The 57,671-nt window shown below is 40.2% G+C and carries 53 protein-coding genes (2 of these 53 cut by a window edge); 23 read left to right on the forward strand and 30 right to left on the reverse strand.

Going from position 1 to position 57,671, the window contains the following annotated elements; translation table 11 throughout:
* The 4 genes from paaA to paaD form a co-directional block, all read left to right on the forward strand.
* Positions 1–570, forward strand: partial view of a 1,2-phenylacetyl-CoA epoxidase subunit PaaA gene (paaA, locus tag JMN32_RS18670; RefSeq protein WP_202857885.1) — the 3' portion only. 417 nt of this gene lie to the left of the window's left edge; the window shows 570 of its 987 coding nt (coding positions 418–987); its start codon lies off the left edge, out of view; it ends in the stop codon at positions 568–570.
* 198 nt (positions 571–768) lie between these two features.
* Positions 769–1,380, forward strand: a complete 612-nt coding sequence (locus JMN32_RS18675; RefSeq protein ID WP_202857886.1) for a phenylacetic acid degradation b — start codon at positions 769–771, stop codon at positions 1,378–1,380.
* A gap of 11 nt (positions 1,381–1,391) precedes the next feature.
* A complete protein-coding gene (gene paaC, locus JMN32_RS18680; RefSeq protein ID WP_202857887.1) occupies positions 1,392–2,147 on the forward strand; it encodes a 1,2-phenylacetyl-CoA epoxidase subunit PaaC in 756 nt (251 codons plus the stop codon).
* Positions 2,148–2,186: 39 nt separating this feature from the next.
* Entirely contained in the window at positions 2,187–2,669 is a 483-nt protein-coding gene (gene paaD / locus JMN32_RS18685; protein WP_202857888.1) for a 1,2-phenylacetyl-CoA epoxidase subunit PaaD, read from the forward strand.
* Positions 2,670–2,755: 86 nt separating this feature from the next.
* Here paaD and JMN32_RS18690 read toward each other — a convergent pair whose 3' ends face one another.
* The 6 genes from JMN32_RS18690 to JMN32_RS18715 form a co-directional block, all read right to left on the reverse strand.
* Positions 2,756–4,006 (reverse strand): hypothetical protein, encoded by a 1,251-nt coding sequence (locus tag JMN32_RS18690; RefSeq protein ID WP_202857889.1) that lies wholly within the window; start codon positions 4,004–4,006, stop codon positions 2,756–2,758.
* 201 nt (positions 4,007–4,207) lie between these two features.
* A complete protein-coding gene (locus tag JMN32_RS18695) occupies positions 4,208–4,963 on the reverse strand; it encodes a LytR/AlgR family response regulator transcription factor (protein ID WP_202857890.1) in 756 nt (251 codons plus the stop codon).
* Between the two features lie 23 nt (positions 4,964–4,986).
* Positions 4,987–5,928: a sensor histidine kinase gene (locus tag JMN32_RS18700; RefSeq protein ID WP_202857891.1), complete on the reverse strand. Its 942-nt coding sequence runs from the start codon at positions 5,926–5,928 to the stop codon at positions 4,987–4,989.
* Between the two features lie 105 nt (positions 5,929–6,033).
* The gene (locus JMN32_RS18705) at positions 6,034–7,290 is read right to left on the reverse strand and encodes a hypothetical protein (RefSeq protein WP_202857892.1); all 1,257 of its coding nucleotides are present in this window, start codon (positions 7,288–7,290) and stop codon (positions 6,034–6,036) included.
* Between the two features lie 123 nt (positions 7,291–7,413).
* Complete coding sequence (locus JMN32_RS18710) at positions 7,414–7,764, reverse strand: translation initiation factor (RefSeq protein WP_202857893.1); 351 nt, start codon at positions 7,762–7,764, stop codon at positions 7,414–7,416.
* A 12-nt stretch (positions 7,765–7,776) separates the two neighbouring features.
* Positions 7,777–8,823, reverse strand: a complete 1,047-nt coding sequence (locus JMN32_RS18715; protein WP_202857894.1) for a PorP/SprF family type IX secretion system membrane protein — start codon at positions 8,821–8,823, stop codon at positions 7,777–7,779.
* A gap of 258 nt (positions 8,824–9,081) precedes the next feature.
* Here JMN32_RS18715 and JMN32_RS18720 point away from each other — a divergent pair, with 258 nt between their 5' ends.
* The 3 genes from JMN32_RS18720 to JMN32_RS18730 all read left to right on the forward strand — a co-directional run bounded on the left by JMN32_RS18720 (position 9,082) and on the right by JMN32_RS18730 (position 14,420).
* Complete coding sequence (locus tag JMN32_RS18720; protein WP_202857895.1) at positions 9,082–13,446, forward strand: T9SS type B sorting domain-containing protein; 4,365 nt, start codon at positions 9,082–9,084, stop codon at positions 13,444–13,446.
* 65 nt (positions 13,447–13,511) lie between these two features.
* On the forward strand, positions 13,512–13,868 hold the full coding sequence (locus JMN32_RS18725; RefSeq protein WP_238354540.1) for a carboxypeptidase regulatory-like domain-containing protein: 357 nt from the start codon (positions 13,512–13,514) through the stop codon (positions 13,866–13,868).
* Positions 13,869–14,420 carry an NUDIX hydrolase gene (locus JMN32_RS18730; protein WP_202857896.1) on the forward strand — a complete coding sequence of 184 codons (552 nt, stop codon included), beginning with the start codon at positions 13,869–13,871 and terminating at the stop codon, positions 14,418–14,420.
* Positions 14,421–14,710: 290 nt separating this feature from the next.
* On the opposite strand, the gene JMN32_RS18735 is transcribed toward JMN32_RS18730, so the two are convergent.
* Entirely contained in the window at positions 14,711–14,872 is a 162-nt protein-coding gene (locus JMN32_RS18735) for a hypothetical protein (protein WP_202857897.1), read from the reverse strand.
* A gap of 96 nt (positions 14,873–14,968) precedes the next feature.
* Here JMN32_RS18735 and JMN32_RS18740 point away from each other — a divergent pair, with 96 nt between their 5' ends.
* Together JMN32_RS18740 and JMN32_RS18745 are read left to right on the forward strand one after the other, a co-directional pair.
* Complete coding sequence (locus JMN32_RS18740) at positions 14,969–15,925, forward strand: L-threonylcarbamoyladenylate synthase (protein WP_202857898.1); 957 nt, start codon at positions 14,969–14,971, stop codon at positions 15,923–15,925.
* A gap of 119 nt (positions 15,926–16,044) precedes the next feature.
* Entirely contained in the window at positions 16,045–17,232 is a 1,188-nt protein-coding gene (locus tag JMN32_RS18745; protein ID WP_202857899.1) for a phosphoglycerate kinase, read from the forward strand.
* A gap of 266 nt (positions 17,233–17,498) precedes the next feature.
* Here the strand turns inward: JMN32_RS18745 and JMN32_RS18750 are convergent, their stop codons facing one another.
* From JMN32_RS18750 to JMN32_RS18780, 7 genes are all read right to left on the reverse strand, one after another.
* Positions 17,499–19,418: a RecQ family ATP-dependent DNA helicase gene (locus JMN32_RS18750; protein ID WP_202857900.1), complete on the reverse strand. Its 1,920-nt coding sequence runs from the start codon at positions 19,416–19,418 to the stop codon at positions 17,499–17,501.
* Between the two features lie 236 nt (positions 19,419–19,654).
* Positions 19,655–20,527, reverse strand: coding sequence for a substrate-binding periplasmic protein (locus tag JMN32_RS18755; protein WP_202857901.1), 873 nt, complete (start codon positions 20,525–20,527; stop codon positions 19,655–19,657).
* Positions 20,528–20,647: 120 nt separating this feature from the next.
* Positions 20,648–21,421 (reverse strand): enoyl-CoA hydratase/isomerase family protein, encoded by a 774-nt coding sequence (locus JMN32_RS18760; protein WP_202857902.1) that lies wholly within the window; start codon positions 21,419–21,421, stop codon positions 20,648–20,650.
* A gap of 11 nt (positions 21,422–21,432) precedes the next feature.
* On the reverse strand, positions 21,433–23,556 hold the full coding sequence (locus tag JMN32_RS18765) for a ComEC/Rec2 family competence protein (protein ID WP_202857903.1): 2,124 nt from the start codon (positions 23,554–23,556) through the stop codon (positions 21,433–21,435).
* Between the two features lie 179 nt (positions 23,557–23,735).
* Positions 23,736–24,197 carry a GNAT family N-acetyltransferase gene (locus tag JMN32_RS18770; RefSeq protein ID WP_202857904.1) on the reverse strand — a complete coding sequence of 154 codons (462 nt, stop codon included), beginning with the start codon at positions 24,195–24,197 and terminating at the stop codon, positions 23,736–23,738.
* On the reverse strand, positions 24,190–24,627 hold the full coding sequence (locus JMN32_RS18775) for a GNAT family N-acetyltransferase (RefSeq protein WP_202857905.1): 438 nt from the start codon (positions 24,625–24,627) through the stop codon (positions 24,190–24,192). Before JMN32_RS18775 ends, JMN32_RS18770 begins: the two co-directional genes overlap by 8 nt.
* Positions 24,602–25,579, reverse strand: coding sequence for a PhoH family protein (locus tag JMN32_RS18780; RefSeq protein WP_202857906.1), 978 nt, complete (start codon positions 25,577–25,579; stop codon positions 24,602–24,604). The genes JMN32_RS18775 and JMN32_RS18780 overlap by 26 nt, the downstream gene beginning before the upstream one ends.
* A 179-nt stretch (positions 25,580–25,758) precedes the next feature.
* Between JMN32_RS18780 and JMN32_RS18785 the strand changes: the two genes are divergently transcribed.
* Positions 25,759–26,532, forward strand: a complete 774-nt coding sequence (locus JMN32_RS18785; protein WP_202857907.1) for an SAM hydrolase/SAM-dependent halogenase family protein — start codon at positions 25,759–25,761, stop codon at positions 26,530–26,532.
* 3 nt (positions 26,533–26,535) lie between these two features.
* Positions 26,536–26,829, forward strand: a complete 294-nt coding sequence (locus tag JMN32_RS18790; protein ID WP_202857908.1) for a putative quinol monooxygenase — start codon at positions 26,536–26,538, stop codon at positions 26,827–26,829.
* A gap of 109 nt (positions 26,830–26,938) precedes the next feature.
* Here the strand turns inward: JMN32_RS18790 and JMN32_RS18795 are convergent, their stop codons facing one another.
* Positions 26,939–27,286 (reverse strand): DUF1801 domain-containing protein, encoded by a 348-nt coding sequence (locus JMN32_RS18795; RefSeq protein ID WP_202857909.1) that lies wholly within the window; start codon positions 27,284–27,286, stop codon positions 26,939–26,941.
* 117 nt (positions 27,287–27,403) lie between these two features.
* Here JMN32_RS18795 and JMN32_RS18800 point away from each other — a divergent pair, with 117 nt between their 5' ends.
* From JMN32_RS18800 to JMN32_RS18825, 6 genes are all read left to right on the forward strand, one after another.
* Positions 27,404–27,865 (forward strand): NUDIX domain-containing protein, encoded by a 462-nt coding sequence (locus tag JMN32_RS18800; RefSeq protein ID WP_202857910.1) that lies wholly within the window; start codon positions 27,404–27,406, stop codon positions 27,863–27,865.
* A 329-nt stretch (positions 27,866–28,194) separates the two neighbouring features.
* Positions 28,195–29,505 (forward strand): TolC family protein, encoded by a 1,311-nt coding sequence (locus JMN32_RS18805; RefSeq protein WP_202857911.1) that lies wholly within the window; start codon positions 28,195–28,197, stop codon positions 29,503–29,505.
* Positions 29,506–29,529: 24 nt separating this feature from the next.
* Positions 29,530–30,636: an efflux RND transporter periplasmic adaptor subunit gene (locus tag JMN32_RS18810; protein WP_202857912.1), complete on the forward strand. Its 1,107-nt coding sequence runs from the start codon at positions 29,530–29,532 to the stop codon at positions 30,634–30,636.
* On the forward strand, positions 30,636–33,851 hold the full coding sequence (locus tag JMN32_RS18815; RefSeq protein ID WP_202857913.1) for an efflux RND transporter permease subunit: 3,216 nt from the start codon (positions 30,636–30,638) through the stop codon (positions 33,849–33,851). Before JMN32_RS18810 ends, JMN32_RS18815 begins: the two co-directional genes overlap by 1 nt.
* A 15-nt stretch (positions 33,852–33,866) precedes the next feature.
* On the forward strand, positions 33,867–34,172 hold the full coding sequence (locus JMN32_RS18820; protein ID WP_202857914.1) for a hypothetical protein: 306 nt from the start codon (positions 33,867–33,869) through the stop codon (positions 34,170–34,172).
* 12 nt (positions 34,173–34,184) lie between these two features.
* A complete protein-coding gene (locus tag JMN32_RS18825) occupies positions 34,185–34,370 on the forward strand; it encodes a YgaP family membrane protein (protein WP_202857915.1) in 186 nt (61 codons plus the stop codon).
* Positions 34,371–34,521: 151 nt separating this feature from the next.
* Here JMN32_RS18825 and JMN32_RS18830 read toward each other — a convergent pair whose 3' ends face one another.
* Positions 34,522–35,871, reverse strand: coding sequence for a serine hydrolase domain-containing protein (locus JMN32_RS18830; RefSeq protein ID WP_202857916.1), 1,350 nt, complete (start codon positions 35,869–35,871; stop codon positions 34,522–34,524).
* A 308-nt stretch (positions 35,872–36,179) separates the two neighbouring features.
* Between JMN32_RS18830 and JMN32_RS18835 the strand changes: the two genes are divergently transcribed.
* From JMN32_RS18835 to JMN32_RS18855, 5 genes are read left to right on the forward strand one after another with little or no spacing between them, the layout of a single operon-like run.
* Positions 36,180–39,251 (forward strand): type I restriction endonuclease subunit R, encoded by a 3,072-nt coding sequence (locus JMN32_RS18835; RefSeq protein WP_202857917.1) that lies wholly within the window; start codon positions 36,180–36,182, stop codon positions 39,249–39,251.
* Positions 39,248–40,870, forward strand: a complete 1,623-nt coding sequence (locus JMN32_RS18840) for an HsdM family class I SAM-dependent methyltransferase (RefSeq protein ID WP_202857918.1) — start codon at positions 39,248–39,250, stop codon at positions 40,868–40,870. Before JMN32_RS18835 ends, JMN32_RS18840 begins: the two co-directional genes overlap by 4 nt.
* On the forward strand, positions 40,870–42,147 hold the full coding sequence (locus JMN32_RS18845) for a restriction endonuclease subunit S (protein ID WP_202857919.1): 1,278 nt from the start codon (positions 40,870–40,872) through the stop codon (positions 42,145–42,147). Before JMN32_RS18840 ends, JMN32_RS18845 begins: the two co-directional genes overlap by 1 nt.
* Positions 42,137–42,736, forward strand: coding sequence for a GIY-YIG nuclease family protein (locus JMN32_RS18850; protein ID WP_202857920.1), 600 nt, complete (start codon positions 42,137–42,139; stop codon positions 42,734–42,736). The genes JMN32_RS18845 and JMN32_RS18850 overlap by 11 nt, the downstream gene beginning before the upstream one ends.
* Before the next feature lie 15 nt (positions 42,737–42,751).
* Positions 42,752–43,081, forward strand: a complete 330-nt coding sequence (locus tag JMN32_RS18855; RefSeq protein ID WP_202857921.1) for an AAA family ATPase — start codon at positions 42,752–42,754, stop codon at positions 43,079–43,081.
* Positions 43,082–43,267: 186 nt separating this feature from the next.
* On the opposite strand, the gene prfH is transcribed toward JMN32_RS18855, so the two are convergent.
* The 13 genes from prfH to JMN32_RS18920 form a co-directional block, all read right to left on the reverse strand.
* A complete protein-coding gene (gene prfH / locus JMN32_RS18860) occupies positions 43,268–43,909 on the reverse strand; it encodes a peptide chain release factor H (protein WP_202857922.1) in 642 nt (213 codons plus the stop codon).
* A 5-nt stretch (positions 43,910–43,914) separates the two neighbouring features.
* Positions 43,915–45,321: an RtcB family protein gene (locus JMN32_RS18865; protein WP_202857923.1), complete on the reverse strand. Its 1,407-nt coding sequence runs from the start codon at positions 45,319–45,321 to the stop codon at positions 43,915–43,917.
* A gap of 458 nt (positions 45,322–45,779) precedes the next feature.
* Positions 45,780–47,000 (reverse strand): tyrosine--tRNA ligase, encoded by a 1,221-nt coding sequence (gene tyrS, locus JMN32_RS18870; protein ID WP_202857924.1) that lies wholly within the window; start codon positions 46,998–47,000, stop codon positions 45,780–45,782.
* Position 47,001: 1 nt separating this feature from the next.
* Positions 47,002–48,192 carry an aldehyde dehydrogenase family protein gene (locus tag JMN32_RS18875; RefSeq protein ID WP_202857925.1) on the reverse strand — a complete coding sequence of 397 codons (1,191 nt, stop codon included), beginning with the start codon at positions 48,190–48,192 and terminating at the stop codon, positions 47,002–47,004.
* Positions 48,176–49,180 carry a nucleotidyl transferase family protein gene (locus JMN32_RS18880; RefSeq protein ID WP_202857926.1) on the reverse strand — a complete coding sequence of 335 codons (1,005 nt, stop codon included), beginning with the start codon at positions 49,178–49,180 and terminating at the stop codon, positions 48,176–48,178. The genes JMN32_RS18875 and JMN32_RS18880 overlap by 17 nt, the downstream gene beginning before the upstream one ends.
* A 48-nt stretch (positions 49,181–49,228) precedes the next feature.
* A complete protein-coding gene (locus tag JMN32_RS18885) occupies positions 49,229–50,446 on the reverse strand; it encodes an MFS transporter (RefSeq protein WP_202857927.1) in 1,218 nt (405 codons plus the stop codon).
* On the reverse strand, positions 50,443–51,492 hold the full coding sequence (locus tag JMN32_RS18890) for a hypothetical protein (RefSeq protein WP_202857928.1): 1,050 nt from the start codon (positions 51,490–51,492) through the stop codon (positions 50,443–50,445). Before JMN32_RS18890 ends, JMN32_RS18885 begins: the two co-directional genes overlap by 4 nt.
* Positions 51,461–52,288, reverse strand: coding sequence for a hypothetical protein (locus JMN32_RS18895; protein WP_202857929.1), 828 nt, complete (start codon positions 52,286–52,288; stop codon positions 51,461–51,463). Before JMN32_RS18895 ends, JMN32_RS18890 begins: the two co-directional genes overlap by 32 nt.
* Before the next feature lie 7 nt (positions 52,289–52,295).
* Entirely contained in the window at positions 52,296–53,225 is a 930-nt protein-coding gene (locus JMN32_RS18900; RefSeq protein ID WP_202857930.1) for an NAD(P)-dependent oxidoreductase, read from the reverse strand.
* The gene (locus JMN32_RS18905) at positions 53,212–54,222 is read right to left on the reverse strand and encodes a beta/alpha barrel domain-containing protein (RefSeq protein WP_202857931.1); all 1,011 of its coding nucleotides are present in this window, start codon (positions 54,220–54,222) and stop codon (positions 53,212–53,214) included. Before JMN32_RS18905 ends, JMN32_RS18900 begins: the two co-directional genes overlap by 14 nt.
* Positions 54,194–54,979 carry an SDR family oxidoreductase gene (locus JMN32_RS18910; protein ID WP_202857932.1) on the reverse strand — a complete coding sequence of 262 codons (786 nt, stop codon included), beginning with the start codon at positions 54,977–54,979 and terminating at the stop codon, positions 54,194–54,196. The genes JMN32_RS18905 and JMN32_RS18910 overlap by 29 nt, the downstream gene beginning before the upstream one ends.
* Before the next feature lie 2 nt (positions 54,980–54,981).
* Complete coding sequence (locus JMN32_RS18915; protein WP_202857933.1) at positions 54,982–55,620, reverse strand: RraA family protein; 639 nt, start codon at positions 55,618–55,620, stop codon at positions 54,982–54,984.
* Between the two features lie 103 nt (positions 55,621–55,723).
* Positions 55,724–56,482, reverse strand: coding sequence for a helix-turn-helix domain-containing protein (locus JMN32_RS18920; protein WP_202857934.1), 759 nt, complete (start codon positions 56,480–56,482; stop codon positions 55,724–55,726).
* 193 nt (positions 56,483–56,675) lie between these two features.
* Here JMN32_RS18920 and JMN32_RS18925 point away from each other — a divergent pair, with 193 nt between their 5' ends.
* Entirely contained in the window at positions 56,676–57,209 is a 534-nt protein-coding gene (locus JMN32_RS18925; protein ID WP_202857935.1) for a GNAT family N-acetyltransferase, read from the forward strand.
* A gap of 156 nt (positions 57,210–57,365) precedes the next feature.
* Here the strand turns inward: JMN32_RS18925 and JMN32_RS18930 are convergent, their stop codons facing one another.
* Positions 57,366–57,671, reverse strand: partial view of a hypothetical protein gene (locus tag JMN32_RS18930; RefSeq protein ID WP_202857936.1) — the 3' portion only. The gene runs 180 nt beyond the window's last position; the window shows 306 of its 486 coding nt (coding positions 181–486); the start codon falls outside the window, past its right edge — the gene reads right to left on this strand; its stop codon occupies positions 57,366–57,368.

Below are 57,671 nucleotides of genomic sequence, written 5' to 3' on the forward strand. Positions count from 1 at the left end.
TTCATATCATGGTTGGTTGATGCAGGTGCCATTGTTAACCAATTAGCAAATGCCAGAGGCAGCTATGGCCCATATTGCAGAGCACTGGATAGAATCTGCGCCGAAGAATCATTTCACCTCAAGTACGGTCACCACTGCGTAATACATATGGCTACCGGCACTCCTAAGCAGAGACAAATGATGCAGGAAGCGATTGACAGATGGTGGGGACCTATGATGCACTTCTTCGGACCTCCTGATAAAGTATCTGTACATACAGAAGTACTCATGAAATGGAAAGTAAAAATGGCATCCAATGATGAGTGTAGAAACCAGTTTCTTGACATGTATGTGCCTAAAATATGGGAATTGGGATTCACCATTCCTGATCCTAATCTAAAAAAGAACCCTGAAACGAAGAAATGGGAATACACTGAACCGGATTGGGATGAATTTAAACGAGTAATCAATGGTGATGGCCCCTGCAACGCAGAACGCCTGGCGGTAAGAAGAGTGGCTGAAGAAAGAGGCAAATGGGTACGTCAGGCATTACTGACCCCAAAAACAAAATATGTCACTCCGTTGGCATAACAAAAAACAAGGCTGCTATTAAGCAGCCTTTCTTATTACTAAAGGCTTGTAATCCTGCTACTTATCAAGCAGGCATGTTATCCTACATTTGGAATAACTATCATATCCCTTTAGGGTAAAACGAATTACCGTAAACGATTGCATAACATTATTTAAAATGACATCTTTGAAGCGTCATTTTTTGCTTGAAGAAAATAAATGGAATCACTAGACCCCAGAGTAAACAGACTCGACTTAAAAGGATTTCAGGGTAACCTTACGAGAAAAGCACCCTTGGATCAATTCGGAACTTTCGAAGTTTTTATTCAAATGAAAGAGGGCAAGCCTTATCAACATGAGGGTATTGTTCACGCACCAAATGAAGAGATGGCTTTCATTTTCGCAAAAGAACAATTTAGCAGAAGGTCTACCTGTTCAGGGCTATTCGTTGTAGAAACGAGAAATGTATTTGTAACTGATTTTACAGAAGGCGAAGACACTATTTACAACTATATTTCTGATGAATTCCCAAAAGAAGGTGATAAAGAAGAATATGAGTTCTTCCACCTGATGAAAAGAGGAAAACAACACCAGCATGTAGGCTCCGTTGAGGCCAGAACCCCTCAGGAAGCATTGGCACTTGCTAAGCCTGCTTTCATTAATGAAAAGCCTGTATTCAACGCCTGGGTTGTCAAAACCAGTGACATTTTATTCACATCTGAGGAAGATAAACATATCTGGGATACCTTACCTGAAAAGAAATTCAGGGATGCTTCTGATTACAAAGCTTCAGATAAAATTAAAGCCTTTAAAGAGCGTAACGCTGGTTAATTTTTAAGATCATGAACGAGACTGCACTAAAAGAACTTTTATATAAAATGGCTGACGATCAACTTATCATTGGCCACAGGAACTCTGAATGGACCGGAATGGGACCATTGCTGGAAGAAGATATTGCATTTTCATCGATGGCTCAGGATAAAGTAGGACAAAGCCATGCATTATACCAGATGTTACATAGCCTAGGAGAGAGCGAGCCAGATACTGTTGCTTTCACCAGAAATGCAGAACAGTTCCATAACTGTACACTGACAGAACTTCCAAATGGAGAATATGACTTTAGCCTGATCAGGCATTTCCTTTTTGATACCGCCGAGGCAATACGCTTTGAACTGCTAACTGAGTCAAGCTACGCTCCTTTGGCACAACTGGCAAAAAAAATACAAGGCGAGATCAGATACCATACCATGCATGCTAATGCATGGATAAAGCAATTAGGTTCAGCAACTGAGGAAAGTGTTAACAGACTTCAAACTTCGCTTGAGAAAGCGCTACCTTATGCCCTGGGCATTTTTGAACCATCTCCTTATGAACAGGAGCTAATAGCTGAAGGCATATTTGCAGGAGAAGAGGTTTTGAAAGAAAAATGGATCAGCCGAATTACAGAGATATTATCTCAAACCAGTCTTCAATTACCTGATTTAAGCACTTTAAAGCCTGAATTTGGAGGGAGAACAGGGCAGCATACAGAGCATTTGCAACCTCTTGTTGAAGAAATGTCAGAAGTATTTAGAATAGATCCGGGTGCAGAGTGGTAACTTTGAACTTCAATAGCACGCTTACTGTTAAGGTTTTGAATGCAAATTACTGAAGAACAAATATTAGAATGGCTTGATGCTGTAAAAGATCCTGAAATACCAGTACTATCGCTGGTTGACTTGGGAGTGATCACCGATATTGACATCGACGATCATCGTGTACGAGTCACAATGACACCCACATTTGTAGGGTGCCCGGCCATTGATTACATGAAGCAGGATATTACTGATGTCCTTAACAGCTATGGTATTGATCATGTAGATGTTGAGGTCTCTTTTGAAAAGTCATGGAACTCTAATATGATTACAGATAAAGGCCGAAAAGCACTCAAAGACTTCGGTCTTGCCCCTCCCCCAAAACATAATCTCATCGTAGATATTGATATACTTGAGAACATTGAATGTCCAAATTGTGGAAGTACTAACACAGTGCTAAATACTCCCTTTGGGCCTACAGCATGCCGTTCTATCCATCATTGCAATGACTGTAAAGAGACTTTCGAGCAATTTAAGCCCGTTTAGCATCTAATTCTAAAACTTAACCTCCTTATACAGCAAAGCCCCTGAACAAAAGTCCAGAGGCCTCTACCTAAACAAAATATACAAAATCAATTAAAGCTCACTTCCTTTATGTCTTCCCACTTCACATAGATTGGATCATTACCTCCTTTAAAAACCAACACCCCAGTATTGTGGTCAGATACATCCTGCCGTTCTCCTAAAAGTATCTTTTCACCATTCTTAAGTTCCACATTGCTGTAGTCGTAGTTCTTCGGCATTATTTTTTTAATATTACCGAAGGGTATGAAGTATTCTAAGTGGTTATCCTTGCCCTGAAGCATCTCATAACTATACTCTTCATCCAGGTCGTAAACTATTTTTCCTTTTATGGTTTCTCCACCCGTTGTAACCACAAGGCCCTCTAACTGCCTTTGGCCTTTAAAATCAATATATTTTTTCAGAGGGAATGATGGTTTGCTCAGAAATTCCACCTTCTTAAACTCCTTCCATGGTATATCCACGCGCCCCAATTTCTCGGTAGTTACTACGATCCCACGGTTTTCAGAATTCACATCATTGGTACCTCTTAAATCCATATCACGACCTGACTTTAGCTCTATCCGACTGCTATTATAGCCTTCTCTTTCTATGGATGAAATATTACCAAATTCTATTGATAACTCACCATCCTCTGTATCACCATCAAGCTTATCTGTAGAAAGACGCTCATCATGATCCCATTGAATATAACCGGTAAATGTACCTTCATATGTCTCGACCACCCCAAACAATGGCTCCCCAAATGCCGATGCTGACTTCCCATTACCTTCTCCAAACTCTATAATTTCGATTCTTCCCCAACTAATGGAGATCTCACCAAGTTCCGCATCAATAATCTTTACATCAGTGCCGACATCATTGTACCCCTCTCCTTTTATTTCCTTCTTCGTTCCGTTTTGGAACGTCACTTCTACCTTGTTTCGGTTAAAGGGCTTGATTGTTTTTATCTCTCCAAACTGACAAACCAACTGATGGGTGTGATCATATTCATCCATACGATAACTGATACTACTGGCTATCCAGTTAACAAAACCTTCCCCAAAACTTTGATGCCGCTCTTCCAACTCTCGACGCTGATCTCTGGTAAGGTATTGTAGGTTGTCATTTTCTTCTTTTGAACTATTAAAAATATCTGTCCAAAAGACTTCTTCTTTTCCCCACCGCAAGGGACCTTCAAATGTTTTACCGTCTATGGTTACAATCTTCCCATAGATATATCCCCCATTTTGAGCATGAACCGGTGAAGTAGCAAAGTTTGTAAGAAAAATGAGAGTGAATAAATAAAAAAACTGTTTCATAGTAATTTTGAGTTTTGACCTTGAAAGTAATTTGACCTTTTATTGTTTTTGACCTTATACTTCAAATGTCGTTACTCGCATACATTATAAAAAGGAGATAAGGATGAGGCGGTATATTACATCCCTCAATCGGGATATGTCAGGACCAATCCGACGCCATGATTTCCACACAAACACTAATAAGCATTTATTTAAGACTTCTTACTGGTCCAGCCAGAGTTTAAATTCCGGAGTCTTTTCAGAACTAATAATTACTTCATCATCAGCCTCCGGCGTAAGGTTGATCTTTATTCTACCCTTAAAATATGGGTATATCTCACTAATAGAATCAAATTTTACCACATACTTCCTATTGGCTCTGAAGAAAATCTTTGGATCCAACTGTTGGTCAATGGACTCCAGTGGGTGGTCATAGGGGTATTTCCTATCATCATTAGTAACAATGTAAGTTAACTTATTCTGACTATAGAAGTACGCAATTTTTTCAACTGGTACCGCTAATATTTTATTGCCGCTCCGGATCATAAATCTCATTTTATATTCCTTCTCACGGCTCTCAATCATCTTCCGTAACTGTTCGTACGGTATTGCCTGAGTCGGTCCTGATAACTTTTTAAACTTATCAATGCTGGCTTGCAGTCGCTCTTTATTAACCGGCTTCAGCAAATAATCAATGCTATTGGTTTCAAATGCCTTTACAGCATACTGATCATAGGCAGTTGTAAAAATTACCGGTTTATCTACCTGTACCTGTCTGAATATTTCAAAACTCAGTCCGTCTAACAACCGGATGTCGCTTATAATCAAATCCGGATGTTCATTTTGTTCAAGCCAATCCACAGCATCCTCTACAGACTTCAAAACACCGACAACATTCAGTTGATCATCTACCTCCTGAAGCAGGTTTTGCAATTTATCTGCTGCTAAAGTTTCATCTTCAAAAATAAGAACTGTCATTTCAATCTATATTTTCAGCTATGCTATACATTTTCCACCTCCAGTAACGGTACCCTTACCTCAAAGCTGTTGTCTCCACTTAGCACCTTCACTTCCTGATTTGTAAAGTAAGCATACCGCCTACGAATATTATCCAAACCACTGCGGGAGCTATCCTTTAGCTCTTCAGACCTCGGATATAGCGAATTCCTCACAATAAAATAATTATCATCGCTACTCTTAAGCAAGATATGCAAAGGTCTCTTTTCACTTATTATATTATGCTTAATGGCATTTTCCACCAGCATTTGCAATGTCATAGGTGGTATCATTTTCATCTTGTCCTTACTTTCGATATCCTCAGTAAAAACAATCATATCCTCAAACCTCGTTTTAAGCAGAGCAATATACGATTTGATAAAACTCAATTCCTCATCCAACAATATCAGGTCTTCATCTTTGGATCGCAATATAGTCCTATATACATCTGCAAAATTATCGAGAAAGTTTTTAGAGAGGTCTTTATCCTTGTCTATTAAAGAAGAAAGAATATTGAGATTATTGAAAAGAAAATGTGGATCGAGGTGATTCTTAAGAGACTCCAGCTGTGTCCTGATATTTTCTTTTTTGAACTTTTCAGCATTCAGTGCTGATTTCTTCCAATGCTGAAGAAAATGCAGGCTAAAATAAATTGAAAATACTGGAATAAACATGATCAACCCATAGACATTCATCACTATAAATTGCTCTCCGGTTGGAGGATTAGAGGTAAACATGGCCTTAAAAGTGAGGTATGCCAGGTTGATAATGATCAGAGAATATATAATACCCAGAAGAAGGTGGGTAAAGAATCGGCGATTTCCATAACTCAGCCATGGAAAATGTTTATCCAACTGAATGGTGATAAGCTTGTTTCCAAACCATAGCAGGACCAAAACTACCACAACCCAGGTCCCGGTAAAGTATAATGCAGAATCAATATCCATCTGCCATAAATAATAAATCAGTATGGCAAATAAAACCATACTGATCCCCCAGATACATATATTTTTTTGCTTTAACACCAAGATCGGACAAGCTGCATAAAAGTCTTAATCAAAAACTATTTCCATGATATTCTTCCAATCGATAAACTCTTGCTCTGTGCCTCCTTTTTTCAGGATCAGAATACCATCATTTTCATCAGATACATCTCGCATACCTCCAAGCAGCAGTGTTGTGCCATTTTTCAGTTCAACCAGCGAATAGTCGTAGTTTTTAGGTGTTACTTTCCTGATATTTCTGAAAGGTATATGATATTGAATCTCATCGTCCATCCCCTCCAGAATTTCCACATCCCATGATTCATCAATATCATAAATTATGATACCAGATACACTTTTCCCTTCATATAAATATACCGTACCATTAAGCTCTCTGGGCACTGGATAACTTTCATAGGGCAGCCCGCTATTTCTAGCCGTTGAAAATTCAACACTTTTAAATGCCTTCCAGGAAATCTCTATTTTCCCTGTCCCTTCAACCGAAACTATTACACCTCTGTTTCCCGAATCTACATCATTAGAATTGGTAAGGAAATAAGTGCTGCCTGATTTTAGCAAAACGTTGCTACCATTATTGTCCTTTTCTATTCGCTTAATATTTGAAAAGCTAATGGAAACCTGCCCGCTTCGAGCATCCCCATCCAATTTATCAACGCTTAATCGTTCATCATGATCCCACTGCACGAAGCCTGTAAAACTACCTTTACGAGCAGTTTCTACTGTCCCAAACAACGGATTACCCATAACAGCAGACAGCTTATCAGGACCCTGTTCAAATTCAATTTTAAGAAGTTTGTTCCAGGCGATGGTGACAAGACCTAACTCCTTATCCATAACTTTAATATCACCCCCAAGGTCATTATACCCTTCTCCTCCAATTTCAAGCTTCACTCCATTCTTAAGAATCAGGTTAACTCTGGAAGGGCCTGTTATTTCAACTATTTTAATATCTCCGAACCGGGAAACAAACTGATGAGATACTGAACTTCCCTTGTCGTCCCAAATGCTGGAAAGCCTCCAGTCAAAATCGAGCCAGGAAGTGTTTTCTTTTGTTTTTTTAGAAACATCCCCATAATTATTCCTATAAAGTTTGATACCATTGAAGAGGTCATTCCAAAAAGCCTCTTCTTTTCCCCATCGGATCTGCCCGTGATAGGTATTGCTTACAGTATAAACCTTACCGTAAATAAACCCTGCACCAGATTGTGCATTAGCCTTTGAAAAAACAATCAATAACGCAATCAACACACCAAAGAAGAACTGAATTACCCTTCCGTGCTTTCTCCACAAATCAGTATATTGCATATTGCTCATGTGGTAAAGAAATGATAAGCAAAGGTTAGAAAAAAGGTTTAGTCGCTCTAACAGGCAATATACAGACTGGAAAGGGATATAGGCAGACTGAACCAGCACAAGCGAGAAAAGAAATTAACCACCTATCTGTTTCACTCGGTAGCCCTCGTCTCTCAAAATATCAGAAGCCTTTTGCCTGAAGTCCCCTTGTATTAATATTTCGCCATCCTTTGCAGAACCTCCAACACCACATTTAGACTTCAACAGCTTACCCAGTTCCTTCAGGTCATCCTGACTTCCAACAAACCCGCTTATTAAGGTAACCTGCTTGCCACCACGAGCTTTTTTATCCAACTCTACCCTAAGGTTTTGATCCCCGGGAGGCAAGGTTTCATCCTCTTCTTCTCCTTCATAGTTGTACTCATAATCATCATTGGTAGAATACACTACGCCATCTCGGTTTTTCCACTTATTCTTTTTCGCCATTTCGTTCTATTTTTAAAAGTCAGGACAAGGGATTTGCATCACATTTTTTGGAGGTTTACGCGGATCACGGCTCGACCATGAGTATGAAACAGAAAGCTCATGTGCTCCTCCACTACCGGAACCTAACTTAGATATGGTGTAGTCATAGCTATAGCCAATATTAAAGACTTCGCCATTACCTCCTTTTTTCGTAAACCCAACCAATAAGACCACTGATTCATTATTATTGAACCCCTCCAGCTTCTTAAAGGGTAAACCCCGGTACCAAGTACCAAAGATCAAAGGTTCAAGTGTCAAGTAAAGACCTAAATCCAATTGATCAAACTCACCTTGCGTTTTATACTGAAAGGTTGGGGTCAAACTTCTCTCCTGAGGGCGCGCATACAGACCGCTACCCATGGTCCCGGAACTAAACATCAACTTCACACCACCATGTAGAGAAAGTTTTGTTGGTAACTCTTTAGGATCAGCACTTTCTTCAAAAGCCTGATTGGGCTTATTCAGGTGATGAGCCGCAACTCCAAGCCATGCATTTTTTGTATAGATCACACCACCAGCAGAAAGATCTAAGAAATTTTTACTGAGATTTCCGAACGTCTCCCCTGTTGGGTTTAATATTTCACCTGTATTTGGATCAAACTGATCCCCAAAAGTAAGATCGCTAAAATTAACATTCCTGTTAAAGAATGCAGCCTGCAAACCAGGCCTGAATGTCAGCCAATCTGTAATATAAAGCTGATATGCATACTGCAAACCTATACTCGTAGATTTTAAACCTGCCTGTCCTTCGGTATCACGCATCAACAGGAAGCCTACACCACTATTTTTATTTTCTATATAAGTATCAAAATAAGCTGATAAGGTAACAAAATTCGCCTCTATGGCTGGCCATTGATTACGGTAGTTCAACCCCACCCTAGGCTGCTGCATAGCACCTGCAAAGGCAGGGTTCAAATACAAAGGTGCAGCATAAAATTGAGAGAATTGTGGATCCTGAGCAGTTACCACAACAGGGGCAGCCAGCATCAATAGACAAAAAAGTATTAAAGATCTTCCCATGGAGATGTCCGATTTTTGCTTTGATAAGCAAAGTAGGAAATTAAACTAAAAATTTTTACAAGAACCAAAAATAAAGAAAGTTAGTGTTATAGCATAACGGCAATTTGCAGTTATTTGTATAAATTAGTATTGAATACTGTAAATAATAACATTACTCAATACAATCAGAGCTTACTTTTCTCAGTTATTAATTTTGAACTAATATAGATAGGAATGCCTTACTTTCATGGTCGCAGAGTTTGTCTACTCTTTTTTTTAATGGTTGGTGTTATTTTTCAGGCTTTGTCTCAAAATTACTCGGGAGTAAACTGGTATTTTGGAAGCAATTCTGAAGGCATACGCTTTGTCCGCCCCCAGTTGCGTGCAAAAAATGTCAGCACTCCTTTTGCACTGGGTACCGGTGGTAGCGCAGTAGCCTCTGACCCCATCACAGGTGAGGTTATTTTCACCACAGACGGCAACTTTGTATACGATGGTATGGATAGGGTTTTGCCCACAACACTTGGGGGTAACACGACCCTTAATCAAGGGGTTTCCATAGCACAAAACCCAGGTAATCGTGACCAGTTTTACATTTTCACTATTGATAATGGCACAGGGTTATTGGAGTTCACGGTATTCGATCTTACTCAGTACAGCGGCCCTCCGGGATTCCCTGCCCCTGCCGAAGGTGACTTGGTAGGTCTACCCGCCAATACAGGACTTCCTGCAACCCCCAGGTCATCAGGTATGATCATTATCCCTAATGATACCAGGGATGGCTTCTGGCTAATATCTCACCAAACAGGATCCACAAATTATGATGTACTTGAAATTGATGCTACAGGTGCTTTCTCTATTAATACTCAGTCTGTAGGCGCAATCACAAATGCAGTAAACTTATCTTTTAACCAGGCTACATCACAAATAGCAGTAGCTCCATCTGCACCAACACAAACCGTGGAGATACTATCTATTGACCAATCAACAGGCACACTATCACTGGTCACCAATATTCCAGGCACGAATGCGAGTACTTTAGGAATAGAAAATATTTACGATACCGAATGGTCAAACAATGGCGACTTCTTATACCTTTCCGGAAATTTTGAGACAGGTGTAGACTCATTAATGCAAGTAGATCTTACCCAGGCTGTCCTGACTCCCCGCCCGATTTTCACCTCCGATATGGTAAGAAGTTATGGTATTCAAATGGCTCCCGACAGTGCCATTTACCATCTATACGAGAATTCAGTAGGCTCAATACTGCTAGGGAAAATCAACGCTCCTGACACCCTTTTTACGCAGGTATTATATGATCCCAATACTTTCCGAAATGTAGACTTTGGCGGCAGACAATTTCCTGCATTTCTTCCTCAAATAAATCAGGATATTGATGCTGATTTCTCGTTTTCAGGTGTTTGTCAAAATTCTCCAACACTTTTTTACCCCACTATTACGCCAGACTCCGATAGTGTTCGATGGGACTTTGGTGATGGGGCCTCATCATCTCAATTAGCTCCTTCACACACCTACGCTGATGCAAATACTTTTGACGTTACGCTCACAGCCTTTTTGAATGGTGACTCTGTAGCGGTAACCAAACCGGTAACTATAACTGCCTTTGACATTCAAATATCCGTACGTACAGATACTACTTTTTGCCGTGAAGATTTTCCCCCTCCATACGGAACTAATGGGACCGCCAGCGTAGTGGCCCAAATCAGTGGCACCCCAACCAGCGTGATCTGGTCAAATGGCGATACTGGCAATACGCTTACACCTGACTCATCCGGCTACTATTATGTAATAGCTACAAACGCCTCCGGTTGTACAGCACACGCGGGAGTGACGGTAAATACTTACGGAGAAGATGAACAACGCGCGAATGTCTGGTATTTTGGCAACAATGCCGGAATTGACTTCAACCCGCTTCCTGACAATCCGGTTGCTCCAATTCCATTCGGGAATGCAAATATTTACAATGGAGGCAATCAACTTCAGGCTCCCGAAGGCTGTGCCATTTACTGCGACCGCAATGGTCAGCCTGTATTTTACACTGATGGATTAGATGTGTTTGACAGTGACGGTAATCAACTTACAGGAGCTACCCCTGCCGACAAACTCGGCGGAGACCCTACAGCAACTCAATCTGTTTTAATAGTGCCATTCCCCGGAGATGAAACCCTATTCTACATATTTACAACGGAAGAGGTGTATGGTACAGGGACATATGACCTCAAATATTCAGTGTTTGATTTAAAAGATGAAAGCAATGGCACTAAAGGTGCGCTGGTAAGGACAGCAGCAGGAGACCTGACCACCACCATTTCAACCGGCGTAACCGAAAGAATAACCGGAAATGATAGTTGGGTAATTGTTCATGACTTTGGAAATGATAATTTTAAAGCGTTCCCGATTTTAGGAGATGGCATTGGCAACCCTGTAGTCTCCAGTGTTGGATCTTCTCATGATACTGACAGAGAAAGTGAAGGCTACATGATATTAGGCCCGGGAGATATACTGGCTGTAGCCCTGTCTGAATCAGCCAACAACAACTATATTGAGCTCTTCAATTTTGCAGATAGTACAGGTGCTATCGATGAAATTACACAACTTGACTTTAACAACCCTGCCCCGATAAGTGCAGGTGTTGATGGTGTTACAGCCCCGTCCAGTGTAAATGGACAGGTTTATGGTATCGGTTTTAGCCCTGACGGGAGCAACCTTTTTGCAACACTTCAGGGAGCTTCTGAAAGTCATATATACTGGTGGCCTCTCGATTCCACAACTACTACAGCAAATACTACCGACCCTAGCTACATAAGGGACTCCGTGCGCTATGTATCGGGCTCTAACCTGACTCTTGGAGCTTTACAGGCCGGTCCTGACGGGGTTTTATATATTTCGCAAGAAGGACAAGGTTCTTTAGCCACTATTACAAACCCGGGACTGAACATAGGTGAGGTTCCTATTATTAACGGTTTTGGTCTGTCAGCTGGTACCACCAGTCAGCTTGGTCTACCCAATTTCATTCAAAATATAGGCTCTCCATTTAACGGAGCCAGCCTTGTAGTAATGAACGGTTGTGATGGAGATGCACTGACTATAAGCATTTTCAATGCTCAAAATCTTGAGAGCTACTATCTCAATATTTATAATCAGAATGACTTGAATACGATAGTTAGAGGGACAAGAGTTTTAGATCAAGACAATCCTGATTTCACATTCACACTTAATGAACCAGGAACTTATGTAGCTACAGTAACTATAGACCCTGAGTGTTCAGGAATTAGTAACACTAACATGACTCCTCAAACATTTGTAGTTAACCCGCTTCCCGATTTTGATCTGGCGGTAGTGAGCGGACCTTCCATTTGTGGAGCCAATGACGGAGTTATTTCTGTAGATTTCGCGTCATCAGGTGATATTAGCTATACTGTAAACGGACCAGTGTCTTATGCAGCAACCACCGTGACTGGCCCTGGCACTTTTAACGTCAACGGTTTGTCAGCAGGGTTTTATACTGTAACCGCTAACTTCCTGGCCACAGGCTGTAGTGACACAAGAACAATATCACTTAATGACCCTACTTCATACACTCCTGATGATCAACCGGTAAATAGCAAATGTAGCAATGCAGAAGGCGAACTAAACATTACTTTCTCCCCCTCTTCTGCTGCACCAGCATCCTATAGCTGGAGATTGCTTACTCAAGGGTCAAACCTTCAGGTAGCTTCAGGAACCGAAGCCAATATTCCTTTCCAGTTTATATCTACGGGTGAGTATTATCTGGAAATAACAGATGCAGGTGGATGTTTAACTTTTGCAAATGTATCAGCAACACCCCCTCCTCCCATTGACCTTGAACTTCCTACAGAGTTTTCTGTATGTGATGAGGCCATTGCCAGGGTACCTTATCAAACTTCCAGCAATCAACTGGCATCAACTAACCCAACTATGCAGATTGAGGGCGACAGCATTATACTGGTTACGGAGCCAGGAACTTACACTGTAACAGCCTTTGGTGACGGAACCAATACATGCGATATTCAAAGGTTCTTGACTGTTTCATTTTCACAATCAGACCCAATTCCATTTGACTCAAGATATGCTATATGTCCCGAAGACCCATTGGTCTCCAATACTTTTGTGACCATCCCTACTCCGGGATTCTCACGAGTTGAATATTTTGACGAAGATGGAAACCCTCTGCAAAACGGAAATGGCTACAACATCTTTGCAGACAGTATTCAGGTATTTGTTACCGGTATTGTTAACGTAAGAATGACAAACGCTTTCGGTTGTGTAACCGAAGCCGAGTTCAATGTAATTGAAGACTGCAAAGCCAGGATCAATGCCCCAAATGCATTTACTCCAAACGGAGACGGTCGAAACGATAACTTCCTGGTATTCCCGGTACTGGTATCTCCTGATGATTTCCAGATTTTCATCTTTAACCGATGGGGAGAAATGGTATTCCAATCTTCAGATCTCAATTTCGAATGGAATGGTGGGTATAACAATGACCCGAGCAGACCATTAACCGGAGGCACTTATGCTTACCGGGTTGAATTTAAAAGTGTAATTGAAGGCAGGGATGATTTGCAGGAAATGCGCGGAGGTGTAACTTTGATACGGTAAAGTTGTTTACTTAAACAAAACATCATTACTGCGTATTAAATGTGCATTAAATTGACAAATTAAAAATGAAAGAGATCAAATTCGGAATAGCATTTATTGTCTTGTTGAGCGCTTTTGCTTTTACCAACGCTGAGCTATTGAGTACATCACTCAAAATAACTGTTCGAAATGAACTGGGAAACCTTGAGGAAGGTGTTTCTGTTCAACTGTTTCCTACTGAGGAGGATTATAGAAATGAAACTAATCCGGTAACTGAGAAGCAACTAACTGACAGCAAAGGACAGGTAAAGTTTAAAGACCTTGCTTCAAAAGTTTACTTTGTAAACGCTGTTAAGGGCGACAAAAACAATATTGGCGCTGGTGTACAAACTGACACGCTGATTGAAGGAAAAATGAACAAAGTAACTATTATCATAGAGTAAATGCACAGGCAAGACCTGATCAAAAAACTAAACAAGTATAGCCCTGAATTCGAAGCTGAAAAAGAATTCAGGGCTTCATTTTTATCCTTTATTGAAAGGAATATTAACTGCTTTGAAAGGTCTTTGAAAGAAGGCCATATTACGGGTTCAGCATGGATCATTAACGAGACTAGTACCAAAGCACTACTCACCCATCACCACAAGCTTAACCGCTGGCTCCAACTCGGCGGACACGCTGACGGTGACCCTGACATCATCAATGTAGCTACAAAAGAAGCCCTGGAAGAATCAGGGTTAAAGTCTATTCGGCTCGTAAGTAAATCCATATTTGATATTGATATTCACACCATTCCGGCCAGAAAAGCTGATCCCGAGCACCTGCACTATGATATCAGGTTTCTCTTTAAAGCTGATGAAAACGAACCACTCGTAATAAGTAGTGAATCTAAAGACCTTGCCTGGGTTGAAATGGATAAATTAGAAACCCTTGTAGAGTCAAATGACAGTATTATACGTATGATGCAGAAAAGCTTATCCGGTATCTCACTTTAAATCTTCCCCTAAAATATCCTTTTTTGCTCTATTGCCACAAGCCAAAACTTAAATGAAATTTTGCCTCCGAATAACTCAGAATCCCTTTCTAGAGAGAAAAAGAAAAAGTCCTGATAAATCAGGACTTTTTCAACCTTAAAATTAACTGTAATAACACTAAAAAACCATGAAAGACGATGACTTACGCCATCATCCAAGTTAGTAATCCGATTTTTAATAAAGACGAATTATAGATATAACCAGATTATTAAAATTAAAGTTTAAAATGAATAGTGTTTTATAGAAGAAGTTTATCTTGAGGATACCAGCAGTAAAATAAAGCTGATTATCACAATCCAAAACATATAAGGACCTAGCATAGGAACTACAATAATAGCCTTGGCCATAAGTGCCCAAAGTACTATAAGTATAATGGAGACAATTTTAAGCGTTGATCTGGTTTTGCTGCTCATATTATCGTTGGTTTTAGTTTATCAGTAAATATATAAATTTATAAGTTCCTCTTCCATAAGGCTGAAAATTAATACTTTTGCAGTCAAATTCGAACTATGGCTATTATTGGTAAAGAAATCGGCAAGGCAAAATCTATTCTTGAAAGCGGTGAACTGGTAGCAATACCTACAGAAACTGTATATGGACTGGCCGGAAATGCTTTTAATACCGAAGCTATAGCTAAAATTTTCAAGGTAAAGAACAGGCCTTCTTTTGACCCACTCATTGTACACACTTATAACCTCGAGCAGGTTAATAAAATCGTAAAGGAATTACCTCAAAAAGCCAGACTGCTTGCTGAAAGGTTCTGGCCAGGTCCATTGACTTTGTTGCTACCAAAGCAAGTCATCATCCCTGATCTGGTTACTTCGGGTATGGACACGGTAGCCGTACGTATCCCTAACCAACCGCTAACCTTAGACCTGCTTCAGTCTTTGGACTTTCCGTTAGTAGCACCAAGTGCCAACCCTTTTGGGTATGTCAGTCCTACTTCAGCGCAACATGTTGATGATCAGCTTGGTGAAAAAATAGATTATGTACTGGATGGAGGCCCATGTCCGGTAGGCATAGAGTCTACCATAGTGGGGTTTGAAGGTGAGGATGCAATCATTCATAGATTAGGAGGGCTTAGCAAAGAGAAGATTGAAAGCATCATAGGAAAGGTTAGGCTCATGCCCCACTCTTCCTCCAACCCCAAAGCACCAGGCATGCTAAAAAGCCACTATTCTCCAGGCAAGAAAGTGATATTGGGAGATATTGATTTTTTAATAAAAAAATATGGAAAAGACCGCATAGGTATTATCAGCTTTACCAAACCTGCTGAAGGAATAATACTTGAACATCAAGCAGTTCTTGCTCCCGATGGTGACTTGACCACTGCTGCTAAAAATCTTTTCTCATCACTACGCATACTAGACAAAAAGGATATTGATCTTATTCTGGCAGAACCTGTACCCGAGCATGGGCTTGGTCTCGCCATCAACGACCGACTGAAAAGAGCCGCAGCTAAATAACCTACGGCCAAACGTACGCTCCCCATATTTACTTGCTTAACATAAACTTAAAAACAACCAGGTTAGTTAAGCAGTTTAAAATATATTTTTAGATATTTACGCCTTTAAAAAAATAGCCTATGAGAACTATTGACGACATTAACTTTAAGAACAAAAGAGCCTTAATAAGAGTAGACTTTAATGTCCCTTTAAATGACAAGTTTGAAATCACGGATGACACCCGCATCAGGGCTGCTGTCCCCACTATCAAAAAAATTCTTAGTGATGGGGGTTCAGTAGTGTTAATGTCTCACCTTGGCAGGCCCAAAAACGGCCCTGAGGACAAGTTCTCTCTAAAGCATTTAGTTAAAGACCTTTCAGACAGATTCGGGTCTGACGTGAAATTCGCTTCTGATTGTATAGGTGAAGAAGCTGAGGCTAAGTCATCAGCTTTACAGACTGGTGAAATACTCCTTCTTGAAAACCTTAGGTTCCACCCTGAAGAAACCAAAGGTGACGAAGGTTTCGCTAAAAAACTGTCAGTACACGGCGACATTTATGTTAATGACGCATTTGGTACGGCCCACCGTGCTCATGCATCCACCAGCATAGTAGCACAGTTCTTCGAAGAAAAAGTTTGTGGCTATGTAATGGCAGCAGAAATTGATAATGCTCAAAAAGTATTGGATAAAGCAGACAAGCCTTACACTGCCATCATGGGTGGGGCGAAGATTTCTGATAAAATATTGATCATCGAAAAATTATTGGATAAAGTAGATAATCTGATCATTGGCGGTGGTATGTCCTATACCTTCTTCAAAGCTATGGGTGGCAACATAGGCTCATCGTTGGTAGAGGAAGACAAATTGGAGCTTGCCAATGAGTTAATAAAAAAGGCAAAAGATAAGGGTGTAAACCTGGAATTACCTTTTGACTCGGTAATAGCTGATAAGTTTGACAACAATGCAGAAACAGATGTGGTACGCAATGGCGCCATTCCAGATGGATGGATGGGACTGGACATTGGGCCACAAGCCAGGGAGGTGTTTGCCAAAACCATAAAGAACTCTAAAACCATACTTTGGAATGGCCCGATGGGTGTATTTGAAATGTCAAATTTTGCCAAAGGGACTACAGGTATCGCTGAAGCTGTAGTTGAAGCAACTGAAAAGGGGGCATTCTCTCTGATTGGTGGCGGAGACTCTGCCGCAGCTGTTAACCTGCTCGGCTATGGTGATAAGGTTTCATATGTATCAACCGGAGGTGGTGCTCTATTGGAATACATGGAAGGCAAAGAACTGCCAGGGGTAAAAGCACTCGAAAACTAAGTAACATCAAAATATAACGGTGAGATAGCTCACCTGAACTTTAAGCCTCTGATAAGCCAATTATCAGGGGCTTTTTATTTGAGGATAAACCAAAACTACAGGACGCTTAAGGAGACCACATCATTCAAAATGTAGTGTAGTCTATATTTGAGGTCAACTAATTAAGTAATTGTTTAAAAACCAGACAAAATCACCCCAAAGAGACTCCTGATATTTTATCTAATAAAACATAACGTTTAGCTTATTGAATAAAGGCATTTATTGAACTACACTCTTTCCAACCGCCACTGATCATCATACCTTAGCTCTCCACTGTCGATCATTTGACGAATGAGATTAAGAAACATATCTTTTTCAGAAGGATTAATATTTTCCATCAGTTCTTCAACCGTAAGTCGATTCTCCCCTATCAAATGCCTGACCTGTAAGTGGTAACTTTCTATATCGTGCTCTTTATTGTCGTGCTTTTTACTGAGACATACGTCACATATACCGCAATTTCCAAAAGTACTCTCTCCAAAGTACTCAAGTATCAGTTGTGTTCTACAAGTATCTTCACATTGTACATAGTTGATTATGGCCTCCATTTTTTTCCTGGCTGTCTTCTCCCTTTGCTCCAAACGCCCCCTATCCAACTTTAATGTTGTACTATCCTGACGTGATACTATGAAAATTACCTGGGGTTTTTCCTTTCTTTTGTCATAATTCAGTATCCCCTGGTCATCCAGTCGCTCCAGCGCCTTTACAATCTCAGTTTCTGTAGTTCCCAGAATCTTTCCCAATTGCGCTTCAGATATCTTTACAAAGTTACTGAATACCTCTCCTCCGTAAAGCCTTAATAGCGCCTTAATAAAGTAATCATATTTGGCATTGGCAATCTGAAATTCATATAATGCGTGGTTACCAACTGTAAAATGAAGCTGAGAAGGGTTATAAAAACTTTCGTTAAACTGTATCAAACCCTCTTCTTCCAATTTCTTCAATACATAGTAAACCTCCATATGGTTGATCTGATAACGATCTGAGAAGTCTTGAATATCAAAATCAAAGCTCTGACCTAACCCACTGCCTACTGCCATTTTGTAATAGTTGGCCAGACATTGGTAAACCCTCTTAATACTATCTATAGAAGGGTGCTGCTGGTCTAGCTGCGCTTTAAGATCATCTATATCTGCTTCTTCGTAAATGACAACGGCAAATGCTTTCTGTTCATCTCTGCCGGCTCTTCCTGCCTCCTGATAGTACGACTCCAGGTTTTGAGGTATATCCATATGTACCACCACCCTCACATCAGGTTTGTCTATCCCCATACCAAAAGCGTTGGTTGCTACCATGATACGCTTTTTGTTCTTTATCCAGTTATCCTGCTTCGCAGTACGCTCTTCATGGGTAAGTCCAGCGTTGTAAAAATCAACCGAAAAGTTATTTCGATAAAGTAAAGTGGCTATCTGCTTTGTTTCTTTCCTGGTCCGGGTATAAACTATGGCTGTACCTTTAACATTTCTGAGTACCTCCAGAAGTTTTTTTTCCTTATCCTCCACCTTACGAACTGCGTAGGACAGGTTGTGACGAGCAAAGCTCTTCTGAAACACATTATGCTTTTCAAACAACAACTTGTCCTGTATATCATCTCTTACATCAGGCGTAGCCGTGGCCGTAAGTGCTATGATATTAACGTCAGGTATAATTTCACGAATCTTTGCAATTTCCAGATACGCAGGTCTGAAGTCATACCCCCACTGCGATATGCAATGGGCTTCATCCACGGCCAAAAGACAAACAGACATCTTCTGAAGCCGCTCTTTAAAAATGTCTGTTTGCAACCGTTCCGGTGAGAGGTATAGAAACTTTACATCTCCATAAATACAGTTATCAAGCTTGATATCAATTTCCGAGCGGTTCATACCTGAAAAGATGGCCAGAGCCTTAATCCCCCGTTTATTGAGCTGCTCAACCTGGTCTTTCATTAGAGCAATTAGCGGGGTAACCACAATGCAGATTCCCTCGCGAACCATGGCCGGAACCTGAAAACATATTGATTTCCCTCCACCCGTCGGCAACAGCGCAAGTACATCCTCCCCACGTAGGGTAGCGTTCACCACATCATCCTGTACAGCGCGAAAAGCATCGTAGCCCCAGTATTTCTTAAGTACGCTTAAAGGTTGTTGTTCTATAGCATCACTCATCACTTGAAATTACATTTTTTGCCTTGTTATAATTTCTCAATACCCAATTAAAAAATCTAATTCAAATAAACAAAGCAACTGCGACACTATCAACAGCAAGTGAATAACAGAAAAGAGGCCTTCTCAGTGTATTATCATCATTCCTAACCTTGAAGATTCTGACCCAATAAATTATCGGGAGCAGAATCATTGTGATAATAACTTAAAAAAGCCTCTTTTTTGTTGGCGGAACCTGACTATTTAGCCGTTTGAAGCAGCTTAACACCAGTATCTCCCAAGTGCTTTGAAAGAATTTTCTTATAAGCTACAGAGTTAGTATATCCTCCATTTGCATTAAAAAACTCCTCCATTAATGGCTGCCAGTCGCTATTCATTGGCATCACAAACCCAAATTGTTCTGAAGCCTGGTCTCCTATAGGATGTCTTTTCAAAGGTTGTTTCCTTTGTACCGCATCCAGGTAAAAAGCCAGATCCAGATAAGAAAATGCTTTGGGGTCTGACAATACCTTATCTAGGGTCGCCGGACTTGATGCTGCATAAGCTATCTTCATATCAGGATAGTATTTGTTTTTAAGGTCCTGGGTTCTTTTATCATTAAGCGTACCTTTTGCTGTATACGCAGTAAGTCCTTTAAACTTTACAGATATTTCGTCCAAGCTATTAAGTGTGGGTACACTCTTTTGAGTAATCAGGATAGCAAAGTTGGTGATAAAGGGAGGACTAAATTTAATTTCCTTTTTCCTGTTACTTGTTATGGTGATATTGCCTAGACCAAATACACCATTACTGCTACCCTTAACACTATTATACATGCCTGTGAAACTACTTCCATCGCCTACAAATTTACTTGTCACTTTCACTCCTTTAGTTTCATTCACATACTCGATAAAATCATTCATAATATCAACGCATATGCCTGTCAATTTTCCTGATTTATCTTTATAAACGAAACCTGGGGTTTCAACATACGCAAATGAAACTGTACCTGAACCTGCACCCTGAATTTTTTTCCAGGAATCTCCACTGTACTGAGCCATGAGTGGTGATGACACAGCCACCAAAAACATGACACTTATGCTAAAAAATGCTAATAGTTTGTTTGTTTTCATAATATGGGGTTGGTTTATAACTCAAATTAAACATCATCTTAGATTATTACCTATCAAACTTGAAGCCAAAATTGATTTTTTGTGTCTTTTCCAAAAAACACCTGAAAAAAGCTTCAAATATTACCATTTTATTTCTTCCTTATTCAGGAAAGCTGCTATCCCTCGCTGACAGTCCTCGCTGGCTCTTGCCTTTGCATTCATCTCGGCTGCATATTGCAAGCCGTCTTCAAGCGACATGCCCTGCACTTTGGCAATCATCTGCTTGGTAAATGCCATCGACTGCTTACTGTTTTTACTTATTAGCATGTTTGCAAAGCTCTCCACCATTTCTTCAAGCTCAGAAGCAGCTACAACTTTATTAACGATTTCATAGGCCCTGGCCTCATCAGCGCTAATCAACTCTCCTGTAAGCAAAAGCTCCTTAGATTTCATTTCTCCAATTTTTCGCAACAAAAAGACTTTTACAATGGCAGGTATAAAGCCTATCCTTACTTCTGTATAACCAAATTTTGCTTCAGGAACTGTAAAAGCAAAATCGCAAACCGATACCAAACCACAACCACCTGCTATGGCATGCCCCTGAACCTGAGCGATTACAATCTTATCAAGCGTATAAATTTGATAAAACAACTCTTTGAGGTGGTTAGAGTCTTCCAGGTTTTCCTCATAAGTATTAGCTTGAAGCTGCTGCAAATATCCTAGGTCGGCACCTGCACAAAAGGCTTTACCGTTAGCTCTTAGCACGATCACTTTCACCCCGTCATCCTGCGAGGCTTCTGAAAAGGCTTCCTTAAGCTCTGTCACCACTTCGTAACTCAGCGCATTTCGCTTTTCCGGGCGATTTAGTGTTATGTACCCAATCTGTCCTTTTTTACCGTATTCTATAAATTCCATATTTTGATATTTTAATTGAGTTCTATTTCGTAAGCACCTTCGTCATAAACGGAGTAGTATGATAAAGCCAGTTCCTCTGCCTCCCTTTTAAATCCCTTTGCCTGATACCACGACAATGACCCATCCAAGATGATCCTTTTAAAAACAAAGTTATTTTTGATCCATGCCAGGTCCTTATCAAACCTCTTGCAAACCAATACATACCCTACACTAAGGGGATTCTTTAAATCCATTGTCTTACCAACCGGCTGATCTAATATTACAAAACTATTATTTTTGAAATGTGCCATATGCACATTGTTAATAGTCTTTACCCAGGCAGTACTTTCTTGCTGCACCCAATGCACACTCGATATCTCTGAAAGCAAATGGTTGGGTTGAATATGGTAACCTACCTTACCATCCGTTATTTCAAAATCAGGATCCGTATATAAAAATGATTCTCCCTGAGCTATAAAATCAACAGCCGTATGGCCTGAGATATTATAAACCGTTACCTTATCAGAAATCCCCAACAGCCTGATCGTGTGAGATACACTAAAAACTACAGCAAAAGCCAAAGCACTCCAGGCATAACTCATATTTTTATAGTGAAAGAAGATCAAAAAAGATACTATAATGCCAAATATCATAGTAGCTTCTATACCACTAATGCTGACTTCGGTAATTTGAGAAAATGGTAATTCTCTGATTGCGAATACCACCTCATTCATTCCCAACACACACCACTTCAACACCCACCCCAGCCCTGTAGCCAGCGTATCGATAAACCCGAAGGCCAAAACACCAAGTCCCAGACAAAGTGTCAAAGTTGCGCCTGGGATGACTATAATATTGGATAGAAAAAAATAAGTCGGAAACTGATGAAAATACAATAAACATAATGGCACCGTAGCCAACTGCGCAGCAAGAGCCACTGAGGTTAATGCCCATAGTTTATCAGGAATCAAATGATCAAAGACATGTAGTTGATAAACTTTCGGCTGCACATAAACAATCCCTAGCACTGCAAGGTATGAAAGCTGAAACCCCAGGGACATGATTAAATACGGATCATACATGAGAAGGCAAAAAGCTGAAACTGCCATTGTATTATATATATTAGAATCGCGACCACTGACCTGCCCCACAATAATAAAAGTAAACATGGTTACCGCCCGTAATACTGAAGGGGAAAAACCTGTAATCATGGCATAAAACCAAAGCACAAGAATGCAAACAACAGCTACTACCCACCTACCCCTCTTTGTAGATTGAAACCTACCCAAAAGAAAAAATACAATCCCATAGATAATACCTACATGAAGCCCGGAAACCGCCAATACATGCATGGCTCCGGAAGCAGCATAAGCGTCTTGTGTAGTGTCATCCAGATCATCTTTGATCCCCAACACCAATGCCTGAACAATACCCAATTCACGACCAGCCCCAATGCTTTCTTCCAATATATCTGCTGCCCCGGCTCTCAATCTATAGGCCATTGCCCATACAGGGTTCTGTATATTCCCAATAACCTGATAGTCTCCTTGCCTTAAAAAATGTTGATGATAAATGCTCTTAAAGGTCAAAAAACGCTTGTAGTCAAACTCTCCGGGATTCTGTGGCGGCCGGACAGCCTGAGGTGCTCCCTTTACCAGTAGTTGATCTCCATATTTTAGTTGGCTGGATTTATCAACATATAAGTATATCTTACCTAAAGCTTTCTGCCACTGTCCCGCTTGCTTATACCCTCTGACCTCTGCTTTATATCTTATGGTTTTTAATCGTTCTTCCCCAGGATCTTGCAGTGTTGCTACGTAATAAGTAGTACTATTAATGTGGTGAACTATGTGCTCGGAATGCCATCGCTGATCTTCCTGACCGACTCTCAGGTACCCGAGTAAAAAAACTGCAACAAACCCTACCATCGCTATGAGATGATGAGTAGAAAAAAAGTTTTTTTTGAGAATAAAAAACACCAGAATATACAAGATCACTATAGCAACCCCTACCCAAAAAGCACCATTTCCGAGATCGGTGCTACCGAAAAAAATACCCATAAGCACCCCTGCAATAAAGGATGCAGTAATTCTAACGAAGGCATATGGTATCCAGTGAAGCACGCGCCCGAAGATAGTTTTTTTGAGTGCAAGCAACAAGACTGGCTGCTATATGTGGTAGGTGATCAAACAGTAATTCATCCTCAGCTAATCAAGAGAGCCCACGATTTAAAGGATTGATTTACAAAAATTTAAATCCATTTTCCATAACTCTATTTTGCCCATTTCGCGAATAATGTCAGGCCTAATAAAGTGATGACCGGTCGTCTCACAAATCAAAAATGCATTTTCATACCTTCATGGGAGTCTACAAAGCCCAGAGCTTCGTAAAACTCAATGGCCTCAGGTCGTTGTTTATCGGTGGTAAGCTGCAGGAGGTGGGCACCTCTTTTACGAGCTCTCCCAATGGCATACTCAAATATTTTCTTTCCATAGCCCCTTCCCCTATAGCCCTTCTTTACCCGTACACCCTCTATCTGAGCCCGTATACCTCCCTGATAGGTCAGATATTGAATAAATGTAAGCTGAAAAACTCCTATAACCTGCCCCTCTTCTTCTACAACGGTCAACTCCTGATGAGGATCTCTGGCTATATCCACAAAGGCTCTGATATAACTTTGCGGAAGTGGATCTTCAAAACGCTCTCGCTTAGCGCCGAGGTCATCATCCGCAAGCATACTGACAATGTCTTTAAGATCATCAGAGGTGGCCAGTCGATAGGTAGGTTCCTTATCCAATTTTTCTTACCATTTTTTGGTGTTCAATGTCGCATTCCATAAAACGATCGCCTTCAGGCTTGAAGCCAAACTTTTCGTAAAGTGGCATGGCCGAAATCTGAGCATTAAGGTATAGTTTCTTGCCAGCACTATCAGCTTGTACGGCAATATGTTCCAGCACGCTCTCCACCAAAAGAGTACCAACTCCCCTTCCCCTATATGATTTCTTTACAGCAAACCTTTCCAGTTTAATACCTTCGTCAGTAGTTCTCCAACGTGCAGCACCACAAGGCTCATCTCCACAATGCGCCACAAAATGATGTGACTCATCTTCAAAAATATCAAACTCTTCATCCCGGGCTACTTGTTGCTCGTTCACAAAAACTTCTTCTCTGACCTTAAAGGCCTGTTTTAATAGTATATTACTATCTGCGAGTTGGACGGTCACCATTATTTTCTGATTCCTTTTTTTCGTGATCATCATAGGCATCTATGATGTCCTTGACAATTTTATGTCTTACTACATCTTTACCGGTAAGCTCTACAAAGCCTATACCTTTGACGGGACGAAGTATTTTTATTGACTCGATCAATCCTGACTTTTGCTTTTTAGGCAAATCTATTTGAGAAGTATCTCCAGTTATAATCACCTTCGAGTTTGGTCCCATTCTGGTCAGGAACATCTTGATCTGCATAGGCGTAGTGTTTTGGGCCTCATCAAGCAGAATGAATGCATTGTTAAGTGTCCTTCCTCGCATATATGCCAATGGGGCTATTTCAATAATATTATTTTCCATATAATACCTCAACTTCTCGGAAGGTACCATATCAAACAAAGCATCGTAGATTGGGCGCAGATAAGGGTCCAACTTTTCCTTCAGGTCACCGGGCAGGAAGCCCAGCGTCTCCCCGGCCTCCACAGCCGGACGGGTGATGATAATCTTCTTCACCTGCTTATTTTTGAGTGCCTTAACCGCCAGTGCCACGGATATATATGTTTTACCTGTACCCGCAGGTCCTAACGCAAAAACCAGATCATTCTCCCTAACAGCATATACCAGCTTTTGCTGATTGATGGTTTTGGGCTTTATTGTAAACCCCCTTGTACCATAGATCAGTACTTCTTCCTCATCCGGAAGCTTCTCTTCTGCCTCTTTAGCAAGGTAAGTCTGCACATTATCCTCTGTTACTTTTCCATATTTATGATAATGGTCAATTAGTGAGTTTAATATATCATTGATCTTAAGAATTTCCGTGGTACTACCCTTAATCCGGATCTCATTACCACGTGACACAATTTTACTCTTAGGGAAGGCTGAAGCTACTTCTGTGATGTTTTTATTTTGTACTCCCAAGAAGTCTATAAGGGAGATATTTTCCAGCGTAATGACTTTCTCTACCAAATGCTAATTAATTTAAAATGGAATTTTTAATGGTCAAATTTTAACTAATTTTGCCTTAAACAAAAATACGTAATAACAACGGCCGTTCAAAACAGGAAGTTCAGATTTAATAACCATAACATTCGTGTAATGTTGTTACAAAAACGGAACTTGCGGCACAAAAACTCATCACTGCTTATATGGCTATAATCACATTTTTATCTGACTTTGGAGAAAGTGATCATTACGTGGCAGCCGTTAAAGCAAAAATCCTTTCTGTCAATCCCGGAATCTCTGTTGTAGACATCAGCCACCAGATCGCCACCGGTGATATTGCCCATGCTGCATATGTACTCAATGCAGTTTTCAGGGAGTTTCCAAAGGGTACCGTACATCTGGTTGCTGTAAATACATCTGGCCAGTCCGGAGATAGGTATATTGCCGTTGAGCTCGAAAGCCATTTCTTTATAGGTACGGATAATGGTCTTTTTGGTTTGATCAGTGATCAGGAAGCCAGGTTTAAGGTTGATATCAATTCTATCAGTCCAATAAAAACTACCTTTCCTGCCAAGCAGGTATTTGCTCCCGCAGCAGCCAAGCTAGCCAGTGGAAAGGCCCTGCAAGATTTGGGATCACCCCTTGATGAATATAAACGGATGCTTGGCAGACACCTGAAGGCAAATAAAAAGCAAATTGTGGGCAATGTGATAAGGGTAGACCATTATGGCAACCTGATCACCAATATTGACAAGACTACTTTTGACATTCTAAGTAAAGAAAAAGGGTATAACATCACTTTTGGAAGAGAAAGCAGTCGTCGGATTATGGACAATGTAAACGGCGCAGATGCCGGAGATGTATTTATAATTTTTAACGATCAGGGCTTTATGGAGCTGGGCATTAATCAAGGCATAGCCTCTGAGCTTCTTGGCCTGGACTACGACAGTCCGGTGATCATCAATTTTGACGAATAAAACATGCTGATAAGAATTGTACGAATGACCTTCCGTGAGGAAGAGGTGGAGAATTTTCTCAAGATATTTAATGCCAGCAAACACAAAATCCGTTCCTTTTCAGGCTGCAATCACCTGGAACTACATAAAGACTACAACAAAGACAATATATATGTCACCTATAGCCACTGGGATAATGAAAACGCCCTCAATAACTACCGTCATTCCGACCTCTTTAAAAGCGTATGGACAGATACAAAAGCACTGTTTGCTGACAAACCTGTTGCATATTCTCATAGAGAAGTAATGGTAGTTTAGGTTTGGTTTTGAGTAAACAGAGGAAGTAAACAATGAATTAAGTTCAGTATTAAGGGGGACACCAATTGCTTTTTACTTAATAATGGTAACCTGACCCTTTGGCCAACACTTACCTATAAAGCGCCAATGCTTCATTTAGAATAGTCTCAATAGTCTCCACTGGTAAATTATCCTCAGGGTTAACTCTGAATATTTTCATTCGGGAGCGAGTGCCCTTTTCTAGCTGTGGATGATCAAGGTGTTTTCCCTCTACCATAAGGATGTACGGCTCATCAGTTTTCTTATCAGTCCAGAGATAACAAAACATCTTTTTCTTATAACAAAAGCAAGGCATTCCATACTTGCGTGTTTCAGCAATGTTATCATCTTGCCTAAGAATAATATCCCTCAAAGCAAGTAAGCACCCCCTATTAGGCTCCTCTTTGTTCATGTAGAATTGATCAAGCTCTCTGATCATAATTTAATGTTTTGTTCAGAAATACAGGTGAGCATATTGGGCAACATCACCATTTAAACTTAGTAAATACCGACAAATTATGTATTCATTCTTAGTTATTAATGGTATTTTGTAACTATGTCTACCGAAAGTGCAGGTATATTGATGTACCGGATACGTAATAGCGGGCCAGAGGTTTTCCTGGTTCATCCGGGTGGGCCCTTTTTCAAAAAAAAGGACAACGGCTCGTGGAGTATCCCTAAAGGGTTACCGGAAAAAGGAGAAAACCTTGACTGCGCTGCCTTGCGCGAGTTTGAGGAAGAAACCGGACTAAAGCCCGATGGAAACTTGCTGTCACTGGGCGCTATAAAGCAAAAAGGAGGAAAGGTGGTACACTGTTGGGCCATGGAAGGCAATATTCATGAAGACTTTAAGCTAACCAGCAATACCTTTGAAATAGAGTGGCCTCCCCGGTCTGGCAGGAAGCAACGCTTTCCTGAAATAGATAAAGCAAGGTTCTTCCCTATAGAGCAAGCTATTATCAAAATCAATCCCGCACAAGTCACCTTGATAGAGCGGTTACTCGACATCATGGATTAGGAGAGATATTCTTCTTTCGAGTCCATCCTTAATGGCATACCCATCACTCTTCTAACCATCTGAAATTCCCCCATTGGGCTCCCTCCTCTGTAACAAATGTTACCGTGCTCATTCCAGTGTAACAAATGTTGCGCTAAACATCTGCTTACCCTCGTAAACTTAACAAAAACAGAGACAACAATGTTAGAAAATAAAAAGGAGAGTAAACAGTGGCCAAGGAAAAGTAAAGACATGATATCGGGTCAAATTCGCACTCAACCTTTCTGCAACAATTGTTACAAATTTTCCTCAACACAGTCTATACTTTTGCATTGAAACTTATAATAAATATGAAAAAACTACTTTCAATATTAATAATTATAACAAGTGCTGGTTGGGTACAGGGGCAGGATACCCTGGTTATTTCTCAACCTGAATTTGTAGAAAAGGTTATCCAAAATAATGGAGGCGGCAAGATAGCCGAGAAACAGGCTGCTATGGCAAAGGCTGACTTTCAGCAGTCCAATGCGCTGTATTTGCCAACAGTTACGGCCTCTTACACGGCCATGCTAACCAACAACCCGTTGATGGCATTTGGATCAAAGCTGAATCAGGAGATTCTCACTCAGCAGGATTTTAACCCGGATCTGCTCAACAACCCTGATGACGTTGAAAATTATGCATCGGAAATCCAGATCTTACAACCTTTACTTAATCTGGATGGTATTTATGAGCGCAGTGCCGCCAGAATACAACATGAAGCATATCAATTAAAAGCTGAGCGAACCAAAGAGTATCTCGGGCTTGAGGCTACGAAACTTTACATGCAACTCCAATTGGTTTATGAAGCCGTGGATGTCATCGCCAGAGCTCATAAAACTGCCGGAGAAGCTGTAAAAATTGTATCTGACTATTATGATCAGGGCATGGTACAAAAAGCTGACCTACTGGATGCAAAGGTTCGGTTAAATGAAGTCAAAAGCCAGCTACAGTATGCTCAGTCTAATGTGCAGAACACCTCTGATCAGCTTCTGATACTGATGGGCGAAACTCCAGGTACTTACATCCTGTCTCCTCAAACCGGAGCTCCGCTTAACTATGACATGGCCACCTATGCTACCACGCTACCAGAAAACAGAAAAGACCTACTGGCAATGTCTAAAGCTGTAGATGGCTATGAAAGTATGTTAAAGTCTTCAAAAATGAAATTCATACCCAGGATCAATGCTTTTGGAAGCTTCCAGGTGTATGACAATGAAGCCTTTCAATTTGGGGCATCAGGATATTTGGTTGGTGCCAAAGCATCCTGGGACATTTTCAAGGGTTACTCCAACATAGCCAAAACCCATAAGGCAAGGCTGGAAGTGGAAAAAGCTAAACTGGAACAGGAAGAATATATTAGCCAGCAGCAGGCAGAATTGATCAAAGCTAACCGTATGCTGGCAGATGCCAAAAATAAGGTGGAACTGTACCAGCTTGCCTTTGATCAGGCCAATGAATCCTACAAGGTCAGAAGAGACAGGTTTGAGCAAGGTCTGGAAAAAACTGTAGATCTGCTGATGGCTGAAAGCCAAATGTATCACAAAGAACTACAGCTACAACAGGCCATTTTCGAATATAATTTCACCAAAGAGTACTTACGTTTTTTAACTAAAGAATAATTGAAAATCCAAACAAGACACACAATGAAAAAGCTTAAATATTTAATTATAATTCCGGCTATCGGCCTGCTTGCGAGCTGCGGATCGCATGATGAAGCCACGGTTCAGGAAATAGCCCCTGTCAAAGTGCAGGTAGCTACTGCCAAAGCGGTAAAAGATGCCAGAGTAATCACCGTGAGTGGAAAAATTGAGGCTGGCAACAGTGCTAACATCAGCACTCGAATGATGGGTAATGTAACTGGTGTCATGGTAAAACCAGGTGATAAGGTTAAGCAAGGGGACCTGCTGCTTACTATCTCAAGTACCGATCTGCAAGCCAAAAAGGCCCAGGTTACTTCTTCAATTACGCAGGCGAAAAGCGCCTATGATAATGCTGAGAAGGACTACAATCGATTCAAGATACTTTATGAAAAGGGAAGTGCCTCTGAAAAGGAATTTGAAAACATGGGTACCCGGCTGGACATGGCCAAAGCAGGTCTGGAAGCAGCCAGACAGATGCAAAAAGAAGTAGAAGCCCAATTTGCTTATACTAACATCAGAGCTCCTTTCTCAGGCGTTGTGGCCAATACTTTTGTAAAAGCTGGAGACATTGCCAACCCCGGTATGCCACTAGTAGCAGTAGAGGGAACCTCTAAATACGAAGCTACCGTGATGGTACCTGAATCACAGATTGCGCAAGTGCAGGTAGGTGCTGAAACCCAGGTATTGGTTAAGTCAAGTAATCAGACCATAGCCGGCAAGGTAAAAGAAGTAAGCCCTTCAGCCAAAAATACCGGAGGCCAGTTCCTGGTCAAGATAGACCTGCCCAAAACGCAGAATGTACTTCCCGGAATGTTTGTAAACGCTGATATAGAGGCCAAAAATACTGATGTTATAAACACCTCACCTCTGGTGGACAAGGATGCACTAATCCGCAACGGGCAACTAACAGGCATCTATGCGCTTAGCGCTGACAACAAAGCCATACTCCGATGGGTACTTACAGGCAAAGAGAAAGAAGGAAGCATTGAAGTCCTTTCGGGCATCAGCGATGGTGAAAAGTACATTGTAGAGCCAGAAGGAAAGCTTTTCAATGGCGCGCAAGTGGTAGTGGATCAACAACGTGAAAGAATATCTAAAACATCAAAGTAATGCAGGAGGGAATATCAGGCAAAATTGCCAATTTTTTCATTCATTCGAAGCTTACCGTGCTTTTGATGGTGGCTTTGATGATCATAGGAGTGTACAGCTCTTTCTTAATCCCAAGGGAAGAAGAGCCGCAGATCATCGTTCCCATGGCCGATGTTATGGTTGGGTACCCGGGAGCGACTCCACAGGAAGTGGAAAGCAGAGTGGTAAAACCACTGGAAAGGATCATAGCCAACATCAAAGGCGTTGAGCACATACACAGTATGGCCATGAATGGCGTGGCTGTTATGGTAGTACAGTTTTATGTAGGGGAAGATACAGAAAGGTCTTATGTAAAGCTCTACGACGAGCTGATGAAACATCAGAATATGTTTCCTGAAACAGTTTATCAGCCAGTGGTAAAAACAAGGTCGATTGACGACGTCCCCATGCTGGGCCTGACCTTATGGAGCAAAACCTACGATGACTACCAGCTCAGGTTACTGGCAGAGGAAGTAACATCTGAAATTGAAAAAGTAAAAGATGTCTCTATCACCAAGGAGATTGGCGGTCGTCCGCGTGCTTTGAGAATAGTGGTAGATAAAGACAAGATGGCCGAAAACGGTGTGGATGTACTTAGTATCATGCAAATGCTCAGGGCCAGCAACAGCAGTTCGCAATCAGGTAAGTTTGTATCGGCCGACTCTGAGTACTTACTGACTACCGGACAGTTTCTAAGCACTGCTGAAGATGTTGAAGGTATTGTGGTGGGGATCAATAACCGTCTGCCCGTCTACCTCAGTCAAGTGGCACAGGTCATTGATGGACCTGCTAAGCCAAAAGATTATGTATTCTTTGGTTATGGAAAAGCTAATGCTGACTATCCGGAAAACCCATCTACCTACCCCGCTGTCACTATATCGGTAGCCAAGGTCAAAGGTGCTGATGCCATGAAGGTATCGGATAAGATCCTGAAAAAAATAGACAGGCTTAGAAGTACCCTGATCCCGGATGAAGTGGAAGTAGAAGTAACCAGAAACTATGGTGAAACGGCTTCACACAAAGTTGGAGAATTGCTACTTCACCTGGGTGTGGCCATTGTGGCGGTAACGGTGCTGGTAATGCTGGCTATGGGCTGGAGAGGTGGACTGGTGGTATTCTTGTCTGTGCCATTAACTTTTGCTCTGACACTGTTCAGCTATTACATGCTGGGATACACGCTTAACAGGATCACACTTTTTGCCCTTGTATTTGTAGTAGGAATTGTAGTGGATGACAGTATCATTATTGCAGAAAACATGCACAGGCACTTTAAATCCAAAAAACTGCCTTTTGCCCAGGCTGCAATCTATGCGATCAACGAGGTGGGTAACCCTACCATTCTAGCCACTTTTACAGTGATTGCCGCTATTTTACCCATGGCCTTTGTGTCCGGTATGATGGGGCCTTACATGAGTCCTATGCCTATTGGTGCTTCCATAGCTATGATGCTTTCCCTGTTCGTGGCACTGACCGTCACTCCGTATCTTGGATATCACTTTCTGAGAGAAAAAGAAAAACGTGGCTCAGACAAAGCCCATGACGAAGGCCATGGCTCTGGGTGGATATACAAAGTCTATAACAAGATTGAAAAGCCATTCCTGGAAAGCAGCGTTAAGCGATGGGTCATGCTGGGAACTACAGTAGTTCTGCTGTTTGGTTCCATGGGTATGTTCTTCACCAAATCAGTGGCTGTAAAAATGCTGCCATTTGATAACAAGAATGAGTTTCAGGTGGTGATCGACATGCCCGAAGGTACCACTCTGGAACGTACCGCAGCAGTAACTTCTGAAATTGCTCAATACCTGGCTGGTGTTCCTGAAGTGGTCAACTATCAGGCTTATGCCGGCACCTCTGCCCCTATCACTTTCAATGGACTGGTAAGGCACTACGACCTGAGAGGTGGAAGCAACATGGCAGATATTCAGGTGAACCTATTGCCTAAAGAAGACCGCTCGCATGACAGCCATGAAATAGCATCCGGCGTACGCTCAGAGGTTCAAAATATTGCCAGAAAGTACAATGCCAATGTCAAGATTGTGGAAGTTCCGCCAGGTCCTCCTGTACTTTCTACTTTGGTGGCAGAGGTTTATGGTCCTGAATATAGCGAGCAGATCAAAGTAGCTCAGCAGGTAAAGGGCATTCTTGAAAACACTCAGGATGTGGTAGATGTAGACTGGTATGTAGAGGCAGGCCAGACGGAGTACAAACTGGATGTAGACCGTGAAAAGGCGATGATGCATGGTATTGTCCCTCAGCAAGTAGTGGGCAACCTCACTTACCTGATCGGCGGCCACCCGGTAAGCACGCTTTATGATGAATACGCCGACAACCCGGTAGAGATTACCATGACACTACAGGATAAGGAACAGGCTGGAATAGACCTGGTACAAACCCTGAAAGTAAAAGGCATGCAAGGCAATATGGTTCCTATCAATGATATCGTAAGTGTTAAGGAAGATGCTTTGCAGACGACCATTTATCGAAAGGACCAGAAGCGTGTAGTTTATGTGCTGGCTGACATGGCGGGAGCATTGGAAAGTCCTGCTTATGCCATCCTCGGCATGACTGAAAAACTGCAAAACATGAATTTGCCAGCAGGCTACAGTGTAAGCGAGTTGTACATGGAACAGCCTGAAGATGAATCTGACTTTGCCGTGAAGTGGGATGGTGAATGGCAAATTACTCTTGAGGTGTTCCGTGATCTGGGAGGTGCCTTCCTGGTCGTGATCATTGCCATCTATATGTTGATTGTGGGTTGGTTCCAAAACTTCAAAACACCGATTGTGATGATGTTGGCTATTCCCTTGTCCCTGATTGGTATTGTGCTAGGGCACTGGCTATTGGGAGCATTCTTTACAGCCACCTCATTCATAGGCATGATCGCTCTGGCTGGGGTAATGGTAAGAAACTCCGTTTTGCTGATCGACTTTATCGAGATCAGGCTTAAAGAGGGGGTTGATCTTAAAACAGCTATCATCGAAGCTGGAGCTGTACGAACCACTCCTATCCTGCTCACTACAGGAGCTGTAGTGATTGGTGCTTCCATCATATTGTTTGACCCTATATTCCAGGGACTGGCAATATCACTAGTAGCCGGAGCCATAGTATCTACTATGCTCACGCTGGTAGTAGTACCACTGATCTACTACATGACAGAGAGGAAAAAGTGGGAAAAGCAACAGGTGAGTTCTAAATAATTAACAGATAAGGTCATGGAATTACTAATCATAACCGCAGTTCAGTCCTACGAAGAGGACATCAAAAGACTGCTCAAAAAAAATGGTGTGAAAGCATTTTCTCACATGGATGTGAACGGCTATAAAGAACTGGCAGAAGAATCAAGGGAATCCAACTGGTTTGCCTCCGATCATAACGAACACCGGTCCGTGCTTTTCTATGCCTTTGTGGGTAACCAAGACGTAGACGAAGTCCTGAACGCTATTGACAGTTTCAATAAAGATCAGGATAACGAATCGCATGTACATGCGGTGCTTTTAGAAGTAAAAAAGAGTATTTAAAATCTAAATAAAATGAGAACAAGAATAGTACATGCAGTAGCAGGAATGTTCATTTTAATCAGCATTCTGCTCTCTATCTATGTAAATCAAAACTGGCTGTGGTTTACAGCCTTTGTCGGAGCCAATTTACTGCAATCATCGTTCACCAACTGGTGCTTGATGAACGATATATTGGCCAAAATCGGCGTTAAAGATTAAGAAATCACTTTGTGTAGTCTGTGATGTTTGGTGATGAGCCCCCCTGAGAAGGTGGGCTTGTCTTTTACCTTAAAAGCACAAAAATTAAAGCAGACCTTAATGATCTGCTTTCTCAAATAAAGCCCCCAAATGTATAGACACCGGTATACTGCTACCCCTTTGTAAATACATATTTATCTTTCACCCCGTTTTGGACCAGTACTAATTGATTGAGTTCAGGGTTAAAGATAAATTCCACACCAATCTCATCATTGATAAATCGATGACTTCCTTTATAAAGCAATGGATCATTTGGCCCTTCTTCTAGTTGGATATGCAACATATTCCCCCTTTTTGTCACCTTAAATTTACCCGGTAATCCTTCTGAAGTATAAACGCCAATATACTTATCCAGATCATCTGACGAAATCTCAGTGACTCCAAAATCAGGCCATGTAAAATGTTCATTAAAGTAGCATTTTACAACATCCTGCACGAGGCTATTCATGTTATAATTTAGTGCATTGGCGGCCACAGAGATAGCCAATTCCTCTTTAGGAAAATAAATGGTTATGGCATTAAATCCATCCAGGTTTCCTCCATGCCCAAATGCCGATCTATCACCATAATCAAATGACAGAATACCCATTCCGTAGGTACCCTGAATTGTTGTCATCATGGCTAAGCTTTGTTTTGACACCAGCCTTCCGCCAAACAGAGCCTCCATAAATCGATTTAAATCATCAGGGGTAGATACCATTGCTCCTGCACCTAAAGGAATAGACATGTCTGTCTCTGTTTCTTTGACCCATTGAGTTGAATAAGTGTAAGAGCTACTCTCGTTATCATTCAGATTGATTTTTCCTCCATAATAGGTATCTTTCAGACCAAGGGGGAAACAGATCTTCTCTTCTATCAAATCTTTAAAGCTTGAATTATAGATCTTCTCAAGCATTACCGAGAGCAATAAATAATTAGAGTTACTGTAAGCTGCTTTGCTGTTGGGAATAAAGTCACTCTCATAGGCAGCTATGATTTCAACCATCTCCTGAGGAGATTTGAACTGTGTACGATAGGCCAAGAACAATGAGTCTTTAGTAAAGCTATGGATACCACTTCTATGATTTAGCAAATTGCCTACTGTAATAAGCTCGGAATTTTCAATGGTTGGGAAGTACACCTCTATGGTCTGATCAATGCTCAATTTACTTTCTTCAATGGCTTTAAAAACCAGAGTGGCTGTAAACATTTTGGATATAGAGCCTACCCTATATTTTGTTTTGGCACCAGAGGCTTTTTGAAGCTCTATATCATCAAACCCGATGGCTTTGGAATAGACATTGGCTCCATGGTGCTGTATGGAGACACTGCCCATGAACTTATCATTTTCATAAAGCAGATCAAACAAACTATCCAGTTTGAGTGTGTTTTGATCATTTTCCCGAGTTTGACTGGTACCTCCTTGCTTCCCGCAAGAGCACAGTAGGGCAAAAAATGCGACAAAAAGTAATGTTGATTTCATGTTGTATTTTGTTTGAGTTTTTGATTTTCAAAATACTTATACGCATAACCAAGAACTATGTTATACAAGGTAGCTGCCAATAAAAAACCCATTGCCTAAAATGACACTTATTGTACCCGGTTTGATTTTGGTTTTAAGAATGTAACTCTGTTTAACGGGCAAAAATGCTCATTCTCTCAAGGCTATCGTATGCTTAGGTTATAATACAAAGCCACGATTAATGGTTTTGTTAATTTTTAAAGTTTTACTTTCGCAGAACTTCATTTAATTTGATTAAAGCCTATATTTAGTTTAATAAGTAGATTTTAATGATTCACAACGAAGATTCACGGGTAAAAATCCCAACTTTACTTCATCTTACTAGACTGGGCTACAATTACTTGTCTCTTAAAGAAGCCGTATGGGATATCAATACCAATATCTTCACGGATGTTTTCAAGGAATCCATTGGCAAAATCAATCCTGAGTTAGAAGAGTCAGATATCGGTCGTTTGTATGATGAGATATCCCTGGACTTGGAAAACGAAGACTTAGGACGTGTATTCTATCAAAAACTTATCAACCAATCCTCTCCCCGATTGATTGACTTTAAGGATTTTGCAAATAATAGCTTTCACGTTGTCACAGAATTGCCGTATGAAAAGGATGATGACAATTTTCGTCCTGACATAATTCTGCTCATTAATGGCATGCCTTTGGCCTTTATTGAGGTTAAAAAGCCAAATAATCTGGAAGGCATACAAGCCGAGCATATTCGTATTGAAAAGCGATTTAAGAATAAGAAGTTTCGAAAGTTCATCAACCTCACACAGCTGATGGTCTTCTCTAATAACATGGAGTATGATGATGAAGCCATCCAACCCTTGCAAGGAGCTTTTTATGCAACAACGGCCTATGGTAAACCAACCTTTAATTACTTCAGAGAAGAAGACAAGTTTGATTTAAATGCGTTGTTACAGCCAGAGAACCCTGGCACAGAAGATTATATTTTAAAAGACACCAACTATGTTGGCATAAAATCAACACCGGAGTTTAAAACTAACAAGAACCCGAATACACCCACTAACCGAATTTGCACTTCACTATTCCAGAAGGATCGGCTGGCATTTATATTACGCTATGCCTTTACTTATGTAGAGGAAGATTTGGGTAAGCTGGAAAAGCACATTATGCGTTACCCTCAGCTATTCGCCACGAAAGCCATTGAGCAGAAATTAGAAGAAGGTGTTAAAAAAGGGATTATATGGCACACCCAAGGATCAGGTAAAACTGCCCTGGCCTATTACAACGTCCGGTATCTTACTGACTATTTTCAGAAAAAGGGTGTCATACCTAAATTCTATTTCATTGTAGATCGCATTGATCTGGCCGAGCAGGCATCAAGAGAATTTCGGCATCGCGATTTAATAGTCCATTCGGTTAATTCTAAAGAGCAGTTTATTAAGGATATCAAGAGTACCACTGTACTTCACAATGTATCCGGAAAACGGGAAATAACGGTTGTTAATATTCAGAAGTTTGAAGATGACAAGAACGTTGTACGGAATACTGATTATCAAGTCAATATACAACGGGTCTACTTCCTGGATGAAGTGCATCGCAGCTATAATCCGAAAGGGAGTTTCCTGGCTAACCTGCAAGAATCAGATAGTAATGCCATCAAAATTGGTTTAACTGGCACCCCGCTTCTTGGAAACGATTACAATTCCAGAACGCTTTTTGGCGACTATATTCATAAATACTATTACAATAAATCGATTGCGGATGGCTATACCCTCAGGTTGATCCGTGAGGAGATAGAAACCAGCTATAAACTCACTCTACAGAAGGCACTGGAAGAAATTGAAATCCTTAAGGGGGATGCTGACCGCAAAAAGATATATGCACACCACAAATTTGCAGAACCCATGCTGGATTACATCATCATGGACTTTGAGAAGGCACGAATTACCAACGGTGACAGTTCTTTAGGGGCGATGGTCATCTGCGATTCTTCCGACCAAGCAAAGATGATGCATGAAGTATTTCAGGAAAAATATGCCCAACAGGATGAAGATGAGCTGCCGTTGGCAGCTGAGCCAACGCTTGCTTATGCTAAAAAGAAGAGCGAAAGTTATAAGGTTACTACCGCTGCACTGATTCTCCATGATATTGGCACAAAAGAAGATCGCAAGAACTTGGTCAAAGACTACAAGGCAGGTAACATTGATATCTTATTTGTTTTCAACATGTTGCTTACGGGCTTTGATGCCAAACGGCTTAAAAAGCTATATCTCGGCAGAGTAATTAAGGCACATAACCTTTTACAAGCCCTAACGCGGGTGAATCGTACCTATAAAAATTACCGGTACGGCTATGTGGTCGATTTTGCCGATATCAAAAAAGAATTTGATAAGACCAATCAGGCTTATTTTAATGAGTTACAGTCGGAGCTGGGAGACGAAATGGAAAGTTATTCCAAATTGTTCAAGACCCAGGAAGAGATCAACGCAGAGATTGATGAGATAAAAGAGGTGCTGTTTCATTTTGACACTTCCAATGCGGAGGTTTTCTCTCAACAGATTTCGCAAATTTCCGAGCGGGCTGAAATGCTTAAAATTACCCGGGTATTGAATAATGCCAGGAGTCTGTATAACCTGATTAGGCTATCCGGTAATTATGACTTATTGGATAAACTCGATTTTCATAAGCTAACAGTGCTCTCACGGGAAGCAAACGATCGACTTGCCTTAATCAATACCAAGGAAGCCTTAGAAAGTAGTGTAGATACTTCTAATCTTTTAAATATTGCATTGGAGGATGTGCTATTTGCATTTACCAAGGTGAGCGAGGAAGAAATGATATTGGCAGATGAGTATAAGGAAATATTAAGAAGAACGAGAGAAACACTAGGGGGTAATTTTGATCCGGCTGATCCCGAATTTATTTCCTTAAGGGAGGAATTGGAACGGCTCTTTAAAAAGAAAAAGCTCAATGAGATAACCAAAGAGCAAATGGAAGCCAATATTAAGGCATTGGAAAAAATACACAAAGAGGCGAAAGAACTGGAACGGAAAAATCAATTACTTAGGGCGAAGTACGATCATGACGCCAAATATACACGTTTGCATAAGCGATTGATGGAAAAAGACCCATTAACGAGTTGCGAACAAAAGTTGTTTGAAGCACTACAAGCGCTTAAATCAAAAGCGGATGAGCATGTACTGAATAACTCCAATATGTTGGACAACGAAAGCTATGTGGAGAAAATGATGATGAGACTGTTGGTGCAAGAATTAAAAAACAACCATCACCTTCCATTAACCATGGAGCGAACAAAACAAATTAATCATTTACTGGTAAAAGAATACTTAAACGAATATCACGGTAGAAGGGTATGAGCACACAAGAATTTGAAAAGAAAACAAAAGAACTGATTGACAGCCTGAAGAGCGTTTGTGCAAATCATGGGTTAGGTAACGATGGTAATGAGTTTAAGATCATTACACAGGTGTTTCTGTACAAGTTTATCAACGATAAGTTTGTACATGAAATCAAAAAACTGGATAAAGACATAGCTAAGGCTAAGAATTGGGAAGAAGCGTTAAAAGCAAAGAGTGAGGAAGACTATGAGTTTTTGATGGTGCAGCTGGATGAAAGTACCGCCCGCATTAGTCCGGATCACTTTATTTCTTCGCTGTTTGATCGACAAAATGAACCCGATTTTGCTAAGATTTTTGATGATACCTTGCTCGATATCGCCAAAGAGAACAGTGATCTATTCTCGGTGGTGACTAACAGTGGCGAAAAGGTGGTACTCTTTGAAAACATCAGTAAGTACGTGGTGGACGATCGGGATGAGTTTTGCAGAGCCATTGTAAACAAGCTGGTTGGATTTAGTTTTGAGCATATCTTTCATGAGAAGTTCGACTTTTATGCGACCATTTTTGAGTATTTAATTAAAGACTATAACACCAATAGTGGTGGTAAATATGCCGAGTATTTCACCCCACATGCGGTAGCAAAAATTATGGCGCGATGCCTCGTACATGGGGAGGTCAGTAATGTAAAATGCTATGATCCCTCAGCGGGATCGGGAACATTACTTATGAACCTGGCTCATCAGATTGGGGAAGACCGATGCACGATCTATTCGCAGGATATTTCTCAGAAGTCATCCAACTTATTGCGACTGAATTTGATACTGAACGACCTGGTGCATTCCATTCCGAACATTGTGCAAGGGAACACCATTCTTCGCCCCTACCACAAGGATAAGAACGAGCAACTGCAACAGTTCGATTTCATTGTTTCTAACCCACCTTTTAAGTTAGATTTCTCCGATTACCGCGATCAGTTGGATGTTGATGCCAATAACGAACGGTTCTTTGCCGGGATACCTAATGTGCCTAGCAAGAAGAAGGAGTCAATGGCGATTTACCTGCTCTTTTTACAGCATATTATGTACTCACTCAGTGAAAAAGGAAAAGCAGCCATTGTAGTACCTACCGGATTTATTACTGCACAAAGTGGTGTTGAAAAGAAAATACGGGAGAGGCTGGTAAAAGAGCGTATGCTGGCTGGTGTAGTAAGTATGCCAAGCAATATTTTCGCTTCAACGGGCACCAATGTGTCCATCCTGTTTATCGACAAGGAGAATAAAGAAGATGTAGTGTTAGTGGATGCTTCAGGATTGGGAACTAAAGTGAAAGTGGATGATAAAAACCAGCGAACCCTTTTATCTGAAGAAGAGGAAGATCGAATTATTAATACCTTCAATAAAAAAGAAGTGGTGGATGATTTTTCTGTAGTAGTGAGCTATGAAGATATTGAAGCAAAAAACCATTCATTAAGTGCAGGACAGTATTTTGAGGTGAAGATTGAGTATGTGGATATAACCGAAGAAGATTTTATAAATAGGCTGAATGGACATAAATCAAAACTAAATAGCTTATTCAAGGATTCTGCCCGTTTGGAAGTAGAAATTGAAAATGAGTTAAATCGTTTGATATTAAAATAATGAAATATAAGCGATTGGGTGACATTGTGAATTTTAAAAGAGGATATGACCTTCCATCATATAACAGAATTGATGGGCCATATCCAATTATTAGTTCATCTGGTAAGTCTGGATGTCACAACGAATACAAAGCTGAAGGAGAAGGTATCATTATTGGACGCTATGGTACTTTGGGGAGACCTCACTACATAAATGGAAAATATTGGCCTCATAATACTGCCTTATATGTGACAAATTTTAAGGGTAATTATCCAAAATATATTTATTATTTGCTCAGCTGCTTAGGGAATCTTCAAACAGCTGATAAAAGCACTGTCCCAGGCATTAATAGAAACGATCTTCATGAAATCAACATACCTTATATAGATAATTATCAAAAGGAAATAGCCGACGCTTTGTGGAAACTCGACTCCAAAATCGAGCTCAATAATAAAATCAATACAGAGCTGGAGGCCATGGCCAAGCTAATTTATGATTATTGGTTTGTGCAGTTTGATTTTCCCATCTCCAAAGAACAGGCTGTTTTGATGGGCAAGCCCGATTTAGAAGGAAAGCCTTATAAATCCTCTGGTGGTAAAATGGTTTATAATGAGCAGTTGAAAAGGGAGATACCTGAGGGGTGGGAGGTGAAGGAGTTGGGTGACTTGGGCAGCTTTAAAAACGGTGTAAATTATAATCCATCAAACCCTGGAAAAATTGCCTGTCCAATTATCAATGTTAGAAATATCAGTGCAAGCAGTTACTTTCTAAAAAATGAAGATTTGGATACTGTATACTTAAGGGAATCTGATGTAAAGAAATATTCCGTACACGATGGAAGTATAATTATTGCAAGGAGTGGTATTCCAGGAGCCACCAGGTTGATATCTGATATTACTGAGAATACCTTGTACTGCGGATTTGCAATTCATTATCAATTAGAGGATTTATCTCAAAAAATACCGGTCTTTTTCTTTCTCAAATCAATTGAGCAGGCAATAAATCAAGGTTCAGGGGGAACAATTCTAAAGAATGTAAATCAAGGAACACTAAATGCCTTGAAAATTGTATTGCCAGAGACTGGTAATAATCTTCTTAAAAGATTTAATGACAAGATTCAGCCAATGTTTGATAAGATTAACCTGATTCAAAAAGAAAACCAAAAACTCTCCGAGCTTCGGGATTGGCTATTGCCTATGCTAATGAATGGGCAAGTAACCATTAAAGATGCCGTGCACTATGTAAACGAGCATACCGTAAGCATGGCCGCTGAGGGAAAGGAGGGGTATGGAGAATAGTCCTACTATAAACTATGCAGGGGAAACTGTCCCCATTTCTAATGATCTAATAGCAAAATGCCAAGCGCATGTTTCGGGATTATCGAGCAAAAACAAATATAAGTTTGAGGAGTTGTTTTTTCCTGTCAAAAACGAATATCACAGAAATACTTCCATATGGCTGAGTATCTATAACAATTGGGATAAAGACGAATACAAAGAAGCCGAAAAACCTGAGTCAGAACAGAGAAGTAAAAATGAGGTGAAAGGACTTTATATCTTTTATGAAAATCATAAGGCCATCTATGTGGGGATATCGAGGAAGATATTAAGAAGATTAAAGAACCATTTTCGAGGTACAACCCATAATGAAGCCAGCTTAGTTTATCTCATGTTAAGAGACAAGCACGACAAAAAGCATAAACTGTATAAAGGTAATCGATCAGATTTAAAGCTGTTTGAAGATGAAAGAGAAATGGTCCAAACTGAAATGCTAGCCAATTGGAAAATTGCCATTATTCCCATAGAAGATAATTATGAAATGTATTTAACGGAGCTTTTAATTGCTTGTGAGCTAAAGACGAAGTGGAATACGTTTGAAACGCATTAATTAAAAGATCAAAAAATGAGTGGATTTAAACTTTTGGCAATTCGCCCTCTAAAAGGTTGTCATCCTGACTATCATAAAGTTCTTGTTCCAGGAGAAATTTATCAGTTTTATCAAGACTATAAATTTGAAATGGACGGATCAGAAGTTTCTGAAATAAAACATACGTCAACCGTTCCTGAAAACCTGTACGATGTTGGTGATTTAAAAGTAAGTATCTCTGCTATAGTTGGCAAGAATGGTTCAGGCAAAAGTACAATTACTGAATTGTTGTATTATTTATTAAGGCTCAGATTTATAATAAGGCTTACCGAAAAAAGCTTATCGATTCATTCCCTGACCTTTTAACACATCCTAGTTTATCCAATAGAATCTTTGTGGGAAATTATACTGAACCATTAGAGATCCATAAACGTCCTTTAGCCAAGTTCACCCAAGATATTGCACGTCAACTGGGACTGATCTAGTGTTTAGCCCCTCAGCAATTTATCATGTAACAAAAAAACCGATCATTTCTGACCGGCCTCCTTAAAATCAACTCCTCACCACAAACTTCACCCCTTCAAAAACCTTAACCGGATTCCCGCGCTGTAGAGACAAATGCTCCCGCCATTGTTCATCTATTCTCTCCTGTATCTTATCGATGTCGAGCTGGCTAAGGGCCAGTTTTATTTTCTCAATGGCTGCCTTTTTATTTTGCAGTTGAGACTTTGAATCGCTGGCCGCAGCGGTTATGCCGGATGGCTTGTGAGTTACTCTCACTGCCGTTTCCACTTTGTTTCGATGCTGACCACCCGGACCCGATGCCCTATAAGTATCGAAGGTAAGGTCAGATTCTTTGTAGTCATGATACTCTGTCTCCATGAATAAACTAATACCCACAAACCAGTTCTTTCTTTTATGAAATTTCCGGTAAGGGCTCTTACCTATCCACTGCACAGTACCTTCCCATTCTCCTGCTTTTCCTCTTGCCTCCTCGCCACTAACTTGTATTAAACAAGAGTTGAGCGTACCTGGCTCTGACCCTTTACTTCTGCTTATGGTTTTACCAACCAAACCCGCAGCTTTAAAGTCCGAAAGTACGTGTTTGAGCAGCTGCGCAACTACCCAGGCACATTCTGCCGGCCCCCTGCCGGCAGATATCTGCATGTATATATTGTCTTTTTTTGAATTCATAACCGTTAATTTTTGTCCATTCTTACAATTTTGGGTAAAAACTGACCTATAACTTCCACCAGGTCTTTCTGGCTCTTCATCACCTCCTCGATGTTTTTGTAAGCTATAGGAGCTTCATCAGTACCTCCTCCAATAAGGGTAACTTTGTGCTCACTCAGCAACTTCTTCATGGCACTGCCAGAAATAGACTCTCTCGCTGCCTGTCGCGACATCTTCCTTCCTGCGCCATGCGATGCGCTTTGTAAAGCACCCTCATGGCCTTTACCTCTAACGATAAAGCCCGGTGCCGTCATCGATCCCGGTATGATTCCCAATTCGCCTTCACTGGCAGGGGTTGCTCCTTTTCGATGAACAATCAACTCTTCACCTTCTGCTTGCTTTTCCTTCCATGCGAAATTGTGATGGTTCTCAATGTTGATCACCGGCTTAATGCCCAAGTACTTACTTAAATGATGATGTATCTGATCATGACATGCCTTGGCGTAATCACCTGCCAGATTCATGGATAGCCAGTATTCCTGTCCTTCTTCTGTCGACAGATCGAGCCAGGCCAGGTGCCGTGCACTCTTTGGCAGCAGACACTTCTCCATGGCGATGCCCATGTAGTGCTTAGCAATGGAAGCTCCCAGGCCACGCGAACCGGAATGAGACAATAAACCAATATACTCTCCCGCAGGTAAGTCCAGTCCATTATCATTCGCCAAACTAACCAACCCAAACTCCACAAAATGATTTCCTGAACCGGACGTACCCAATTGCTTGACGGCTTTTCCATGCAACTGCTTCAGAAGACTTGTTGCACCAAACTCTGTGCGATCCAGTATTTCATGCTCCTGTGTGATACCCAACTCACCACCTGTACCAAAATTGGTTCTCTCTTTCAGCGAAGATTTGAACCGATAGGCATGCTTTTGCAGGTACCTTGAATCCAGATCATAAATACTCAGGCTCATTCTACAACCTATGTCCAGCCCTACTCCGTAAGGGATCGCCGCATTTTCGGCGGCTAACACCCCACCAATGGGCAGGCCATACCCCTGATGCGCGTCTGGCATCATGGCCCCCTTTCTGGCAATAGGCAGCCTCATGGCCAACTCCATTTGCTGATAGGCATTACTGGTAATATGCTTTCTCCCAAACACCTGAAACTGGCCACCATCTTTAAGCAGTGGTATTTCAGATTTCTCCTTCAGCACCTCCACGGGCTGAAATTCCCTGGCTAAAGTGTTCCAATGTTCATGATCCAGATAGTCTGTATAGTGTTGTTTTACATCATGTAGTAATGCTAATTGCTCCTCTTTCGAGGAATGTTTATAATGTTTTGAAATGATATCAATAGCCAAACTAATGGCCTGATTATTTGAATAATTAATTTTCCTAAGGTCTTTCCCCTTGAGTTTACTCTTGCCCATAAAGCGTTTTGATAAACGAATAGAAAAGTGAGGACACAGCAGTGCCAACACATTTCTGAAATAATTTAATTGAGATTGGCGACCGGAAATTTGGGTATAAAAAAAGTCCTGATGGAAAACCATCAGGACCGGATACATCTTTATCAGTAAGCGCTTGTTACTTAATCCGGTCTATAGTTCGATATGATAATATTGCACCAACATAATGCCTCCTTTCTTAAATGAGGATGAGTTTGCAAAGGTATTACGGTTTTATTGATGAATCCAAGGGAAAAGTTAATTTTTAAAACATGTTACTGGTGATTCAATTTCCTAATTTATTAGAACCGCTCAAATTATCATTTAACGATGGAGTAGCATACTATATCAATTTAAACGTTCTAATGACATACCAGCTTAAATAAATAGACCGCAGGAAGTATAAACTTACCACGGTCTCAAAAAATGTTCTGCTAAAACTAACAGCTTGCCGCTTGAATTCTGTAAAACCTTCTCTTACCTATCTTAATTTTAAATATTTGGTTATCAGAAGTTGAATCGTCCATCATTGGTATTTTATAATAAGGGTCTACAATTTTATTATCGTCAATAGAAACTGCGCCCTGACTTATCAAACGCCTTATTTCGCCAGATGAACTATTCTTCATAATATTGGAATGTATCAATTGATACAACGGGTCGGTCATATTGGAAACGTTGATCAATGGAGTATCTTCAGGAAATTCGTTTTTAGAAAAAGTGGTGATAAACCATTCTTTCTCCTGATCTGCCTCTTCCTGTGAATAATATCGTTTTACAATTTCACAGCCGAGATTAATTTTGGAATCCCGTGGGCTTAGTATTTTACTGTCCATATCAGCCTCTATTTTCTCTACATCTGCCAAGCTCATATCCGTGTATACTCTCATCCAGTCGGTGATATCTTTATCTGGCAGCGACATTACTTTACCAAACATATCCCTGGCCGAGTCTGTAATAGCTACATAGTTCCCCAGACTTTTGCTTTGTTTATTAATTCCGCATAAGCCATTAGTGATTTTAGTAGTTATTATGACTTGTTCACTTAGATCAAATTTCTTTTGATAGAATTTACCCATCATCTCATTAAAGAGTTGGTCGGAGCCTACAATGGTCAGATCAGATTTTATCATCACCGAGTCATATCCTTGTATGATAGGGTATAATAATTCATTGATGTAGATATCAGTTTCGCTTTCGATCCGTTTTTTGAACATATCTCTACTAATCAAACGGCTATGTGTAACCATCTGAAACAAGGAAAACAATTCTGATATCGACATTTTAGAGTACCATTCAGAGTTTCTTCTGATCTCGAACACTTCCTCCCGGGTATCCAGCACTTTAGATACCTGTCGAATAAACTCCTCTGCATTTTTTTCAATGGCCTCCTGGGTCATAATCTTTCTGGTGGATAGTTTACCAGTGGGGTCACCAATAGTTGTGGTAAAATCTCCCAGTAGAAATACAACCTTATGTCCATAGTTTTGAAACTCTCTCATCATCCACAGGTTCACGGCATGACCTATGTGTAGAAACGGTGCTGTCAGATCTACTCCATATTTTATAATCAGCTGCTTCTTCTCCTTAATTTTATTTTCCAGTTCTTCCCTGGAAAAAAAGTCCTCTGTTGTTCTTTCAATTTTCTCAAATAGTTGCATATCAATCTTCTATAGTTATAGTTTTGGTGAATTTTTCAAAATAATCCTGAACTTTGCTGATGCCGCTAAGACGATATCCCCCCCAGGGAAGTATTGATTTTTGTTCTATCTGAAGTTTATTCCTGGTGATTCTGCTCACATTGTTCCTGGCTTTCAATTCAGTATAAAGACTAGATTCTGATGAAGATGAGTAAAACGAGATTTGAAGACCATATCTATACAAACTAAGTAACTTCCTCACTTCCCCGATATTATTGTATGGTATACATATAGCCACCATTCCGTTAAGGTCTTCGTTCAACAATTTTATTGCCTCCTGAATATTCACGGTAATTACGCCCGAAACAGGTTTTTCCCAATCATCACCTATCAATGCATTCAGCTTAATACCCAGTTGTTCTTCATTTGCGGATATCTGCCCATCCTTTTCCTGATACTTTTTGACTAAAATATTAGAGTAGTAAGAAGTAAACGCTTTAATGTATGGCTGAGGAATGAAAACCAGGTTAGGCGAGGAACATATGCTTCCCTTACAGAAAAGCTTAGAATGAGCAATTTTTGTTGCATAAGTTTTAATGAGGTCATCGTCTCCACTTTCAATTATGGAAAGTGTCTGTCCACTACCCTCCAGTATAGGATACACGCCCTGATTTGCGCAGGCATTTAATAAAGATGGAAAGTGATGAGAGCCCCCTTGATAGAGCAAAAGGTCTATCTGCTGATCTTTGAATACTTTTTCTATGTTAAAGTCATCCTCTTTCTCCAGGAAGACAACCTCTGGCATAACCTTGTTACATATAGACCTGAATAGCATGAATGTTTGGGGGCAACGCCTGCTGTGTAAAATAAAGGGGCTATTACCCATAGCGATTGCACTAGTTATAACAATAGGCAGCGTGGGAATAATAGAATTTACCGGGGGCACAAAAAGGATGTTCCCCCAGCCACACCTTCTGAGTGTAAAGGAACTTTCTATACTATGATAAAGGGCCGCTTCTTGTGCCCAAAGCTTTTTCCTACCTTCAAGTGAGACAGATAGGTTTTTAAAAAAATGATCCATATCCTCCCATAGTGCTTCCACCTCCTCAGGTGTATAACCTATTTCTCCTGCATACACTTTTATGAGCAAATCCTTGTGCTGAAGCAGTGCTTTATAGAATGGGGATATATTTTTATTATGTATTAAACTCATGATTGAAATGCCTTAGTTTTTCTATGTTGATCCATCTTTTTGAGATGCTGTCTATACAGTTATCAGCTTCATGTATTCTATATGAAAGTACCAGGTGCAGCAATTTTTTTAATTCGTTTGGATGGATATCACCTTGGCCATACCTTATTTCAAGGTCCTCATATTTGTGAATTTCAGGAGGCAGAACCATACGGCAATATTGCCATGGGTAAACACTGTTTCTAAAAATGCTTAGAAGCACATTGTCCTTTACTATGCCAGGGGGAGCAAATACTGAACTGATTTTTTCCTTAAGACTATAATTGGATTCGTGTATGGATATCCTGGTTTTGCTGCTGCTTTTATTTAGATTACCGCCTTTAATATCATTGGGCTGCTTGAGGTATATAATATCTATACAGTCTGCATAAGGAGCTCTGAATTTAAAGAACACCTTCATAAGGTCCGTACTTTCCAGAAGATTGTATACCTTTTCCTGGTTTCTATACCCCAAAATGACATTAGATTCAGTAAATAATGCATCCAGGCACTGCATAAAAGGAAACAGGTATAATCCTAACCGGTTAATTGCAGTTACTTCTTTTGGCAAACTTTCCCTAACAGTAGAAATGGACTCTGTACCACTAAAAATAACCAGGCACTTCAGGTAATCCTCCATGTTCATCATTTCTGTAGAGGTGGTCAGGCGGAAGTTCTTAAAATTACAGAAAGACCTGAAGAAATGCTCAAAATAACTCTTTCTACCTCCTATAGACTCAAGGTCTATATCCTTGGAAAAATGAGTAAGCAGGTCTGCAAGGGTAATATTCACCGCATACCCTCTTTGGTGTAAGCTTTTAAGGAGGTTGATAACCGGGTCGTAACCAAAATGCATAGGTGTGGTAGGTGTGAGACCCCAGGTAACATTCCTGGTGTTTTTAAAAGCTTCACTCAAAATGATATCTTCCTGTTCTTCAAAGTGGTTTATAAAATGTTTTCTGATTTTCATAGTATTTTCTTTATATATGGTATGCCACCCTGAGCTTAAAAGTCATTTTTAAAGCTCTTTTTCAGAAGTTATAAGTTCGCTAATAATATATCTGTAGTTATATTTTAAGAATATGATAAGTGCGATCATACAGCAGACAGCGCCAGTAATATTTGGCATATTATAACTGATATTTTCCAGTACACTGGCTATCAATGGTGCTATTATAATTGTGACCGATTTTATGGCTTCTTGACGGCCAATTATGGTACCGGCTCCTTCTTTTTCACGTGTAGAATAGTTAATGAAATTGGGGCGCCATATACCATTGGAAACTGGAAGAATGACACTGAGAATGATCAAACCAGTGAAGCTATCAGGCAGTAGAAACAGTAACAGCCCTGCACTATAAGTAGCTGTACACACTAATATGATAGTATGTATGTATTTCTGGTTAGACACTCTTGGAGTTAAAAAAAGCTGGGTGAGTACGAGGTATATACCAATGACCGAGTAAAAAAAGCCCAGCTGCCTGGTAGAAACCCCTATTTTGTCCAACAGATAGATTGCAGAAGACTGTGTATAAATAGTCATGCCAAGGGAAAAAAAGAAGTAAACAGCCAGGGCACTGATCTGCAGCTTTCTTAACAAGCCCTGATCCACTACACTGGTACTCTTTTTTGGTATAGGAATGGGTACCCCGGTGGAGATTACAACTAGCGAAACAAAGCACGCAGTTAGAGCAATACTGGTAATTATAAAGGGCGTATTAAAGTAAAAGTACGTACTGATTTCCGGGTCTGCTAAAAAAGATCCTGCTGATGGAGCTATAATAAAGCTGACTCCAAAAAGCGCACCTAACTGACTATTGAACTTAAGCCGCTCAGCTTCACTTTTAGCCAGAAAAAACAGGGTGGAATAAACAATAGGTATATTTCCGGAAAAGAAACCAATACAAAACCTACTTACAAACAGAAGTAAAAGGTCATCTGTAAGTATCCCATAGCTAAATGCCATATAAGCTCCCGCATTAAAAAGAATGGTTAGCTTAAGGATTAACTTTCCGGAGTATTTATCTGACAAGGCGCCCAGAATGTATGCACCTATCATATACCCCAGCCCAAACACAGACACCAGATAGAAATAGATAGTATTAAGGTCATTAAAAAAGCCTTTACCGGTAAATTCTGTTTTAAGGTATGAAGGCAGTATAGTGATCACCATATTAACCCCCATCATATCTATAAATGCACATACAAAAATTAGAAGTATAAAAGCTTTTCTCATTCTAGAATGATCTTTTCCACTTCATCTCTGGAAAGCTCTATGGCACAGGAAACCCTTCTTTTATCCGGGTCAAAATTCACTTTATGAGTAAAGTCTCTTTTATTTTTATCGTATAGATGAATTCCCCCTCCATTTGAGTTTAGAATGACGATATTACCATCTTTCAGAATAATGGAGTCCTGTATCCAGTCAAAGTCCTGATGACCTATCTTTTCTAACACCTTCAAATTTCGATCAAGAAGATAGGTACAGTTTCCCTTGGTATCAGATACTATAAACTGATCTCCAAACCTGTGAATACCATGCGGACAGGTGAGTCCTTTCAGAATAGATGTTATCTTTCGGGTATTTTTATTGATCAAAATTACCTCTCCCTGATGAAACAGGGTTGCCAGTATTTCATCCGGTGAGTACTCCTCAATGCAATTAACATGAGTAGTATGGGTAAGCGTACTACTAAAAGTTTCGTCATACTGGTAGAGCCGGTTTTCGTCTATGAAAACTTTTTCCCCAAGTTTATTCGTATTATATCCATACTCGGGAGCTGACCACCTCCATTTAATACCTTTTCCGTCCAAACAGATTTCCACCAGCGTGTCTATGTTAGTGCATGTCACATAGAAGGAGTTGCCCACTTGAGATTTTTTCATAGCATGCAGCCCGTTAAAGAAAGGGTTATTAATACGATATGTCTTCTCACCTCCTGCAAAGGCCTGTATGTAGTACTCACTTGCGATAAACAATTCATTTCCATGTATCAGCAAGCCCATAGGGCAGGTGATGTCTATATGCTTCAGATTGTATATATCTCCAGTAGACATGTCCACCTGAATAGCTGAAACTACCCCTCCAAGCTCTTCAGAGGAAACCTTTCCCGTTTCTGTCCGGCCTCTTCCTACTTTTCCATTAAGAGCCTTCCATTGTTTTTTAATCTTTTTGATACCCTCGGAATTACTGAACCCAAAGGCAAGAAGGAGAAATATACTATTTTCAATATCCTGAACAGGGTGGATATTATCTTGAAAATCCCAGTTCGTGCTGATCATAAAAGTCTGATAGTTTAAAGTAAATGCTGCCTATGAGTTTCTTTTTTTCACCTCCGGCATAGTCTTTTTTATTTAGGTTTACTATTGCTTCCATTTCTGGCTTCAGGCAAGGTAATAGCGTATTAAGGTCATTGTGATATTCTTTCAACCCTTCCATCTTTAATTTATAATTTAGGGCATAGTGTATCTGGGCTATTTCATCTACTATTACCGCCAAGTCCATAAGGTGTTCGAACTCATTTTTCCAGTTTTTGCGGTGATTCCACCAAGTTAACTTGTTGTTTAACCTGTTAAGAAATTCCTGAGCCACAACCCTAAATATCAATCGATTAGCATCCAAAAAAAGACAACAGTAGTTGGCTACAAGGTTATCAGCATCATATAGAATGTGACTGGAGATGAATTTATGCTGTATCAGAGCCTGGTTTTTCAGGAATAGTTCTATATCCGCATTTTCATAAATTGCGATTAAGTTCTTTATTTCCTCCATGGTAAAAAGCTTCACGCTAACCTCCCCATCCTCACACCACCACACCTCTGTTTTACCTGTAGTGAAATACTCCGGGTAGTTATCGTTACAGTCCAATACTTCGGATAAGTGCGCTTTAAACTGCTCTTTTGCTATGCCAGGTTTTAATAAAAAGCATATATCCAAGTCAGATTGAATCTTATTGGTCCCTATTGCTCTGGACCCACACACCCAAAAAGAGTTAGCCCATGTGGATGTGTGAGTTATCAGATCCTGAAGCAGCCCCATGTACTTTGAAGACTTTAGAGTAGGTTGTTTTACTTCCATACAGCTGCTAATTCAGTGATATTTCAAAGAAGGGTCTTCCACTGTTAAATTCCCGGATATTGTGAAATACCATATCTGTACAGTTATAAAGACTTCTTTCCGTATTAAAAGCTATATGAGGAGTTACCGTGAGGTTAGGTAATTGAGAATTATCCACGTCCTCATCGTCAATTAATACCCTTACATCTTTCCTCGCTTTCAGAACTTCCGCAAGTTCTTCCATCACAAATATTTCCTTTCTAGCAATCGAAAGAATAACAGCCTCTTGCTTGGTGACAGACAGTAACTCTCTGTTTATCATATTCCGAGTCTGATCGTTCAACTCTACTGTCAAACATATAAAGTCAGAGTTCTCGAATATCTCTTTCAGGGATTTGAAGTTCACTGGAATCTCCATACTTTTAGTAAGTCTGTTCCTCGTATAGGCAGAAACATTTACCCCCAAATGGTAAAGCTTTTTAGCCAGTGATACGCCTATACTTCCCAACCCCACTATGCCAATGTTACAGTCACGCAGATCCTTGGAAAGATAAAGTTCGTAAGGCGATTGCTTTGTGCTGACGTTACTACCCATAAGCTTACGGTTATAAGCGAGCAGGGCCGACAATACAAACTGGGATACGCCTTCGGTAGAATATTTAGGAATATAGGCCACCTTTATACTATTCTTCCTTAATGACCTTAATAGTTCCTGATCCTTTAATATCCTGTCATACCCTGAATACATATATACAAAAAGTCTCAAGTCGGGCATATTATCTATAACCCTGGCGGTAGGTTCTCCCCATGATATGAGTATCTCTGCCTTATCACAGTATTTTATAAAGTTTTCTTCGTCGGGAAATGCATCAATATGTTCAAACCTGCCAAAGTCATTCAATTCTGAAGCTACTGTGGGAGAATATTTAATATGATTTCCTATGCTAAATATTTTCATGGCAAAGCTTTATTTCTTCTTCTGGTATAAATGGAGTATCCAGTTTGTCCAACTTGCTTAATATCTCCACATAGGCTCTATTATCAGATTTGTCCAACTTATCACCTATATAGTCCATTACCCCATAATAGCCCAAGGTAGCATGCTCTAGAATTTCAGTATCCTTATTAAATAGGTTTGCCACCTTTTTGGAGGCTTCATAAAGCTTGACAAAATCGGCTTCTCTCATGCCATATCTTTCCAGCAATGCAATTAACACCTCCAGATTTGCATTTCCTGCTCCTCTTCCCATTCCCATAAATGTAGCATCCAGGTAAGTGCAGCCTTCCCTGGCACCATATACTGAGTTATAAGTAGCAAGCCGCAGGTTATCGTGACCATGGTAGCCTATCTCACTATCAGAATGCTCCGATAGTATTTCTATCTTTTTACCAATCTCCTTATCAGTTAAAGCTCCGCTACTATCCACAATGTATATGACATCCGGTGATAGTTCAGCAACAGTATTGCATACCTCGATTAGTTCTTTATCTTTTATTCGATAAGTATCCAATACATTAAGACAAGTAAACAGCCCCTGCTTTTTTGCCTCCTCAAGCAGAGGTAGTGCCTCTCGAAAGGGAAAAGGTGTATTTTCAAAGCCTACAAAGCCAACCCTGAACACATCCAGTCCGCTTTTAATTATTGATTGCAGATGCGTTTTTTTACAAAGACCTGCCAATCCGAATATGCTGATGCTGGTAGACTCATCATGTTGTTTTGCTTCATATACATACTCCTCATGGCTGTGCAAAGGAAGTTCATTTCCCGGCCCTAAACCATGCCCAATTTCTATGATATCGGTGCCTATACGCTTTGATATATCTATAAAAGATTTAACTTCCTCAATGCTAAACTTAAACCCATTGAGGTATCCGGCTTCCCTTATAGTAGGATCAAGTATTTTTATTTTCTTTTCCATATTTACGTTAGTATAGTCCTTTATATAATCCTCCATCAATCAATATAGATTGTCCTGTTATGTAACGAGCATTCTCAGAAGTAAGAAAGGCGCACATATCTCCGACATCCTCTATTGTTCCCAGGTTTTTAGAGGGAATGAGATTTTTAAATCTTTCTGCTACTTTGGAAGTAGAAATTTCTTCCTTATCAGCCATCACCTGATGAATAGCCCGAACCCTGTCCGTATTAATAATGCCGGGAAGAAGATTATTTATGGTTATGTTATCTTGTGCTATATTCTCAATAATAGACTTGGAATAAGCATGTATGCAACTCCTTAATACATTGGAAAGCACCAAACTTCTGTGGGGTTCTTTAGCAGTTATAGAGGTAATATTTACTATCCTTCCATAGTTATTTTCCTGGAAGTGAGTGATGAATTTGCTTATAAGTTTTACATAGTTAATAAAATGATTTTCAAACAAGTCGACCCAGTCGGTCGGCGATAGTGAATCATATTCACCTACTTTTGGGCCACCATTGTTGTAAACCAAAATGTGTATTTGAGGAAAAATAGCAAGGCACTTTTCCTGCAATTGCTCTATTTGTTCGCTTTTCGTAAGATCGGTGACTATACCATGCACTTCCCCTCCGGTTTCTTCCTTCAAAGAGTTAACAGCTTTATTAATATCATTTTCATGACGTGAGCATATGATCACCTTCGCTCCCTGTTGTAGCATTGATTTAGCAATGCCAAAGCCAATTCCACGAGAAGCGGCACATACCATGGCTACTTTATCTTTTAAATTCATATTTATATTTGTTGAATCATTTTAAATGCCTTGCTAATAGAGCCTGACTCATTTATCAGACGAACCATCTTTTCCTCGGCTTCAAGAATGTTTTTAGCCTCAAGAATAACATCGTCGATATGGTCCTTCGGTATAACTACTACACCATCCTGATCTGCAAAAATGATATCCATTGGAGATACTGATACTCCTCCACAATTCACATCAGTCTGCACTGATTTTATGCTATACTTTCCTGCTCCTGAATAAGGGGTGGTTCCTTTTGAGAATACAGGGTATTTCAGGTTCATGATGTCATCCAAGTCTCTGGTACAGCAATTTAATATCGTGCCCCTGATCTTATTAGTGGAAGATGCAAGAGTAAGTAGTCCACCCCATCCTGAAATGTTTGTTTCTGTATCTTCAAATACCTGAACCAGTACATGCGTCTCATCAAGTGAATCTATCAAGGACATCAGCTTATCAGGTGGTGCCGGTAATTTAGTTTTACTGTTCAGGCAAGTGGCTGCATAGCCCACTATCTTGCAAGGAAACATAGGTTTAATGCTACTTTCCATGGTGGTTTTAAAACCTACCACTTTCTCTACCGCATCGGATATAATAGAGGTACTAAACCTCTCCAAAACTTTAATTCTCTCCATTTTTTTATTATAAATTATAGGTATAGGTATATATTTTCCTGTACTGTAAATTGGATACAGGGTGTATTTAGAATGAAATTGTAGATTTGTTTATTCAACTGGATCAAGCCAATGCTGACAGTCTCATTGAAGAGGGATTTACTCCATATATGGCTTTATAGCAATTATTAAAATGCTGGGACGAACTGAAACCTGAAACCTGAGCTATCTCTTTGATAGAAAGATCTGCTTGAGTGACAAGCTGACTTGCATGTTTGACCTTGAACATCATTAAAAGCTTCTTGGGATTTATAATTTGCTGTTTTTTGAATTCCCTCGAAAGTGTACATTCGTTTATATTCAGAATATCAGCTACTTCTGATACTCCTTTTAGAGTAAGGTAGTGGTGCTCTATAAGATGACAGGCTTTAGCGACTATCTTCGAAGAATTGTAAGAGTCCTCCTCTATATTTAAATCTTTCAGTGAAACCGGGTTTAGCACATTGGATATCTCCTCGACGAGTTCTCTTGTAAACGATTGATTCCCTGAGCAAAGCAAAACTTTGTCTACTCCATGTTTTCCGCACAGCCTTACAAGCTCTAAGTCCTCTTCCACCATTAAAGCAATCGTTTTCAGGTTAGTCAGGTTAGTTTTTACGATCTCCAGATATTGGAGATCATTAACTCGTTTTCTTTCAAAATCGAATATAAAAACGCTTATTGGGGTTGACTTGATGATTTGAATACACTCTCTTATATGATTGCACTTAATAATATTTAATTCACTTTTAAGAGTATCGTCAATTTTATTAAAACATGATAAACTTCGTATTAAAGTGCAAGCATACTGCTTATAAGTAGGTATTATACAGCTATTTAACATAATCAATAGTTGGTTTTATTTATAATAATTATTGGATAAGTAATTAATTAACAGGCGATTACTCATTAAATTCTTATTAGTAAATAATTATCTTCAAAATTATTCCGTTTGCTGTATACAGTCAATATCTATTTTTTGACCAATCATCTTTTTTTTTGACCATAGTAAACATATCTTTAATTTAAAAATTAGAATGAATCGTATATTACCTTTAGATGCAGGTAAGGTTACCTTAAGAACTTTAGAAGAAAGTGATGCTGATCAGATAGCATTTCATGCAAATAACCCCAATATCGCTCACTTCACTGCCAACGTTCCATATCCCTATAAAAAAGAAGATGCAATTGTCTGGATAAGCAAAACCAGATCAGGGATGCAATTGGGAAAACAGTATACGTTCGGAATAGAGTATGACAAAAGGATTGTAGGTGCCATCGGACTCAAAGTAGATGATAGCAACAATGAAGCCGAGGTAGGATATTGGCTCGGAGAGGAATATTGGAACAAAGGATTGTGCACTGATGCACTTCAAGCTGTGGTCAGATTTGGATTAGATTCTCTCAAGCTTCATAAAATTAATGGTTCATACTTATCCCACAATTTGGCAAGCAGCAGGGTTTTGAATAAGTGTGGTTTTATTGTAGACTGTGTGCTAAAGGATCATATTTTCAAGAATGACAAATACTTCGACTTGGTTAAATGTTATTTGTTAAGTCCTGAAAAATAAACCTTAATGAACCATCCTGGAATCCTGGCATTAGTTAAACGACACCTCCTGTAAAGGAGACCTTTCCTGATCCATTCTCTGAAGAGTTTCTACCTATCAGAAATACAGTTTATCAAAAACTAGAACAAGGGATCAACTTATATCGCTACACTGTTTTTATAAATGAATCACTGTGGGTTGATCGTTTCCATCATCAAATAATAAATCTTCAACCATCTCCTTTAGCCTAACCAATACTTCTGCATTAAGGTTACCTGAACTTTTATCCAATACCTCTAGTACATTCTCCCTATTAGTACTCATTTCTAGGACCATCAAGTAGTAATCAAAAACACTTTCAACCCTCTCCTCACTTAGCATTAAAAGCATTTCCAATACTTGATCATCAGTGATATTCTCAACCTTATAAGGCTCGGGCAGCAACAGCGCTTTGATGAAGTCCTCTTCATTTGTATAAGAGTG

It is taken from the genome of Fulvivirga marina, assembly GCF_016775155.1.
Taxonomy (GTDB): Bacteria; Bacteroidota; Bacteroidia; order Cytophagales; family Cyclobacteriaceae; genus Fulvivirga; species Fulvivirga marina.

Coding starts and splice junctions, on each gene's coding strand:
- JMN32_RS18675 (WP_202857886.1), top strand. CDS start 769: ATGGAATCACTAGACCCCAGAGTAAACAGACTCGACTTAAAAGGATTT.
- paaC (WP_202857887.1), top strand. CDS start 1,392: ATGAACGAGACTGCACTAAAAGAACTTTTATATAAAATGGCTGACGAT.
- paaD (WP_202857888.1), top strand. CDS start 2,187: ATGCAAATTACTGAAGAACAAATATTAGAATGGCTTGATGCTGTAAAA.
- JMN32_RS18690 (WP_202857889.1), bottom strand. CDS start 4,006: ATGAAACAGTTTTTTTATTTATTCACTCTCATTTTTCTTACAAACTTT.
- JMN32_RS18695 (WP_202857890.1), bottom strand. CDS start 4,963: ATGACAGTTCTTATTTTTGAAGATGAAACTTTAGCAGCAGATAAATTG.
- JMN32_RS18700 (WP_202857891.1), bottom strand. CDS start 5,928: ATGGATATTGATTCTGCATTATACTTTACCGGGACCTGGGTTGTGGTA.
- JMN32_RS18705 (WP_202857892.1), bottom strand. CDS start 7,290: ATGCAATATACTGATTTGTGGAGAAAGCACGGAAGGGTAATTCAGTTC.
- JMN32_RS18710 (WP_202857893.1), bottom strand. CDS start 7,764: ATGGCGAAAAAGAATAAGTGGAAAAACCGAGATGGCGTAGTGTATTCT.
- JMN32_RS18715 (WP_202857894.1), bottom strand. CDS start 8,823: ATGGGAAGATCTTTAATACTTTTTTGTCTATTGATGCTGGCTGCCCCT.
- JMN32_RS18720 (WP_202857895.1), top strand. CDS start 9,082: ATGGTTGGTGTTATTTTTCAGGCTTTGTCTCAAAATTACTCGGGAGTA.
- JMN32_RS18725 (WP_238354540.1), top strand. CDS start 13,512: ATGAAAGAGATCAAATTCGGAATAGCATTTATTGTCTTGTTGAGCGCT.
- JMN32_RS18730 (WP_202857896.1), top strand. CDS start 13,869: ATGCACAGGCAAGACCTGATCAAAAAACTAAACAAGTATAGCCCTGAA.
- JMN32_RS18735 (WP_202857897.1), bottom strand. CDS start 14,872: ATGAGCAGCAAAACCAGATCAACGCTTAAAATTGTCTCCATTATACTT.
- JMN32_RS18740 (WP_202857898.1), top strand. CDS start 14,969: ATGGCTATTATTGGTAAAGAAATCGGCAAGGCAAAATCTATTCTTGAA.
- JMN32_RS18745 (WP_202857899.1), top strand. CDS start 16,045: ATGAGAACTATTGACGACATTAACTTTAAGAACAAAAGAGCCTTAATA.
- JMN32_RS18750 (WP_202857900.1), bottom strand. CDS start 19,418: ATGAGTGATGCTATAGAACAACAACCTTTAAGCGTACTTAAGAAATAC.
- JMN32_RS18755 (WP_202857901.1), bottom strand. CDS start 20,527: ATGAAAACAAACAAACTATTAGCATTTTTTAGCATAAGTGTCATGTTT.
- JMN32_RS18760 (WP_202857902.1), bottom strand. CDS start 21,421: ATGGAATTTATAGAATACGGTAAAAAAGGACAGATTGGGTACATAACA.
- JMN32_RS18775 (WP_202857905.1), bottom strand. CDS start 24,627: ATGGTGACCGTCCAACTCGCAGATAGTAATATACTATTAAAACAGGCC.
- JMN32_RS18785 (WP_202857907.1), top strand. CDS start 25,759: ATGGCTATAATCACATTTTTATCTGACTTTGGAGAAAGTGATCATTAC.
- JMN32_RS18790 (WP_202857908.1), top strand. CDS start 26,536: ATGCTGATAAGAATTGTACGAATGACCTTCCGTGAGGAAGAGGTGGAG.
- JMN32_RS18795 (WP_202857909.1), bottom strand. CDS start 27,286: ATGATCAGAGAGCTTGATCAATTCTACATGAACAAAGAGGAGCCTAAT.
- JMN32_RS18800 (WP_202857910.1), top strand. CDS start 27,404: ATGTCTACCGAAAGTGCAGGTATATTGATGTACCGGATACGTAATAGC.
- JMN32_RS18805 (WP_202857911.1), top strand. CDS start 28,195: ATGAAAAAACTACTTTCAATATTAATAATTATAACAAGTGCTGGTTGG.
- JMN32_RS18810 (WP_202857912.1), top strand. CDS start 29,530: ATGAAAAAGCTTAAATATTTAATTATAATTCCGGCTATCGGCCTGCTT.
- JMN32_RS18815 (WP_202857913.1), top strand. CDS start 30,636: ATGCAGGAGGGAATATCAGGCAAAATTGCCAATTTTTTCATTCATTCG.
- JMN32_RS18820 (WP_202857914.1), top strand. CDS start 33,867: ATGGAATTACTAATCATAACCGCAGTTCAGTCCTACGAAGAGGACATC.
- JMN32_RS18825 (WP_202857915.1), top strand. CDS start 34,185: ATGAGAACAAGAATAGTACATGCAGTAGCAGGAATGTTCATTTTAATC.
- JMN32_RS18830 (WP_202857916.1), bottom strand. CDS start 35,871: ATGAAATCAACATTACTTTTTGTCGCATTTTTTGCCCTACTGTGCTCT.
- JMN32_RS18835 (WP_202857917.1), top strand. CDS start 36,180: ATGATTCACAACGAAGATTCACGGGTAAAAATCCCAACTTTACTTCAT.
- JMN32_RS18840 (WP_202857918.1), top strand. CDS start 39,248: ATGAGCACACAAGAATTTGAAAAGAAAACAAAAGAACTGATTGACAGC.
- JMN32_RS18845 (WP_202857919.1), top strand. CDS start 40,870: ATGAAATATAAGCGATTGGGTGACATTGTGAATTTTAAAAGAGGATAT.
- JMN32_RS18850 (WP_202857920.1), top strand. CDS start 42,137: ATGGAGAATAGTCCTACTATAAACTATGCAGGGGAAACTGTCCCCATT.
- JMN32_RS18855 (WP_202857921.1), top strand. CDS start 42,752: ATGAGTGGATTTAAACTTTTGGCAATTCGCCCTCTAAAAGGTTGTCAT.
- prfH (WP_202857922.1), bottom strand. CDS start 43,909: ATGAATTCAAAAAAAGACAATATATACATGCAGATATCTGCCGGCAGG.
- JMN32_RS18865 (WP_202857923.1), bottom strand. CDS start 45,321: ATGGGCAAGAGTAAACTCAAGGGGAAAGACCTTAGGAAAATTAATTAT.
- tyrS (WP_202857924.1), bottom strand. CDS start 47,000: ATGCAACTATTTGAGAAAATTGAAAGAACAACAGAGGACTTTTTTTCC.
- JMN32_RS18875 (WP_202857925.1), bottom strand. CDS start 48,192: ATGAGTTTAATACATAATAAAAATATATCCCCATTCTATAAAGCACTG.
- JMN32_RS18880 (WP_202857926.1), bottom strand. CDS start 49,180: ATGAAAATCAGAAAACATTTTATAAACCACTTTGAAGAACAGGAAGAT.
- JMN32_RS18885 (WP_202857927.1), bottom strand. CDS start 50,446: ATGAGAAAAGCTTTTATACTTCTAATTTTTGTATGTGCATTTATAGAT.
- JMN32_RS18890 (WP_202857928.1), bottom strand. CDS start 51,492: ATGATCAGCACGAACTGGGATTTTCAAGATAATATCCACCCTGTTCAG.
- JMN32_RS18895 (WP_202857929.1), bottom strand. CDS start 52,288: ATGGAAGTAAAACAACCTACTCTAAAGTCTTCAAAGTACATGGGGCTG.
- JMN32_RS18900 (WP_202857930.1), bottom strand. CDS start 53,225: ATGAAAATATTTAGCATAGGAAATCATATTAAATATTCTCCCACAGTA.
- JMN32_RS18905 (WP_202857931.1), bottom strand. CDS start 54,222: ATGGAGGATTATATAAAGGACTATACTAACGTAAATATGGAAAAGAAA.
- JMN32_RS18910 (WP_202857932.1), bottom strand. CDS start 54,979: ATGAATTTAAAAGATAAAGTAGCCATGGTATGTGCCGCTTCTCGTGGA.
- JMN32_RS18915 (WP_202857933.1), bottom strand. CDS start 55,620: ATGGAGAGAATTAAAGTTTTGGAGAGGTTTAGTACCTCTATTATATCC.
- JMN32_RS18920 (WP_202857934.1), bottom strand. CDS start 56,482: ATGTTAAATAGCTGTATAATACCTACTTATAAGCAGTATGCTTGCACT.
- JMN32_RS18925 (WP_202857935.1), top strand. CDS start 56,676: ATGAATCGTATATTACCTTTAGATGCAGGTAAGGTTACCTTAAGAACT.